57 protein-coding genes (1 of these 57 running past the window's edge) are annotated in these 54,809 nt (G+C 69.7%); 21 read left to right on the top strand and 36 right to left on the bottom strand.

Going from position 1 to position 54,809, the window contains the following annotated elements; translation table 11 throughout:
* A protein-coding gene (locus ACTWPW_RS37825; protein WP_443171488.1) for a pyridoxal phosphate-dependent aminotransferase crosses the window boundary here: on the top strand, positions 1-959 show its 3' portion. The gene continues 250 nt to the left of window position 1, outside the view; only the last 959 of its 1,209 coding nucleotides appear in the window; its start codon lies off the left edge, out of view; it ends in the stop codon at positions 957-959.
* Positions 960-974: 15 nt separating this feature from the next.
* Here the strand turns inward: ACTWPW_RS37825 and ACTWPW_RS37820 are convergent, their stop codons facing one another.
* Positions 975-1,469: a hypothetical protein gene (locus tag ACTWPW_RS37820; RefSeq protein WP_375117047.1), complete on the bottom strand. Its 495-nt coding sequence runs from the start codon at positions 1,467-1,469 to the stop codon at positions 975-977.
* Between the two features lie 43 nt (positions 1,470-1,512).
* Positions 1,513-2,091 (bottom strand): hypothetical protein, encoded by a 579-nt coding sequence (locus tag ACTWPW_RS37815; RefSeq protein ID WP_375117046.1) that lies wholly within the window; start codon positions 2,089-2,091, stop codon positions 1,513-1,515.
* A 138-nt stretch (positions 2,092-2,229) separates the two neighbouring features.
* Here ACTWPW_RS37815 and ACTWPW_RS37810 point away from each other — a divergent pair, with 138 nt between their 5' ends.
* Positions 2,230-3,252, top strand: coding sequence for an adenosine deaminase (locus ACTWPW_RS37810; RefSeq protein ID WP_375117045.1), 1,023 nt, complete (start codon positions 2,230-2,232; stop codon positions 3,250-3,252).
* On the opposite strand, the gene ACTWPW_RS37805 is transcribed toward ACTWPW_RS37810, so the two are convergent.
* Positions 3,241-4,125, bottom strand: coding sequence for a hypothetical protein (locus ACTWPW_RS37805; protein ID WP_443171487.1), 885 nt, complete (start codon positions 4,123-4,125; stop codon positions 3,241-3,243). The genes ACTWPW_RS37810 and ACTWPW_RS37805 overlap by 12 nt on opposite strands.
* The gene (locus tag ACTWPW_RS37800; protein ID WP_443171486.1) at positions 4,112-4,651 is read right to left on the bottom strand and encodes an RNA polymerase sigma factor; all 540 of its coding nucleotides are present in this window, start codon (positions 4,649-4,651) and stop codon (positions 4,112-4,114) included. Before ACTWPW_RS37800 ends, ACTWPW_RS37805 begins: the two co-directional genes overlap by 14 nt.
* Positions 4,652-4,800: 149 nt before the next feature.
* Between ACTWPW_RS37800 and ACTWPW_RS37795 the strand changes: the two genes are divergently transcribed.
* Positions 4,801-5,517, top strand: a complete 717-nt coding sequence (locus ACTWPW_RS37795) for a class I SAM-dependent methyltransferase (RefSeq protein WP_443171485.1) — start codon at positions 4,801-4,803, stop codon at positions 5,515-5,517.
* A gap of 47 nt (positions 5,518-5,564) precedes the next feature.
* Here the strand turns inward: ACTWPW_RS37795 and ACTWPW_RS37790 are convergent, their stop codons facing one another.
* From ACTWPW_RS37790 to ACTWPW_RS37770, 5 genes are all read right to left on the bottom strand, one after another.
* Positions 5,565-6,455, bottom strand: a complete 891-nt coding sequence (locus ACTWPW_RS37790) for a carbohydrate ABC transporter permease (protein WP_375117042.1) — start codon at positions 6,453-6,455, stop codon at positions 5,565-5,567.
* Positions 6,455-7,339, bottom strand: a complete 885-nt coding sequence (locus tag ACTWPW_RS37785; RefSeq protein ID WP_364119548.1) for a carbohydrate ABC transporter permease — start codon at positions 7,337-7,339, stop codon at positions 6,455-6,457. Before ACTWPW_RS37785 ends, ACTWPW_RS37790 begins: the two co-directional genes overlap by 1 nt.
* A 60-nt stretch (positions 7,340-7,399) precedes the next feature.
* On the bottom strand, positions 7,400-8,671 hold the full coding sequence (locus tag ACTWPW_RS37780) for an extracellular solute-binding protein (RefSeq protein ID WP_443171484.1): 1,272 nt from the start codon (positions 8,669-8,671) through the stop codon (positions 7,400-7,402).
* A 204-nt stretch (positions 8,672-8,875) separates the two neighbouring features.
* Positions 8,876-10,747 carry an acyl-CoA dehydrogenase family protein gene (locus ACTWPW_RS37775; protein ID WP_443171483.1) on the bottom strand — a complete coding sequence of 624 codons (1,872 nt, stop codon included), beginning with the start codon at positions 10,745-10,747 and terminating at the stop codon, positions 8,876-8,878.
* A gap of 68 nt (positions 10,748-10,815) precedes the next feature.
* A complete protein-coding gene (locus ACTWPW_RS37770) occupies positions 10,816-12,027 on the bottom strand; it encodes an APC family permease (protein WP_443171482.1) in 1,212 nt (403 codons plus the stop codon).
* A gap of 94 nt (positions 12,028-12,121) precedes the next feature.
* Between ACTWPW_RS37770 and ACTWPW_RS37765 the strand changes: the two genes are divergently transcribed.
* The 4 genes from ACTWPW_RS37765 (at position 12,122) to ACTWPW_RS37750 (ending at position 15,107) form a co-directional block, all read left to right on the top strand.
* Positions 12,122-12,583, top strand: coding sequence for an Lrp/AsnC family transcriptional regulator (locus tag ACTWPW_RS37765; RefSeq protein ID WP_364119559.1), 462 nt, complete (start codon positions 12,122-12,124; stop codon positions 12,581-12,583).
* 69 nt (positions 12,584-12,652) lie between these two features.
* Positions 12,653-14,083 (top strand): serine hydrolase domain-containing protein, encoded by a 1,431-nt coding sequence (locus ACTWPW_RS37760; protein WP_443171481.1) that lies wholly within the window; start codon positions 12,653-12,655, stop codon positions 14,081-14,083.
* 11 nt (positions 14,084-14,094) lie between these two features.
* Entirely contained in the window at positions 14,095-14,526 is a 432-nt protein-coding gene (locus tag ACTWPW_RS37755) for a hypothetical protein (RefSeq protein ID WP_375117038.1), read from the top strand.
* Complete coding sequence (locus ACTWPW_RS37750) at positions 14,523-15,107, top strand: TetR/AcrR family transcriptional regulator (RefSeq protein WP_375117037.1); 585 nt, start codon at positions 14,523-14,525, stop codon at positions 15,105-15,107. Before ACTWPW_RS37755 ends, ACTWPW_RS37750 begins: the two co-directional genes overlap by 4 nt.
* Here the strand turns inward: ACTWPW_RS37750 and ACTWPW_RS37745 are convergent.
* The 7 genes from ACTWPW_RS37745 to ACTWPW_RS37715 form a co-directional block, all read right to left on the bottom strand.
* A complete protein-coding gene (locus tag ACTWPW_RS37745) occupies positions 15,104-15,238 on the bottom strand; it encodes a hypothetical protein (RefSeq protein WP_375117036.1) in 135 nt (44 codons plus the stop codon). The two genes, ACTWPW_RS37750 and ACTWPW_RS37745, sit on opposite strands and share 4 nt — an antisense overlap.
* A gap of 411 nt (positions 15,239-15,649) precedes the next feature.
* Positions 15,650-16,795 carry an acetyl-CoA C-acetyltransferase gene (locus ACTWPW_RS37740; RefSeq protein WP_375117035.1) on the bottom strand — a complete coding sequence of 382 codons (1,146 nt, stop codon included), beginning with the start codon at positions 16,793-16,795 and terminating at the stop codon, positions 15,650-15,652.
* Between the two features lie 72 nt (positions 16,796-16,867).
* Positions 16,868-17,521: a hypothetical protein gene (locus ACTWPW_RS37735; RefSeq protein ID WP_443171480.1), complete on the bottom strand. Its 654-nt coding sequence runs from the start codon at positions 17,519-17,521 to the stop codon at positions 16,868-16,870.
* Positions 17,522-17,544: 23 nt separating this feature from the next.
* The gene (locus ACTWPW_RS37730) at positions 17,545-18,318 is read right to left on the bottom strand and encodes a class F sortase (RefSeq protein ID WP_364119579.1); all 774 of its coding nucleotides are present in this window, start codon (positions 18,316-18,318) and stop codon (positions 17,545-17,547) included.
* Positions 18,319-18,323: 5 nt separating this feature from the next.
* The gene (locus ACTWPW_RS37725) at positions 18,324-19,382 is read right to left on the bottom strand and encodes a hypothetical protein (protein WP_375117033.1); all 1,059 of its coding nucleotides are present in this window, start codon (positions 19,380-19,382) and stop codon (positions 18,324-18,326) included.
* Positions 19,383-19,770: 388 nt separating this feature from the next.
* The gene (locus ACTWPW_RS37720; protein ID WP_364119584.1) at positions 19,771-20,553 is read right to left on the bottom strand and encodes a class F sortase; all 783 of its coding nucleotides are present in this window, start codon (positions 20,551-20,553) and stop codon (positions 19,771-19,773) included.
* Positions 20,553-21,905 carry a hypothetical protein gene (locus tag ACTWPW_RS37715; protein ID WP_443171479.1) on the bottom strand — a complete coding sequence of 451 codons (1,353 nt, stop codon included), beginning with the start codon at positions 21,903-21,905 and terminating at the stop codon, positions 20,553-20,555. Before ACTWPW_RS37715 ends, ACTWPW_RS37720 begins: the two co-directional genes overlap by 1 nt.
* Before the next feature lie 184 nt (positions 21,906-22,089).
* Between ACTWPW_RS37715 and ACTWPW_RS37710 the strand changes: the two genes are divergently transcribed.
* Positions 22,090-23,235: an acyl-CoA dehydrogenase family protein gene (locus tag ACTWPW_RS37710; RefSeq protein WP_443171478.1), complete on the top strand. Its 1,146-nt coding sequence runs from the start codon at positions 22,090-22,092 to the stop codon at positions 23,233-23,235.
* 45 nt (positions 23,236-23,280) lie between these two features.
* Positions 23,281-23,442 (top strand): hypothetical protein, encoded by a 162-nt coding sequence (locus ACTWPW_RS37705; RefSeq protein ID WP_364119592.1) that lies wholly within the window; start codon positions 23,281-23,283, stop codon positions 23,440-23,442.
* Here ACTWPW_RS37705 and ACTWPW_RS37700 read toward each other — a convergent pair whose 3' ends face one another.
* From ACTWPW_RS37700 to ACTWPW_RS37690, 3 genes are all read right to left on the bottom strand, one after another.
* Entirely contained in the window at positions 23,443-24,210 is a 768-nt protein-coding gene (locus ACTWPW_RS37700) for an alpha/beta fold hydrolase (RefSeq protein WP_375117030.1), read from the bottom strand.
* Between the two features lie 16 nt (positions 24,211-24,226).
* A complete protein-coding gene (locus ACTWPW_RS37695) occupies positions 24,227-26,449 on the bottom strand; it encodes an ATP-binding SpoIIE family protein phosphatase (RefSeq protein WP_364119598.1) in 2,223 nt (740 codons plus the stop codon).
* Positions 26,450-26,572: 123 nt separating this feature from the next.
* A complete protein-coding gene (locus ACTWPW_RS37690) occupies positions 26,573-27,277 on the bottom strand; it encodes a metal-dependent transcriptional regulator (RefSeq protein WP_375117029.1) in 705 nt (234 codons plus the stop codon).
* 100 nt (positions 27,278-27,377) lie between these two features.
* Here ACTWPW_RS37690 and ACTWPW_RS37685 point away from each other — a divergent pair, with 100 nt between their 5' ends.
* A complete protein-coding gene (locus ACTWPW_RS37685; protein ID WP_375117028.1) occupies positions 27,378-27,995 on the top strand; it encodes a UdgX family uracil-DNA binding protein in 618 nt (205 codons plus the stop codon).
* Here ACTWPW_RS37685 and ACTWPW_RS37680 read toward each other — a convergent pair.
* Together ACTWPW_RS37680 and pdxH are read right to left on the bottom strand one after the other, a co-directional pair.
* Complete coding sequence (locus tag ACTWPW_RS37680; RefSeq protein ID WP_375117027.1) at positions 27,992-29,227, bottom strand: MFS transporter; 1,236 nt, start codon at positions 29,225-29,227, stop codon at positions 27,992-27,994. The two genes, ACTWPW_RS37685 and ACTWPW_RS37680, sit on opposite strands and share 4 nt — an antisense overlap.
* 10 nt (positions 29,228-29,237) lie before the next feature.
* Positions 29,238-29,891, bottom strand: a complete 654-nt coding sequence (gene pdxH / locus ACTWPW_RS37675) for a pyridoxamine 5'-phosphate oxidase (protein ID WP_375117026.1) — start codon at positions 29,889-29,891, stop codon at positions 29,238-29,240.
* A gap of 179 nt (positions 29,892-30,070) precedes the next feature.
* Here pdxH and ACTWPW_RS37670 point away from each other — a divergent pair, with 179 nt between their 5' ends.
* The gene (locus tag ACTWPW_RS37670; RefSeq protein ID WP_375117025.1) at positions 30,071-31,177 is read left to right on the top strand and encodes a citrate synthase 2; all 1,107 of its coding nucleotides are present in this window, start codon (positions 30,071-30,073) and stop codon (positions 31,175-31,177) included.
* A gap of 217 nt (positions 31,178-31,394) precedes the next feature.
* The gene (locus tag ACTWPW_RS37665) at positions 31,395-32,957 is read left to right on the top strand and encodes a peroxidase family protein (protein ID WP_443171477.1); all 1,563 of its coding nucleotides are present in this window, start codon (positions 31,395-31,397) and stop codon (positions 32,955-32,957) included.
* Here the strand turns inward: ACTWPW_RS37665 and ACTWPW_RS37660 are convergent.
* The gene (locus ACTWPW_RS37660) at positions 32,917-33,789 is read right to left on the bottom strand and encodes a LuxR family transcriptional regulator (protein WP_443171476.1); all 873 of its coding nucleotides are present in this window, start codon (positions 33,787-33,789) and stop codon (positions 32,917-32,919) included. The genes ACTWPW_RS37665 and ACTWPW_RS37660 overlap by 41 nt on opposite strands.
* A gap of 179 nt (positions 33,790-33,968) precedes the next feature.
* Between ACTWPW_RS37660 and serC the strand changes: the two genes are divergently transcribed.
* Positions 33,969-35,078, top strand: a complete 1,110-nt coding sequence (gene serC / locus ACTWPW_RS37655; RefSeq protein WP_375117022.1) for a phosphoserine transaminase — start codon at positions 33,969-33,971, stop codon at positions 35,076-35,078.
* Here the strand turns inward: serC and ACTWPW_RS37650 are convergent.
* On the bottom strand, positions 35,075-35,443 hold the full coding sequence (locus ACTWPW_RS37650) for a BlaI/MecI/CopY family transcriptional regulator (RefSeq protein WP_375117021.1): 369 nt from the start codon (positions 35,441-35,443) through the stop codon (positions 35,075-35,077). The genes serC and ACTWPW_RS37650 overlap by 4 nt on opposite strands.
* A gap of 36 nt (positions 35,444-35,479) precedes the next feature.
* Here ACTWPW_RS37650 and ACTWPW_RS37645 point away from each other — a divergent pair, with 36 nt between their 5' ends.
* A complete protein-coding gene (locus ACTWPW_RS37645; protein ID WP_375117020.1) occupies positions 35,480-36,061 on the top strand; it encodes a TIGR00645 family protein in 582 nt (193 codons plus the stop codon).
* Positions 36,062-36,122: 61 nt separating this feature from the next.
* Here ACTWPW_RS37645 and ACTWPW_RS37640 read toward each other — a convergent pair whose 3' ends face one another.
* The 8 genes from ACTWPW_RS37640 to ACTWPW_RS37605 all read right to left on the bottom strand — a co-directional run bounded on the left by ACTWPW_RS37640 (position 36,123) and on the right by ACTWPW_RS37605 (position 43,410).
* Positions 36,123-36,764, bottom strand: a complete 642-nt coding sequence (locus tag ACTWPW_RS37640; protein WP_375117019.1) for a rhomboid family intramembrane serine protease — start codon at positions 36,762-36,764, stop codon at positions 36,123-36,125.
* A 108-nt stretch (positions 36,765-36,872) separates the two neighbouring features.
* On the bottom strand, positions 36,873-37,649 hold the full coding sequence (locus ACTWPW_RS37635; RefSeq protein WP_375117018.1) for a crotonase/enoyl-CoA hydratase family protein: 777 nt from the start codon (positions 37,647-37,649) through the stop codon (positions 36,873-36,875).
* Positions 37,650-37,655: 6 nt separating this feature from the next.
* Positions 37,656-38,429, bottom strand: a complete 774-nt coding sequence (locus ACTWPW_RS37630) for an SDR family NAD(P)-dependent oxidoreductase (protein ID WP_364119636.1) — start codon at positions 38,427-38,429, stop codon at positions 37,656-37,658.
* Positions 38,430-38,477: 48 nt separating this feature from the next.
* On the bottom strand, positions 38,478-38,816 hold the full coding sequence (locus tag ACTWPW_RS37625; RefSeq protein WP_043624827.1) for an STAS domain-containing protein: 339 nt from the start codon (positions 38,814-38,816) through the stop codon (positions 38,478-38,480).
* Between the two features lie 180 nt (positions 38,817-38,996).
* Complete coding sequence (locus ACTWPW_RS37620) at positions 38,997-39,734, bottom strand: energy-coupling factor ABC transporter ATP-binding protein (protein WP_375117017.1); 738 nt, start codon at positions 39,732-39,734, stop codon at positions 38,997-38,999.
* A complete protein-coding gene (gene cbiQ, locus ACTWPW_RS37615; protein WP_375117016.1) occupies positions 39,728-40,483 on the bottom strand; it encodes a cobalt ECF transporter T component CbiQ in 756 nt (251 codons plus the stop codon). Before cbiQ ends, ACTWPW_RS37620 begins: the two co-directional genes overlap by 7 nt.
* A 3-nt stretch (positions 40,484-40,486) precedes the next feature.
* Positions 40,487-41,488, bottom strand: a complete 1,002-nt coding sequence (locus tag ACTWPW_RS37610; RefSeq protein WP_375117015.1) for an energy-coupling factor ABC transporter permease — start codon at positions 41,486-41,488, stop codon at positions 40,487-40,489.
* Positions 41,489-41,562: 74 nt separating this feature from the next.
* Complete coding sequence (locus ACTWPW_RS37605) at positions 41,563-43,410, bottom strand: glycosyltransferase family 2 protein (RefSeq protein ID WP_443171475.1); 1,848 nt, start codon at positions 43,408-43,410, stop codon at positions 41,563-41,565.
* 290 nt (positions 43,411-43,700) lie between these two features.
* Here ACTWPW_RS37605 and ACTWPW_RS37600 point away from each other — a divergent pair, with 290 nt between their 5' ends.
* Positions 43,701-44,060: a hypothetical protein gene (locus ACTWPW_RS37600; RefSeq protein WP_364119650.1), complete on the top strand. Its 360-nt coding sequence runs from the start codon at positions 43,701-43,703 to the stop codon at positions 44,058-44,060.
* Between the two features lie 18 nt (positions 44,061-44,078).
* Positions 44,079-44,444, top strand: a complete 366-nt coding sequence (locus ACTWPW_RS37595) for a ClpX C4-type zinc finger protein (RefSeq protein ID WP_375117013.1) — start codon at positions 44,079-44,081, stop codon at positions 44,442-44,444.
* Positions 44,445-44,664: 220 nt separating this feature from the next.
* Here ACTWPW_RS37595 and ACTWPW_RS37590 read toward each other — a convergent pair whose 3' ends face one another.
* The gene (locus ACTWPW_RS37590) at positions 44,665-45,162 is read right to left on the bottom strand and encodes a CHRD domain-containing protein (protein ID WP_375117012.1); all 498 of its coding nucleotides are present in this window, start codon (positions 45,160-45,162) and stop codon (positions 44,665-44,667) included.
* 123 nt (positions 45,163-45,285) lie between these two features.
* Positions 45,286-45,855, bottom strand: coding sequence for a CGNR zinc finger domain-containing protein (locus tag ACTWPW_RS37585; protein WP_443171474.1), 570 nt, complete (start codon positions 45,853-45,855; stop codon positions 45,286-45,288).
* A 72-nt stretch (positions 45,856-45,927) separates the two neighbouring features.
* On the opposite strand from ACTWPW_RS37585, the gene ACTWPW_RS37580 reads away from it, so the two are divergent.
* The gene (locus ACTWPW_RS37580) at positions 45,928-46,683 is read left to right on the top strand and encodes a class I SAM-dependent methyltransferase (protein ID WP_443171473.1); all 756 of its coding nucleotides are present in this window, start codon (positions 45,928-45,930) and stop codon (positions 46,681-46,683) included.
* Between the two features lie 55 nt (positions 46,684-46,738).
* Positions 46,739-47,017: a hypothetical protein gene (locus ACTWPW_RS37575; protein ID WP_375117009.1), complete on the top strand. Its 279-nt coding sequence runs from the start codon at positions 46,739-46,741 to the stop codon at positions 47,015-47,017.
* Here ACTWPW_RS37575 and ACTWPW_RS37570 read toward each other — a convergent pair.
* Positions 47,014-48,045, bottom strand: a complete 1,032-nt coding sequence (locus ACTWPW_RS37570) for a DUF418 domain-containing protein (protein WP_443171472.1) — start codon at positions 48,043-48,045, stop codon at positions 47,014-47,016. The genes ACTWPW_RS37575 and ACTWPW_RS37570 overlap by 4 nt on opposite strands.
* Before the next feature lie 189 nt (positions 48,046-48,234).
* On the opposite strand from ACTWPW_RS37570, the gene ACTWPW_RS37565 reads away from it, so the two are divergent.
* Positions 48,235-48,963, top strand: a complete 729-nt coding sequence (locus ACTWPW_RS37565) for a hypothetical protein (protein WP_443171471.1) — start codon at positions 48,235-48,237, stop codon at positions 48,961-48,963.
* A 74-nt stretch (positions 48,964-49,037) separates the two neighbouring features.
* Here the strand turns inward: ACTWPW_RS37565 and ACTWPW_RS37560 are convergent, their stop codons facing one another.
* On the bottom strand, positions 49,038-50,000 hold the full coding sequence (locus ACTWPW_RS37560; RefSeq protein ID WP_443171470.1) for an NADP-dependent oxidoreductase: 963 nt from the start codon (positions 49,998-50,000) through the stop codon (positions 49,038-49,040).
* Between the two features lie 144 nt (positions 50,001-50,144).
* On the opposite strand from ACTWPW_RS37560, the gene ACTWPW_RS37555 reads away from it, so the two are divergent.
* A complete protein-coding gene (locus tag ACTWPW_RS37555) occupies positions 50,145-50,531 on the top strand; it encodes a winged helix-turn-helix transcriptional regulator (RefSeq protein WP_443171469.1) in 387 nt (128 codons plus the stop codon).
* A gap of 455 nt (positions 50,532-50,986) precedes the next feature.
* Here the strand turns inward: ACTWPW_RS37555 and ACTWPW_RS37550 are convergent, their stop codons facing one another.
* Positions 50,987-52,009, bottom strand: coding sequence for an aldo/keto reductase (locus ACTWPW_RS37550; protein ID WP_443171468.1), 1,023 nt, complete (start codon positions 52,007-52,009; stop codon positions 50,987-50,989).
* A gap of 747 nt (positions 52,010-52,756) precedes the next feature.
* Between ACTWPW_RS37550 and ACTWPW_RS37545 the strand changes: the two genes are divergently transcribed.
* Positions 52,757-53,365 (top strand): hypothetical protein, encoded by a 609-nt coding sequence (locus ACTWPW_RS37545; RefSeq protein ID WP_443171467.1) that lies wholly within the window; start codon positions 52,757-52,759, stop codon positions 53,363-53,365.
* Positions 53,366-54,809 lie beyond the last annotated feature (1,444 nt).

The raw sequence follows: 54,809 nt of genomic DNA, 5'->3' as shown, positions 1-54,809 counted from the left end.
AGACCCGGCGCGACTCCGGCTACGCGGCCGAGGCGTCGCAGGTGCTGGTCACCAACGGCGGCAAGCAGGCGGTCTACGAGGCGTTCGCGACGCTGCTCGACCCGGGCGACGAGGTCCTGGTCGTGGCCCCCTACTGGACGACCTACCCCGAGGCGATCAAGCTGGCCGGCGGCGTGCAGGTCGACGTCGTGACCGACGAGTCCACCGGCTACCTGGCGAGCGTCGAGCAGCTCGAGGCCGCGCGCACCGAGCGGACGAAGGTGCTGCTGTTCGTCTCGCCGTCCAACCCGACGGGCGCCGTCTACTCCCGTGACGAGACGGTGGCGATCGGCCGCTGGGCGGCCGAGCACGGCCTCTGGGTGGTCACCGACGAGATCTACGAGCACCTGGTGTACGCCGGCGCCGAGTTCACCAGCATCGCCACGGCCGTCCCCGAGCTGGGCGACCGGGTCGTCATCCTCAACGGCGTGGCCAAGACCTACGCGATGACCGGCTGGCGCGTGGGCTGGCTGATCGGCCCGGCCGACGTGGTGAAGGCCGCGACCAACCTGCAGTCCCACGCCACCTCCAACGTCTCCAACGTGGCCCAGATGGCGGCGCTGGCGGCGGTGTCCGGCGACCTGTCGGCGGCGGCGGAGATGCGCACGGCGTTCGACCGGCGCAGGCAGACGATGGTCCGGATGCTCAACGAGATCCCGGGCGTGTTCTGCCCCGAGCCGAAGGGGGCGTTCTACGCGTACCCGACGGTCAAGGAGCTGATCGGCAAGGAGCTGCGCGGCAGGCGGCCTCGGTCGTCCAGTGAGCTGGCGGAGCTGATCCTGGAGGAGGCCGAGGTCGCGGTGGTGCCGGGCGAGGCCTTCGGCACGGCGGGCTACTTCCGGCTGTCCTACGCGCTGGGTGACGAGGACCTGGCGGAGGGCGTCAGCCGGCTGGGCAAGCTGCTCTCCGAGGCCCGCTGACAGCGGGGTCAGGGCTCAGCCCAAGGTGATGCCGTCCGCGATCTGCCTGATCTCGGTGGTGAGGCCGGGGGTCGCGGCGACGTAGACGGCGGTGCCCGGCCGCTCCAGCCACATGAAGTTGCGCACGCCCGTACGCGTGGTCCAGTGCAGCGCCGGCTTGCCCTCGTACACGGTCAGCGTCGACCTGGCCACCAGCGTGACGAACTGGTCGGCCGTGCGCACGCCGCACACGACGCCGACGTACAGGCGCTCGTCGTTGTCGCCCCAGATCCGTCCCCTGACCTTGAGCGGCCGCCGGAGCGAGTCGAGCCGGGCGAACGAACCCTCGCGGTCGAGGCCGGGCAGCGTGGCCGGCACCAGCACCTTGGTGCCGCCGCAGGACAGCGGGGCCGTGCTCTTGCGGGTGACGACCGGTTTGGGCGGCGGGGTGGCCGTGGACGGCAGGGCTTCGCCACCACCGCCGCACGCCGTGAGCGTGCACACGAGGAGCACCGCTGCCAGCCGCCGCATCGACCCTCCCCTTGACATGTGCGGATAACCAGGGAAAAGGCTCTCAGTCTCCTACACGATTCTTGACGGAGGCGGCAATTGCCACGAGTTCCCCGCCGAGCGAATCGCTGACCCTGATCCACGCGCCGGTCCCGGCGCGTTCTAGCCAGACGATCGCCCTTCCGCCGCCCGGATGTCTCCCGACCACGGCGGGCCTGCCGCGCACAGTGGTGGCGCGGGCGTTCAGCAGGGTGGCCCGCTTGCGGTAGCCGTCCCAGTCAGCGGCCACCGTACCGTGCTCCACCTGGGCTTCGACAAATCTGTCCGCCGAGCCGAACCAGGCCCAGCCGCCCTCGACCCCGGGGCGACGCTCGATGGCTCCCCCGCCGCCGCGGTCGAGGCCGTCGGGCAGGTACGTGAGCCAGAGGTCGTCGGAGATCACCGCGAGCGTGGCGACGGCGGCCACGGCGACGGCCGGCGGGCTGGCGACCGGCACGGGCGGGGGCGCCGCCCCCGTGTGGCGCGGCGGACGCCCGAACCCGGACGAGAAGAGCGCGTAGATGATGAGGGCCGTCAATCCGAACGCGAGCCCCGCGAGCGCCGCGCGCCATCCCTGGCCGATCTCGTACCCCTCAGGGATCATGCATCCTTGATCCCCCATCCGGCCTCGTCCGTACCGCGACTTTCACTCGGCCGGACGGACGCCTTCCGCGATCTTGTCACGGATCGCCGCGTCGACGACGCGGGAACCCGCCCGGAGGTTGAGTGGCAAGATATGCGAATGCCACGGCCTCTACACGCGCTTCCCAAGGCCCATCTTCACCTGCACTTCACCGGCTCGATGCGGCACGCGACACTGATCGAGCTGGCCAGGGAACAAGGGCTGCACCTGCCCGACGCGCTGGAAGAGGACTGGCCGCCCAAGTTGCGGGCCACCGACGAGCGTGGCTGGTTCAGGTTCCAGCGGCTGTACGACATCGCCAGGTCCGTGCTGACCCGCCCCGAATACGTCTACCGGCTCATGCGCGAGACCGCGGAGGACGAGGTCGCGGCCGGGTCGCGGTGGCTGGAGATCCAGGTGGACCCCTCGGGGTACGCGCAGCGCTTCGGCGGGCTGACGGCCACGCTGGAGCTGGTCCTCGACGCGGTGGACCAGGCCGCCCGGCACGCCGGGGTCGGCATCGCCGTGGTCGTGGCGGCCAACAGGACCCGCCATCCGCTCGACGCGAACACGCTGGCCAGGCTCGCCACCCAGTACGCCGGCAAGGGCGTGGTCGGCTTCGGGCTGTCCAACGACGAGCGGCGCGGCGCGGCCAGGGACTTCGAGCGGGCCTTCCGGATCGCCAAGCGGGGCGGGCTGCTGTCCGTGCCGCACGGGGGCGAGTTGCTGGGCCCGCGCAGCGTGGCGCAGTGCGTGGACGACCTGGGGGCCGACCGGGTGGGGCACGGGGTGCGCGCGGCGGAGGACGCCTGGCTGATGCAGCGGCTGGCCGACCGGCAGGTCTGCTGCGAGATCTGTCCCACCTCGAACGTGGGCCTGGGGGTGGCCGAGCGGGCGGCGGACGTGCCGGTGCGCAGGTTGTTCGACGCGGGGGTGCCGATCGCGCTGGGGGCCGACGACCCGTTGTTGTTCGGCACCCGGCTGCTGCGGCAGTACGAGCTGGCCCGGGAGTGCTACGGGTTCAGCGACGCGGAGGTGGCCGAGCTGGCCCGGCAGTCCGTACGGTCGTCCACGGCCCCGGAGTCGGTGCGGAAGGATCTGCTCAAGGGCGTGGACGACTGGCTCACGAGCTCACCGGAGTGACTCGGCCACCCGGACGGCCTCCCGCACGGAGCCCGCGCCTTCCAGGCGGTAGTTGAGCGTGCCCTGCTGCCAGATGAGCGTGGGGGCGGCCTGGCGCAGGGGGACCTCCGTACCGTCCTGGCGGGGGATGTAGCCGAGCGGGTGCGCCCCCGGGATCCACCAGGCGTCGTCGCCGTTCACCAGCGTGTGGCCGGGGAAGGGCGGGCCGAGCTTCTTGAAGAAGAACGGCCGTACGGCGCCGTCGAACTGGTCGAGCCTGATGCCGCCCGGCCAGAACATCGACACCACCCGGCCGCGGTCGGCGACCGTGACGCGTTGCGGGTCGCCCAGGGCGGACGGGATCCGCACCTGGAACCTCACCTCGTTCGGCAGGTCGTCCAGCGTCACGGGGTGCTCGCCCGGGATGGGGGTCGGGGTGGTGATCGGCGGGGGTGTCTCGTCGCCGATCCTGAGCTCGACCCCGGCGAACCGCAGGATCTGCGCCACGGCGGCGCGGCCCTGGGGGGTGGCGGCGGTCACGGTGACCACGGCCACGACCACGGCCGCCACGATCGCCCACCGGGTCCGGCGCCGCCGCCCGTCCCGCCTTCCCGGCGCCCGGGAGTCGCGGCGCGAGGGCGGGCGAACGGGCCCGGTGACCGGACCGTGCGCCGGATCGGGCGTCGGATCGGGCGTCGGATCGGGCGTCGGATCGGGCGTCGGATCGGGCGTCGGGTAATGCGCTGGATCCGGGGCCGGATTGGGGGCGGCGGCTTCGAGGCGGGCGCGGACGGTGGCGGCGACGTCGGCAGGGGGTGGGGTGGGGACGTCGAGGAGGTCGCCGAGTGCCAGGAGTTCGGCCTCGAGGTCGTCGAAGGGCTCACGCGAGTTCATTGCCCACCTCCTCCCTCAGCCGGGCCAGCCCCCGATGGGTGCTGGACTTGACGGTCCCGACGGGCCAGTCGAGCACCTGCGCGGTTTCCGCTTCGCTCAGTTGTAAGAAGTACCGGCAGACGACCGCCTGGCGTTCCCGCTCGGGCAGCCCGCGTACGGCCGCCAGCAGGCGCGAGCGCCGGTCGGTGGCGACGGCGGCGCCCTCCGGGTCGTCCGGGGCCCGCGTGTCGGCGATGGCGCCCAGGCGCAGCGTGAGCTCGGACCTGCGCCCCCGCGACCGGGTCAGGTTGTGGGTCTCGTTGGCGACGATGCGCAGCAGCCACGGCCGGAAGGACGATTTGCGGCGGAAGCTCGACAGGTGGCGGAAGGCCTTGACGAACGCCTCCTGCACCACGTCCTCGGCCTCGTTCCCCGCCCCCAGCATGGCGGCGGTACGGTGGGCGAGCGCGCTGTAGCGGGCGACCAGCACCTCGTAGGCGGCCAGGTCACCGTCGAGCGAGCGGCCGATCGCCTCGTCGTCGTCCATGACGAGTCAGATTCCATCCCATCCGGGGCTTTCCGGGGAAGGGTGTTTCGCTGATCGTGTCATCTTCATGACCGGCCGGGGCATTAGACTCGGGCAATCCATGAGCCCCTTGAAGGAACGGGATTATGTCTTCTGGGTATGACCGTGTAGTGCAACCGGCGGCCGGTGACGAGGCCCTGGAGAACCACCTGGGTGGGGACGAGGCCAAGAACTACCGGCAGTACGAGTTCGACATGGTCGCCCCGCATGTCGGCCGCTCGATGCTGGAGATCGGCTCGGGGCTGGGCCACTTCGCCGAGCAGTTCCTGCCGCGCCTCGACCGGCTGGTCGTGAGCGACTTCGACCCCTACTGCGTCGAGCAGCTGGAGAAGCGCTTCGCCGACCGCGACGACATCAGCGTCCTGCAGTTCGGGCTGCCGACGAACATCCCGCTCGAGGACAAGGTCGACACCGTCGTCATGATGAACGTCCTGGAGCACATCGAGGACGACGCCGAGGCCCTGCGCTCGCTGGCGCGCGTCACGCTGCCGGGCGGGCGGATCATCATCTGGGTGCCCGGCTACATGCAGCTTTATGGGGACTTCGACCGCAAGGTGGGTCACGTCCAGCGCTACACGCCCAAGACGCTGGGCACCGCGGTGGCCAAGGCCGGGCTCGACGTCGAGGTGCTCAAGCCGATCAACTTCCTGGGCGGCATCGCCTGGTGGGCGGCCGTGCGCAGGGGCGGCGTGGGCTACCCGGACCCGAGGCTGGTCAAGATCTACGACCGTACGGTGGTGCCGCTGACGCGGCTCATCGAGCGGTTCGTCCGGCCGCCGTTCGGCCAGACCGTGTTCTGCGTGGCCCGGGTCCCGAAGCAGCGGTAACGCGCCCGGGGGCCGCCCCAAGGGTTGGCGGGGCGGCCCCCGGCGGGCTACTTGATGGAGCCGGCGGTCAGGCCGCCGACCACCTTCCGCTCGATCAGGGCGAACAGGATGATCACCGGGATGGTGGCGATCACCGAACCGGCGAACAGGTTCTGCCAGTCCACCTGGTACTGCCCGATGAACGAGTTGAGTGCCACCGGGAGCGGCTGGTTCTCCGTCGTCGTGGTCAGGGTCAGCGCGACCACGAACTCGTTCCAGGCGGCGATGAACGTGAAGATCAGTGCGGTGATGACGCCGGGCATGGCCAGCGGCAGCGTGATCCGGAACAGCGCGCCGAAGCGCCCGTTCCCGTCGATGAACGCCGCCTCCTCCAGCTCGCGCGGGATCGACGAGAAGTACGCGTTCAGGATCCACACCGCGAACGCCAGGTTGAACCCGCCGTTGACCAGGATCAGCGCCCAGATCGAGTCCACCAGCCCGAACTGGAAGAACTCGCGGTAGATGCCGACCACCATGGCCGTGGGCTGGAACATCTGGGTGATCAGCACGAGGATCAGGAACGCGGTGCGGCCCCTGAAGTTGTGCCGGGCCGAGTAGTACGCCGCGGGCAGCGCCACCAGCAGCACGAGCACCGTCGAGCCCGCCGCCACCTTGATCGTCACCCACAGGTTCCCGGCCAGGCCGCTGCCCCAGAAGTTGGCCAGGTTCGACCAGACCCACTCCTCGGGCCAGAACGTCACGTCGCGCAGCGAGTCCTGGGAGCGCAGCGAGGTCAGCAGCATGACCACGTACGGGAACAGGAAGAGGAACGCGATGACGTACGCGCTGGCGGCGATGAGGACGGTCTTGAGCCTCGGCATCGCGCGCGCGGCGGCACCGCGCCGCTGCCGGGCGTGATGGTGCGGCTTGACCTGCGGTGGCATCGTCTTGACGGCCATCACGCCACCTCCTTGTTCCACCGCGACACCTTGAGGAAGACCAGGGTGAGCACGATCACCATGCCGAAGTTCACGACGGACATGGCGGCCGATTCGCCGATGTCGGAGCCCTTGAGGATGTACATGAGGATCGTCGAGGTGGCCGTCGAGTAGCCCGGCTGGCCGTGGGTCATCGCCCAGATGATGGGGAAGCTGTTGAAGACGTTCATGACGTTGATCAGGGCCGCCACGGTGAGCGCGGGGCGCAGCAGCGGCAGCGTGATCGACCAGTACGTCCGCAGCCGTCCGGCCCCGTCCATCCTGGCGGCCTCGTACACGTCGGACGGGATCGTGGCCAGCCCGGCCAGCAGCGCGTACGTCGTGAACGGCACCGACACGAACACCGCGACGAACACCAGCCACGGCATGGCGGTGGAGGCGTCACCGAGCTGGTCGGCGGCGGCCCCGCCCATCGCGTCGATCAGCCCGAGCTTCAGCCGGATCTGGTTGATCACGCCGACCTCGGGGTCGAGCATCCACTTGAAGATGATCGCCGTCATCAGCACCGAGGCGGCCCACGGCGCGATCAGCGCCCACCGGGCCACCTTGCGCAGCGGGAAGCGCTGGTTGAACAGCTGGGCCAGGGCCAGCGAGATCAGCACGGTGAGCGCGACGACCGCGACCACCCAGATCACGCTGCGGACCATGACGTCGGCGAAGTCCTGCTCGGCGAAGAGCTTCTCGTAGTTCGCGAACCCGTTGTATCCGCGCACCACGCCCAGCCGGCTGATCTCCAGGAACGAAGACCTGATCATCTCGACCACGGGCCAGAGCACGACCAGCGCGATCAGCACGATGGCGGGCCCGACCCAGGCGAGGGGTTCGAGGGCGCGCAACCTTCTCATGACATACCTTTCCAGGACGGTACGGCCGGTGGGCGCCGGCCGTACCCGAGTCCCGCTGGATCAGCCGGCCGCTTCGGCGGTCTTCTGCAGCTCACCGAGGACCTTGGCCGGGTCTTCCTTGACGGCCCCGCCGATGGTCTGCTTGATCGCCGGGTTCACTTCGGCCCACTTGGGGTCCTGGAAGGGGTAGAAGCTGGCGTTGGGCAGGGCGTCGAGGAACGGCTTGAGCTTCTCGTCGCTCGACAGCTTCTGGATGCCGCCGTTGGTGACGGGCAGCAGCTTGTACGTGTCGGAGATCTTCGTCGCGGCGTTGCCGGTGTAGAAGAAGTCGAAGAACTTCTTGATCTCGGCGGCGTGGCCGTTCTTGTTGAACGCCATGATCCAGTCCATGACGCCGAGCGTGGTGTCGAGCGGGCCGGCCTTGCCGGGGATGGGCACGACGCCGTAGTTCTTCAGGCCGGCCGCGTCGAAGATCGGGATCGACATGGGGCCGCCGTTGACCATGCCGACCTTGCCGGCGCCGAAGTCCTCCCAGACCGTCTTGCGGTCCTTGGTGCCCGGGTTCGGGGTGGTCAGGCCGGCGTCGACCAGGCCCTTCAGGTAGGTGAAGGTCTCCACGTTCTGGGCCGAGTTGATCGCCCACTTGCCGGAGGCGTCCTTGTAGCCGCCGCCGTTGCCCAGCATCCACAGGAACGACTCGGCCTGGGCCTCCTCCTGGCCGAGCGGCAGGCCGAACGGCTGCGTCACGCCGGCCGCCTTCAGCTTCTCGGCGGCCGCCTTGAGCTCGTCCCACGTCTTGGGCGCCTCGGCGACGCCGGCCTTCTCGAACAGGTCCTTGTTGTAGAACAGGGCGCGGGCGGAGGAGACGAACGGGATGCCGTACGCGGCGCCGTCCACCTTCCCGAACTCGGCGAACTTCTGCAGCATGTCGCCGGAGACGTTCGGGGACAGGACCTCGTCCACCTTGTGGAGCAGGCCGTCCTTGACGAAGCCGGAGTAGTCGCCGGTCTGCAGGATGTCGGGCACCTGGCCGTTCTGGACCATGGTGGCGACCTGCTTGTCGATGTCGTTCCAGTTGATGACCTGGACCTCGACCTTGATATTCGGGTTGGCCGCCTGGAACTCGTCCACGACGCCCTTCCAGAACGTCTCACCGGAGTTCGGCTTGCCGGGGCCGTCGCCGTAGTCGGCGGCGACCATCTTCAGCGTGACCTGGCCGCCGCTGGACGCCTGGGTGTCGCCTCCGCCGCCGGAGCCGCCCGACCCGCAGCTGGACAGGACCAGCATCGTGGCAAGGCCGAGAGCGGCGCCGCCCACAAGCTTGATGTTCACTGGAGATACCGCCTTCTCGTCGGACGGGCCGGGCTGGTCCGTACCAGCCAGCGGACCCAGCCCTGGGGGATGAGGCGCGCGCGAGTCAGGCTCGCTCGCGTTTGCGCCAGCGTAAGCCTGAGTTAAGCAGCCGGTCTATACCGGCTTGTCTCGGTTTTGCAACACTCGCGGCACTTCGACCGCACAACCGGTCTAGACCGGACGTCAGAGGATCTTCCTCCGGACGTTCTCCCCGCCCTCCGGCGCGCCGATCCACGGGCCCTCGATCGACGGGTCGAGGATGCCCTCCTCGACGAAGGTGTAGCGGCCTTCGAGGACGTAGCCGGCCAGGCGGACATCCTGGCTGTCGCTGTTGTCCCAGAGCCGGTCGAACAGCGCGTCCACGCGGCGTCGTGCCTGGTGGCAGTAGGTGTCGGCGAGCTCGTACGGCCTGCGCCCCAGATCCCTGGAGTCCTCCTCCGCCTTGAGGCAGACGGCCGTCATGGCGTACAGCTCGGCCCCTATGTCCACGATCCGGCCGAGGAACGACTGCTTGTGCTCCAGCCTGCCCTGCCAGCGGGACATGCCGTAGAAGGTGGACCTGGCCAGTTTCCTGCTGGTCCGCTCCACGAAGCGCAGGTGCGCGGCCAGCGGGCCGAAGTCGGCGTACGCGGTGGGCAGGTTTCCGGTGCCGGCGACCAGCGTGGGCAGCCACTTGGCGTAGAAGCGGCTGGCCCGGCGCAGCGCCTGGGCGCGTTCCTGGCGGGTGGCGTCGGGGTTGATCAGCTCGCCGGCGGCCGACAGGTGGGCGTCCACCGCCTCCCTGGTGATCGCCAGGCGCATGATCTCGGAGGAGCCCTCGAAGATGCGGTTGATCCGGGAGTCGCGCAACATCTGCTCGGCCGGCACGCCGCGCTCGCCCCTCGCCGCCAGCGACGCGGCCGTCTCGTAGCCGCGCCCGCCGCGCACCTGGACCAGCTCGTCGAGCACCTGGTACGACAGCTCGGAGGCGTACAGCTTGGCCAGCGCCGCCTCGATCCTGATGTCGTTGCGCTGGTCGTCGGCCAGGCGGCCGGTGAGCTCGCAGACGGCCTCGACGGCGTACGCGGTGGCCGCGATGAAGGCCACCTTCGTGGCCACGGCCTCGTGCTGGCCGACCTTGCGCCCCCACTGCACGCGCTCGTTGCCCCACTCGCGAGCGATCTTGACGGCCCACTTGGCGTTGCCCGCGCACGTCGCCGGCAAAGACAGCCGGCCAGTGTTGAGCGTGGTGAGCGCGATCCGCAGGCCGTCGCCCTCCTTGCCGATGAGGTTCTTGGCGGGCACCCTGACCTGGGAGAACTCGGTGACGCCGTTCTCGATGCCGCGCAGGCCCATGAACTCGTTGCGTCGCTTGACCGTGATGCCCGGCGAGTCCGCCTCGACCACGAACGCGCTGATCCTCTTGCCGGTCCTGGCCATGACGACCAGCAGGTCGGCGATGACGCCGTTCGTGGTCCACAGCTTGACGCCGTCGAGCACGTACTCGTCGCCGTCGCGGACGGCGGTGGTGGCCAGCCGGGCCGGGTCGGACCCGACGTCGGGCTCGGTCAGGAGGAACGCGGAGATCTCGCCGGCGGCGCACCTCGGCAGGAACTCCCGCTTCTGCTCCTCGGTGCCGAACAGCTTGAGCGGCTGCGGGACACCGATCGACTGGTGCGCCGACAGCAGGGTGGCCAGCGCCGGGCAGTACGAGCCGACGAGCATGAGAGCGCGGCAGTAATACAGGTAGGGGAGCCCGAGGCCGCCGTACTCCTCCTTGATCGTGATCCCGAACGCGCCGAGCGCCGCCAGCCCCTTCACCACGTCGTCCGGCACCTGGGCGGTCCGTTCGATGAGGGCGGGATCGACGTGCGCGTCGAGGTAGCGCCGTACGGCCCTGACGAACTCCTCTCCCTTCTTGGTCGCCTCGTCGGGCAACGTGGGCGCCGGATACACCAGATCCAGCCGGAAGTCACCGAGGAAGAGCTGCTTGGCGAAGCTCGGGCGCGTCCACTCCTTCTCCCGCGCCTGCTCGCCGACCTCCCTGGACTCCGCGTACTTGGCGTGCTCGGTCATAGCACCTCCCGACGTTGCGCCGTCTGTGCCCATGATTACTGCCCGCCTGACGGCGCCCTGTCGCCCGTTTATAGCCCGATTTTGTAGGAACGGCGAGCATTGACGTTCAGCGCGCAGAGTGCCACGAGTCCCAGCACCGCCGGGACCACGAGGTACGCGCCGCAGAACGCCAGCCCGAGCAGCGACATCCCGGTCCCCACCACGGCCGTGCCCCGCTGCCGGCCCGCCGGCAACATCCGCACCGCCGCGGCCACCCCCGCCGACGTGACCGCCGCCAGGCACGCCGAGGTGGCCCGCATGAGCATGTCCAGGTCCACCGCCCACACCAGCACGGGCACGCTGAGCGCGAGCAGCAGCCCGAGGCTCCGGTACGGCGTCTCGCCCGGCCGCCCGCCCCTGGCGAACCAGCCCGGCAGCGCCTTGTCCGCGGCCAGCGCCGCCCCCAGCCGGGACGCCCCGGCCAGGTAGGTGTTGACCGCCCCGAACGTCAGCAGCACCGCCACCACCCCCGTGACCGGCCGCGCCGCCGGGCCGAGGCCGGTCTCCAGCATCGCGGTGAGCGGCACCCCGGTCATGTCCGCGCCGAGCACGGCGACCGAGGTGACGGAGACGCCCGCGTAAAGCAGCCCGATCACCACGAGGGCCACCACGGTGGCCCTGAGGAGGCCCTTCCGGTCGGCGAACTCGGCCGACAGGTGGCTGGCGGCCTCCCAGCCCACGAAGGCGAACATGAGCACCCCGGCCGCGCCGGCCACGCCCGCGGCGCCGTACGGGGCGAAGGGGGTGAAGTTGGCCGCGTCAGCGTGCGGCGCGGCGGTGATCACGGCGGTGGCCAGGAGCGTGACGAGCAGCATGACCAGGGCGATCTGCAGCCGTCCCGAGGTGCGCAGCCCGGCGGCGTTGGCCGCGAACGCGGCCGCCAGGATCAGGCAGGCGGCCAGGGTGCCGGGCACGCCCAGGGTGGCCTCGACGTACTGGCCGCCGACCAGCGCGCCCGCGACCGTGCCGATGGGGACGGCGCCGTAGAACCACCATCCCGCCACGGCGGAGGCGTGCCGGCCGAACGCGAGGCCGACCACGGCGGCCACTCCCCCGCCGCCCGGGTAGCGCGCGCCGAGCGCGGCGAAGGTCAGCGCGACGGGGACGCTCAACGCGAGCATCCCCGCCCAGGCGAGCACGGAGGCGGGCCCCGCCGCGGCGGCGGCCAGGTGCGGCAGCACCAGCATCCCCGGCCCCAGCACCGCACCGACCAGCAGCGCCGTACCCTGACCGGCTCCCATATGTCCATTCATAGGGCTCGAAACTAGTTCAACCATTCGGCCTCACCCCAGCTCGATCGAACGTTCGGCCGGAATGCCATGCGAAGCTGTGGGCATGGACGAACTTGATTCGGCGATCGTGCGGTTGCTCCAAACGGATGCTCGGCAGTCCAATCGCGAGCTGGCCAGGCAACTCGGCATCGCACCCTCGACATGCCTGGAGCGGGTCAGGGCGCTCACCCGCCGGGGCGTGATCCGTGGCTACCACGCCGACATCGACCCCGCCGCGCTCAACCGCGGCGTGCAGGCGATGGTCTCGGTGCAGGTGCGGCCACTCAGCCGGGCGGTGATCAACGCGTTCAAGACGTCGGCCGCCGAGATGCCGGAGGTCATGAGCGTGTTCGTGCTGGCGGGCGGTGACGACTTCCTGCTGCACGTGGGCGTGCAGGACCTCGACCACCTGCACGGGTTCCTGCTCGACCGGCTGAGCAAGCGCAAGGAGATCGTCGGGTTCCGCACGTCGGTGGTGTTCCAGCAGGTGCAGAAGGCCGTGCCGACGCGGCTGGAGGAGACCTGACTTTCGTCAGGGGTCTCCATGGACGGTCGGCCGATACGGAAGGGGGTCCCGCCTTTCTAGGTTTCTCGGGTGAAATCCCTCATGTCCCTTCTGGCGGCCGCGCTGACCTTCACCGCGACGCCCGCCACGCCCGCCACGCCCGCCACGGCCGCTCCTGAGCTGACGCCCGCCGCCGTCGACGCCTACCTGCGCGAGGCGATGGAGTCCACCGGGGTGCCGGGCGTGTCCGTGGTCGTGACGCGCGGCGGCGAGGTCGTGCACGCCGCCGGCTACGGGCACGACTCCGCCGGCCGCCCGGTCACCGAGGACACCCCCATGAGGGTCGCCTCGGTGAGCAAGTCGTTCACCGCCATGGCCGTCATGACGCTCGTGGAGCGCGGCGGGATCGAGCTGGACGGGCCGGTGGCCGCGCAGCTGCCCGGCTTCACGATGGCCGATCCCCGGGCCGCGCGGATCACCGTGCGGCAGCTGCTGAACCAGACCTCCGGACTCTCCGACCGCACGGTGGACATCGGCGCCACCGAGCGCGCCACCTCCCTGGCCGACTACACGGCCCGCCTGGCCGGCTCCCGGCTCGCCGCCGACCCCGGCACCCGCTGGGAGTACTGCAACGTCAACTACGACCTGGCCGCGCGGCTGGTCGAGGTGGCGAGCGGGCGGCGGTTCGGTGACTACCTGCGCGAGCGGGTGTTCGGGCCGCTCGGCATGACCTCCAGCGCCTTCTCCGACAAGGTCGTCCCGGTCGCGGACGGCTACAACTCGCTCTTCGGGGCCTGGCTGCCCCGGCCCGAGCTGGCCGGGTTCCACGACGACAGCGGCGCGGGCGGGGCCATCACCACCGCCGCCGACATGGGCAAGTGGCTGATCGCGCAGGCGGGGGACGGCCGGCCGCCCGTCGGGCGGCAGAGCCTGGAGGCCATGCACCGGCCCACGAAGCTGCGCCCGTACGGGATGGGGTGGGGCATCGAGGACAACGGGCAGCTCGTGCACTCGGGGAACCTGTTCACCTACAACGCCGTCGAGGCCGTCTCCCCCAAGACCGGCTACGGCTTCGCGGTCATGACCAACAGCGCGACGCTGTACGACCCGACGTACGACATCATGCTCGGGCTGACGGCGCTGAGCGAGGGCAGGAGCCCGCAGGGCCCGGGGAACGACCGGCAGCTCTTCGAGGCGGTGCTGGCCGCGATCGCGCTGGTCGCGGCCGGTCTGGGCGTCCTGGGCGCGGTGCGGGCGCGGCGCTGGGCCGCGAAGCGGGCAGGGCGGCCCCGGTGGCGCGTCGGGGTGCGGCTGCTCCCCGCGCTGATCCCGGTCGCGGTGCTGGCCGCGTACCCGGACCTGGTCACGGTCCTGGTGAACGGCCGCACGGTCACCTGGGCCCAGCTCGCCTACTTCCCCGCCCCCATGTCGATCACGCTGGTCGTCGCGGCCCTCGCGGGCTTGGGGGTGACGATCGCCCGAATTTGTGTACTGTGTAAGCTTACAAGGTACACAAATTAGAGGAGACCGCCGTGCACACCGTCGCGATCGTCGTCCCCCTCGTCTGGCTCGCCTGGCTCGTCGCCACCGACTGGTTACCGATGTTCCCGCTCAACGACCTGAGCGGCGCGAACGTGCGCGGCCGGGCCCTGGCGGCGGCCATCAACTACCCGTTCCCGCTCCTGGTCGCCGCCGGGGTCGCCTACGGGCGGGCCTGGTCGCTGCTCGCCGCCATGGGGATCTGCGTCCTGATCCTCGCCGGGCACCTGTACAACTGGTGGCTGCCGTACCTCGGGGTGAGCAACGCCGGGCAACGCGAGCTCTACCGGCGCGAGTACGCCCGCACGCTGAAGATCCTCCCGGCAGAGGGGCACGACGTGGTCGTGGACGTCCAGCACATGGTGGTGGGCGCGCTGTCCCTGATCATGCTGGTGACCACGCTCGTCGCTACCCTGAACCCATGACTCCAGGGCCGAGGCGCGCCGGGCGGCCTGCCGTGCTCACCACCGAACGCATCGTCGCCGCGGCCGTCGAGGTCCTGGACGCCGATGGGCTGGAGGCGCTGACCATGCGCCGCCTCGGCACCCAGCTCGGCGTGGCGGCGATGTCGCTCTACCGCCACTTCCCCAACAGGGACGCGCTGCTGGCCGAGGTGGTCAACCGGCTCTTCGCCGAGGCCGTGTCCGAGTTCGCGCCGGAGACGGCGTGGCCGGAGGCGCTGACGGGGTTCGGGGTGGCGTACCGGCGGATGTTGCTGGCCCACCCGCACGCCGTGCCGCTCCTCGCCACCCACCCGGTCGACGTGGACCTCGGGCTGGAGCTGCTCACGGGGCTGCTGTCGCGCTTCGAGGCGGCCGGCATCGCCGCGCGGGACGCGCTCACCGCCGTACAGTCGGTCGGCGTGTACGTGCTCGGCCACGCCCTGGCCCAGGTCGGCACGCCACCGGCCGAGCAGCACGACGAGAGCGCCCGCGCGTTCTACGACCAGTGGTTCGACTCGGGGCTGCTCGCCATGGTGACCGGCTTCGAACGGCAGCTGGTCTAGCCGGCGGTGACGAGCTCGCGGCGCGGAACGGCCGCGTAGCTGATCGCGAGGGCGCCCAGGCTCAGCGCGGCGGCCGCCGGCCCGACCGCCGTGGTGGCGATCACGACCGGCACCCGCCGCTGCACGACCATGCGCGAGTCCCGCGCGGCCCTGGACCTCGTGATCAGCGCCGGTTCGGCGGCCCGTTAATTCGGTTGCACGGGCTCCTGGCGCCCCCATAGCCTCTTGGACATGCGCCTTTACCAGTAATTCCGCTCAGTCCACCCGTCCAGCCATGAGACGCGGCAATCGAGCATGCCGACCGGCCCCTTCCGAGCCGCGTCGTCGAGAATTACGTAAAGGAGCTTCCTCATGCGAGTTCGCGCCAGCAAGAAAAACAGCCGCCCCGGGCTTCCCGTGGTGCGGCCGATGCCCAAGATGCCGCAGCGGCCGATCGCGCCGCCGCGCCGCATCCCCTCGAAGGGGCGCTGAGACTACTACCGGGATGGGTAGTAAACGGAGCGCCGCCTCCCCCGTACGCCTGGGAGGCGGCGCTCCACCTTTCACAGCCTCTCGATGATGGTGACGTTGGCCTGGCCACCGCCCTCGCACATCGTCTGCAGCCCGTACCGGCCGCCGGTGCGCTCCAGCTCGTGCAGCAGCTTGGTCATCAGGATCGCGCCGGTGCCGCCCAGCGGGTGACCGAGCGCGATGGCGCCGCCGTTGGGGTTGACCCGGGCCGGGTCGGCGCCCAGCTCGTGCATCCAGGCCAGCGGCACCGGGGCGAACGCCTCGTTGATCTCGACGACGTCGATGTCGTCGATCGACATGCCGGCCTTCTTCAGCGCCCGCTGCGTGGCGGGGATCGGCGCGGTCAGCATGTAGACGGGGTCGTCGCCCATGAGCGCGAGCTGGTGGATGCGGGCGCGCGGGGTCAGGCCGTGCTCGCGTACCGCCTCCTCCGAGGCGATGAGCACGGCGCCGGAGCCGTCGGAGATCTGCGAGGAGGTGGCGGCGGTGATCTGCCCGCCCTCCTTCAGGGTCTTCAGACCGGCCATCTTCTCCAGCGTCGTGTCCGCCCGGGGGCCCTCGTCGTCCTCGACCCCGTTGATGGGGGCGATCTGGTCCTTGAAGTGGCCGTTGGCGATGGCCTTGGCGGCCCTCTGGTGCGACTCGAACGCGAACTGCTCCAGCACCTCGCGCGTGTAGCCCCACTTCTCACACATGAGCTCCGCGCCGCGGAACTGCGAGATCTCCTGCTTGCCGTAGCGCTCGACCCACTTCTCCCCGAACGGGAACGGCATCCCCTTCTCCAGGGCGGCGGTGATCGACGAGCCCATGGGCACGATGCTCATCGACTCGACGCCGGCCGCCACGACCAGGTCCTGGGTGCCGGACATGACGCCCTGGGCGGCGAAGTGGATCGACTGCTGCGAGGAGCCGCACTGCCGGTCGATCGTGACGCCGGCGGTGGTCTCGGGCAGCCCCGCCGACAGCCAGGCATTTCTCGCGATGTCCATGCTCTGGGGGCCGAACTGCATGACACACCCCATGATGACGTCCTCCACCGCCGCGGGGTCGACGCCAGTGCGGTCGATCAGCGCCTTCAGCGTGTGAGCGGCCAGGTCAGTGGGGTGGACGGTGGACAGGCCGCCCTTCTTCTTGCCGACCGGGGTGCGGACCGCCCCGACGATGTACGCCTCTGCCACAGTGCCTCCTGGAAACCGAGCATTATTCGGTTACTAGGGGCAGACTACAACAGAATGACGTTCTGGCGCTGCTCACGTAGGGGGTAGAAGCTCCTCCGCCGCGTCGACCCGGAACCGCCACCGGTCCACGACCAGCCCGTTCAGCGTCTCGGACAGCTCCAGGGCGAGTGTGCCCAGCTTGACCGGCTCCTCACCGCGCAGCTCGATCGCGGTCAGCTCGGTGGCGAAGGGCAGCAATTCCTGTACGGCCGGCGGCTGGCCCTTCTGCGGCACCAGCATGGCCCGGATGTCGCCCGCCGCGAACGCGGGCCCCTCCTCCTCCTGCTCCAGCAGGGGCGCCAGCTCCTCGGCGGTGGGCCGTACCGGGAGGATCACGGCCGGACCGCTCTCACCGCTGTCGTCCGCCGGGTCGCTGACCTCGCCCCGGCACACCGCGAGGCCCTTGAGCCGGAAGGCCAGCCCCTCGGCCAGGAAACGGTCGAAGTAGTCCAGCGGCAGCGGCCCCTCGGCGACCACCCGCACCGCCCACACCTTCTCCAGCTCGCCGCCGGTCAGGTCCGACTCGGCCTCGACGGGCGCGCACACGCGCACGTCGGTCGCCACGATGTCGTCGCCGTCCCGGCGGGCGCTGGGGTCGGCGAGCTGGACGAGACGCAACAGCTCGTCGGGGTCCGGCTTGGCGGGCAGTGCCGCCGTCGGGCCAGTACGCAGTCTCCGCTTCGCCATCCAGCCCATGCCAGCCTCCGCGCTCAGCTTCGATAGGAGCTCGTCATCGTCGCGTAGACGATGACGTTGTCGGTGTAGTGCCCGGTGGTCCGATCGTAGGTACCACCGCAGGTGATGAGGTGGAGCTGGGCGTTCTCCTGCGTCCCGTAGACCCGCTGGGTCGGGAACGTCTTCTTGTTCGCCTGCTCCACGCCGCCGACCGTGAACACCGCGGTCGTCTTGTCCTGGCGCTTGACCTCGATGGTGTCGCCGTTCCTGATCTCCGGCAACCGGCTGAACACGGCGCTGCGCGTCCGGGTGTCCTTGTGGCCGAGCAGCACCGCCGGCCCCACCTCACCGGGGGTCGACATGTTCCGGTACCACCCGACCAGGTTCGGGTCGTTCGCCGGCGGCACCTGGATCGTGCCGTCCTTGGCCAGCCCCACCGACTTGATCGGAGCGTTGATCCCCAGGCGCTTGATCACGATCCTGACCGGGGTGGAGGGCAGCATCGGGGGCGCCGGGGTGATCTGCGGCAGCGGCGGCGGCACGTCGGCCGGGGCCTGGAAGAGCGCCTGCTCCGGCTGCCCGCTCGCCTTCGGCTGCGCCGGCAGGGGCAGGGCGTCCCTGCTGCTCTGCAGGCCGTACTCGGCGGGCGAGTTGAAGACGATCAGCAGGCCCGCGACGACGGTCACGACCCCGGCGATGGCGGCCCCGATCAGCACGGTCCGGAGCGCCGTACTGCCCTTGTCCTCCGGAGGCGGCGGCGGCGCGGGTTGCGCCGGACCGCCACCGTACGGCTGGTAGTAGCCCCCCACGATCGTCAGCCCTTGGCGGTGCGACGGCGGATGAGCAGCCCACCGACGGCGGCCGCGGTGATCAGAGCGGTGCCGGTCAGGATGAACAGCCGCCCGTCAGGCCCCATGTCGCCACCGGCACCGGTGTCCGCACCCGCCTTGGGCGTCTGGGACTTCCTGGTGCTGCTGGGCGTGACCGTCACCGTCGCGGTGCTGGTCCTGGTGGGGCGGGGGCTGGTCGTCGTGGCGCTGGGGCTCGGACTCGGGCTCGGGCTCGCCGTGCCGGCGGTCACCGTGAAGGTGTACGCCTTGAGGCCGGTCGTCGGGGCGGTGCACCTGATCGCCGGCGAGGTGGCGGAGGTGCCGAAGGCCAGATCGCCCGCCGTCAGCGAGACGGTGCCCGCGGTGGTGGGCTTCACCTTGATCGTGACGCTGGGGAGCGTCGTGATGTCCGAGCCCGCGGTGACCCCCGTGAGGGCGGCCTCACCGGTCGCGGTGGCCGGCGCGCCGGCGCCGCTCGCCTTGATCGTGGCGAAGAGCTTGGGGCTGGTGGTGGGGAAGCCGGTGGGGGCCTTCAACGCGTCACCGGAGGCTTGGATGGTGCCGGTCCAGGTGATGGAGGCGTCGGTGTTGGTCGTGGCGCTGGTGGGGGGCGTCATGACGACCTTGATGTCGACGTCGGCGGGGTAGTCGGCGTCGGTGGTGCCGCTGGGGAGGGTGCAGTCGTAGGTGACGATGTCATCCTCGCTCCCACCGCCGCCGCCCGTCTGGACGGGGATGGAGATGCTGGCGGGAGTCGCCGACACGTAGGTGCAGTTTGTCGCCTCACCAGCCACCGTGATGGTCAGCAGAGTGCCCGTCGTCGTCGACACGGGAGCCAGGACAAGATTGCCGCCCGTCGTAGCCGTGACGCTGACCGAGGCGGTCATCTTCGGTGGCGTATACGTCCCGTTGGCCTGAACCGCCGTCGCGACCGTGCCGGTGCCTGACCCCTTAAGGGGCGTGGGGGTTCCGCCCGTCACCGTGAGGTCACCCCCGCTGGTGGTCACGGACGCTTGTGCGGCGATCGCCTTGGTGGCGGTCATGGCGGGGAAGGTCCACTCGATCGTCGCAGCCTGGGAGGGAGCCACCGTTGCCGGGGCAGTGGCCGTCAACACGACCGACTCGGCCGGCAGAGCGCCGCCTGTGCACCTGTATGTAACTTTCAACGGGTCCGCTGCCGCGGCCTGAGCCGGAGACGACAGAGTTAAGACGGAGCAGACGAAGAAGACCAGCGTGCTCGCAAGCCCCAACGCGGACGTCTTATGGGCGAGGCGGCGCCCCACCTGGGACATAAGCACGGGTCCATCTCCGTTTCAAAGCAGTGTCAACAGTCGTGCCAGAATTCCAGCCGTTGGTCACGGTTAGGTTGAGATCCTACGAACTGTCCCTGTCAACTTCCCGTAAACCGCCAAATCCGCCACAGCTTCCTCCTCAGCCCTTCTTCTTCGACAGCGTTGCGTACACAACAATGTTGTCCGTGTAGCTGTGCGCCGTCTTGTTGTAGACGCCACCACAAGTGATGAGCCTGAGCTGAGAGTTGCTCGTGTTCCCGTACACCCGCTTGGTCGGGAACCCGTTCTTGCTGGCCTGCTCGATTCCGCTGACCGTGAAGCGGGTGACCTTGCCGTCCGACCGGTAGACGTAGATGTGGTCGCCCTTGGCCAGCTCGCGCAGGCGGTCGAAGACGGCGGGGCCCTTGCGGGTGCTGACGTGGCCGTTGATGATCGCCGGACCGGCCTCGCCCGGGACCGGGGAGAAGCGGTACCAGCCCGTCTGGTTGGGCTTGCTCAGCGGCGGCGTGCCGAGCTTGCCCTTCATGTTGACGGTGACCGCCCCGATCGGGGAGTTCACCTTGAGCTTGGGGATCTTGATGCGAGTCGGCCTGGCCTTGGCCTTGGCGGCCTTGGTCTTGGGCGTGGGGATCGGCGCCACGACCGGCGCGGCGGCCAGCGGGGGCGGCGCGTCCGGGCGGGCCGGGGTGAGGGGGACGTTCTTGCCGCCGGGGCCGACCGTCGGCGGGAGCACGAACGCGCCCGCGTTCTGCACCTCCACCTGGGTCGGCGCGTCCTGGGCCGCCAGCAGCGACTCCGAGCCGTCGTCCACGGGAGGCGCCAGCGAGAGCAGGCTCACCATGACCAGGCCGACGCCGCCGAGCGAGCCGGCGATCAGCAGTCCGGGCAGTGCCCTCTGCATCGGTGTCTTCTGCTCGGCCATCAGTGCGCTCCTCCCGCGTGCGCGGCCTTGCGCCGGCGCAGCACCAGCCCGCCACCGGCACTTCCCATCAGCAGCACCATGCCGCCGGCCATGAGCCCGTACGGACGCTCCGGACCTTCCGGCGCCTCACCGGTGTCCACGCCGCCGCTGGGCGTCTTGGCCACCTGGGCCCTGTAGTACCTGGTCGCCGTCGGCCCGGTGCTCTTCGGCGTGGACGAGGTCGTGCCGGACACCTGCGGAACGACGATCACGCGGCCCAGGCCGTCGGTGATGGTGCCGGCCGCCGGGGGCGTGGTGGTTCCCGTGGACGTGGGGTCCGGGTCGACCGGATCGGTCGGCTCGTCCGTCGGCTCCTCGGTGGGGTCGTCCGTGGCGGTGTTCGTCGGCGTCTGGGAGCCACCTGGGACGTTGATGTCGATGGCGCCCGGGTCGCCCTGGAGCGTGCAGGTCGCCTGCTGGTGCTGGGGTGGCTCGGGCACATCACCGGTGAACACCTGGAAGGCGTCGAGGTAGGCGACCTTGCTCTCGGTGTTGATGATCTCGATGGTGTGCGGCCCGTACTCGAGCTGCGGCGACGTCCAGAGCACTTCCTGCGTCTCGGTGCCCGTCATGTCGTTGCCGCTGCGGTCCTGGCCCGGCTGGACCAGGCCCGAGGTAACGGGCTGCCCGTCGATGAGCACCCTGATCGGGCTGAGGTCCTGCTCGCGCCTGCCGATGTAGGCGACCTTCGTGCCGATGAAGTCGAGCTTGGCGACGGAGTCGAGGCCCTCGGTCCTCTGCAGGTCGTTGAGGTAGTCGTCGTACCTCGACGCGGTGTACTCCCAGGTCCAGGGCCCGTTGTACTTGATCTTCGGGTCCTTGTTGTTGACCATGACGTCACCCTCGGCCGGAGTGAACCGGACGGTCAGGGTGCTGGGCTTGAAGCGGATGGTGCCGGTCCTCGTGAGCGACGCGCTGTCCGACAGCCCTTCGGGAAGTTCGAGGTAGTCGCCGGGCACCAGCTCGCCCTGCGTCTGGCCACCGCGCGGCCGGAGCTGTCCGATCCAGCCGCCGCTGATGTCCACCACGCCCTCCAGGTCCAGGGAGGACCCTTCGGGGAAGAAGCCGGGCGAGCCGAACTTCTGCAGGCTCTTGTAGCTCATGTCCCAGCGGACGTTCATGGTGCCGCCCTCGACCTGGGGAGTCATCCGGGCCTCGATGTCCACGCCGCTGCCGGCGATGCCGCCCGTGCAGCGATAGTTGGCCACCAACGACGCCTGTGCCTGGCCTGGGATCGACGACGTCACGACGAACGCCGCAGAGGCCGCCATGCCCACCGATGCGGCGATCAACGCCTTGCGCCACCGACTCACGGGAGACTCCGATCAACCACATACGGACCGAGGGTAGATCTTAGGGTCGAAACACCCGCAACACCTACCGAATGTCGCTTCTTCCGTCACTTGTGATGAACCCGTGTCCACAGGCTCCCCGGGCCCCGGTAAAGCGGGTATACCTGGCGGCAACAGAACAGCATTCTGCCAGTGGAGGCGACTGATGCAGCGAGACCTCTTCGACGAGGAGCACCTGCTCTTCCGCGAGACCGTGCGCGAGTTCATGGCCCGCGAGGTCGTGCCGCACCACCCGCAGTGGGAGAAGGACGGCGTGGTACCGCGCGAGGTCTGGAAGAAGGCCGGCGAACTGGGGATGTTCGGGTTCTCGGTGCCGGAGGAGTACGGCGGCGCGGGCATCACGGACTTCCGGTACAACGCGGTGATCGTCGAGGAGATCATGCGGAGCGGCGCCAGCGGCCTCGGCTTCTCGCTGCACAACGACGTCATGGCCCCGTACGTCGTGGACCTGACCGACGACGAGCAGAAGCAGCGCTGGCTGCCCGGATTCGTGAGCGGCGAGCTGATCACCGCCATCGCCATGAGCGAGCCGGGCGCCGGCAGCGATTTGCAGGGCATCAGGACCACGGCCATCCGCCAGGGCGACCACTACGTCGTCAACGGGCAGAAGACCTTCATCACGAACGGCATCAACGCCGACCTCGTCGTCGTGGTGGCCAAGACGGACCCGGAGGCGGGCGCCAGGGGCACCACGCTGATCGTCGTGGAGCGCGGCATGGAGGGCTTCAGCCGCGGGCGCAACCTCGACAAGGTCGGCATGAAGGCGCAGGACACGGCCGAGCTGTTCTTCGACAACGTCCGCGTGCCCGTCGCCAACCGCCTCGGCCCCAACGACGGCGAGGGCTTCTTCCAGCTCATGCACAACCTGCCGCAGGAGCGCATGTCGATCGCCGTGGCGGCGGTGGCCGCGGCCGAGGACGTGCTGGAGCGGACCATCGAGTACTGCAAGACTCGCCAGGCCTTCGGACGCAGCATCGGCTCCTTCCAGAACACCCGCTTCGTGCTGGCGGAGCTGGCCACCGAGACCGAGATCGCCCGCCACTACGTCGACAAGTGCATCCTCGCTCTCAACGCGAAGGAACTCACCGCGGTGGACGCCGCCAAGGCCAAGTGGTGGACCACCGAGCTGCAGAACAAGGTCATCGACCGCTGCCTGCAACTCCACGGCGGGTACGGCTACATGATGGAGTACCCGGTCGCCAAGGCGTGGCTCGACAGCCGGGTCCAGACGATCTACGGCGGCACCACGGAGATCATGAAGGAGATCATCGGCCGGTCCTTCGGGTTCTGATCCGTCACCGCGCGGCAAGCCGGTTCGCCCCGCATACTGGACAGCATGGACGGCGGCCTGATCCTTCTGATCTTCCTGGCGTTGCTGTTCGCCTGGGTCCTCAACCGCGTGCGCCGGGCGATCCGCCTGGGGCCGATCGGCTATGCCGGCGTGGTGATCGTGTTCGTCCTGGTCATGCTGCTGCTGTGGGGCCAGACCAAGATCTAGCTACGCCTCCAGGATGACGCGCGCCACCAGCTCGGGGTCGTCGCTCATCGGCACGTGCCCGCAGCCCTTCAGCAGCTTCACCCGCTGGCCCGACCACCGCGCCGCGCGCACCGCCTGGCGGCGCAGCAGCAGCCGGTCGTGCTCGCCCCACGCGATCGTGATGGGCGACTTCGGCGGCGCGGGCGGCATCAGCCCGCCGAACGACTCCAGCGTCTCGTCGAACCCGGCCGCCCGGCCCAGCGCCTGGGTGGCCGCGATGAGCGCGGTCGGATCGAGCCGGGTGGGACGGGCGACCAGGACCCCGGCGGAGACCGCGCGCAGATAGCGGTTCTCGGCCGTCCTGGCGAGCTGCTCGGGAGGCAGGGAACGGGCCGAGGCGCGCAGGGTGCGCAGCATCGCCTGGCAGTAGAGCAGCTCCGAGCGCGACCAGAAGCCGGCCGGGGACAGCGCGGTCGCCGTACGTACGACACCGCGCGAGGCCAGCTCCAGCGCGATGTAACCGCCCAGCGAGTTGCCCGCCACGTGCGGCTCGCGGACACCGAGCAGCGCGCAGAAGGACTCGACCGCGTCGGCCAGCGACTCGGCGGTGTAGGGGATGCGGTCGGGCAGTGCGGGAGAGACCCCGAAACCGGGCAGGTCCACCGCGATCACCGTGCGCGCGGCGGCCAGCCGGTCCATCACGGGCAACCAGGCCTGCCAGTGGTGACCGATGCCATGAATGAGGATCAGCGGCTCGCCGGTGCCCCGTCGTTCGAAGGCCAGCTCCATTGAGCCAGTGAATCATTCACCTGCCGCGCGTGGGAATCTCGAACCAGACCGCTTTGCCTTCCCTGGTGGGTCGCGACCCCCAGCGCCGGGCGAGCTGGTCGACCAGGTAGAGGCCGCGCCCGCCCTCGTCGTTCTCCCCCGCGCTGCGGATGCGGGGCAGGCGCAGGTCCTGGTCGAACACCTCGACCCAGACCGACTCCTCGCCCCTGCGCAGCCTCAGCGTGAACTCCTTGTCGCCGACCACCTCGTCCTCGAAGCCCGGCACGTCCCAGGAATCCTCGAACGGCAGCGGCGGCCCCTCCACGACCAGCTCCCTGCGCGGCACCCCGGCGGTGGCGGCGTGCAGCACCACGTTGGTCACGACCTCGGAGACGAGCAGGCAGGCCAGCTCGGCGCGCTCCTCGGGCACGTTCCAGCTCGCGAACGCCTCCGCGGCCATGCGGCGCGCCTCGCCCACCATGATCGGCTGGGCGGGGAAGGTGCGCGCCTCGACGTCGAGGTCGACGTCGCTGGAGCGGACCACGAGGATCGCCATGTCGTCGTCGATCTCGCCGGGCACCGCCACCGTGGCGGCGTCGGCGATGCGTTCGACCTCGGCGTCGGACATCTTGGCGAGCTTGTCGCACAGCACGCCGAGGGTCTCGGCCTCGCTCGGCATCCTGCCGTCGCGGCCCGGGCGGCGGTCGATCAGGCCGTCGGTGTAGAGGAGCAGCGCCGCGCCCGGTGGCAGGGTGCGGGTCTCCTCCTTGTAGACCAGGTCGGCGTGCAGGCCCTTGGCGCGCACCCCGAGCGGCTGGCCGACCTCCTCGATCTCGAGCTCCGAGCACTGGCCGTCGATCAGCAGCAGCGGCGGGGCGTGCCCGGCGTTGGCGAAGGAGAGCTGCCGGGACCAGGCGTCGTAGACCAGGTATTGGCAGGTCACGATGGGCGGGATGCTGACGTCGGCGCCGTTGTCGTCCTGCTCGGGGGTGGCGATGATGCGGGTCCACTCGTCGAGCCGGGCCAGGATGTCGGCCGGGGACTTGTCGTCCTGCGCGAACGCCCGCAGCGCCGCCCTGAGCTGGCCCATGATGGCCGCGGCCTTGGCGCCCCTGCCCTCGACGTCGCCGATGACGATGCCGACGCGGCCGGCGGACAGCGGGATGACGTCGTACCAGTCGCCGCCGACCTGGGTCTGGATGCCCTGACCGTGGGAGGCCAGCGGGGCCGCCGGGTAGTAGCGCACGGCGATCTGCAGCCCGTCGAGCTGCGGCAGCGCCCGCGGCAGCAGGTGCTTCTGGAACGACTCCGCCGTGTGGCGCTCCTCCTCGAACAGCAGCGCGTTGTCGATCGCGAGCGCGACCCGGGTGGCGATGGCCCCCACGAAGTCGCGGTCGAAGGCGTCGTAGTGGGGGCTGCGGCGGTCGGTGAGGTTGGACAACCCGAGGTACATCAGCCCGAGCGTCTCCCCGCGCACCAGCAGCGGGGCCACGATGGCGGAGGTCATGCCGATCTCGCCGCACAGGCGCGCGCTGTCCTCGTGGGGCGAGGGGTAGCGGCTGGTGGCGAAGTCTTCGACCAGGATGGTCTCCTGGCGGCGCAGTGCGGTGTCAGCATAGTGGCCGGAGGGGTAGCGGATCTCGGCGCCCACCGGCTTCCATGTTCCCGACGGCGGCGTCCACCCCTGTACGTGCTGCGAGACCCTGCGGACGAGCCGGTCGCCCTCCATCAGCTCGATGAAGCAGTGGTCGGCGAACTGGGGGACGAGCATCTCGGCGACCCGCTTGAGCGTCTCCTCGACGTAGAGAGAGCCCGCCAGCCGCTCGCCGATGCGCTCCAGCAGCCCGAAGCGGTCCTTCTCGCGCTCGTTGCTGCGCAGCGCCTCGCGGGCCATGATGACGATCCCCGTCACCGAGCCCGACGAGTGGCGCAGCGGCACGGCCTGGGCGCGCACGTAGACGATGGTGCCGTCGCCGCGCCGCACGTCGAACGTGCCCTCCCACACGCCGCCCTTGAGCACATGCTTGGCCAGCTCGATCGCCAGCGGGTGGTCCTTCTCCATGATCCCGAGGGACAGGACGGACGTGTCACGCGAAGGCGTCTTGCCCTGGTGGCCGAAGAGTTTCTCGGCGAAAGGGTTCCAGTAGAGGAGATTGCTGAAACGGTCGGTCACGACCACGGCCATTTCGGCGTGGTCGAGCACGGATCCGGCCGCAAGGTGATCAGCCGCGTCCTGTGACAGATCCCCCCATCGCTTCATCCGGAGACCACTCCTCGGGGTGGCGTGCATGCAAAGCGGACCACGAGCGCTCCTGCAACAGTCTTGGCCAGAGGGGAGTGGAGGGCCTCCCAGGAGGGATTCAACCAAGTAGCTGCGCGCGCGTCAGCGCTTGGAGACAAAAACGTGTGCCGCGATATCGCGCGGTAGCTCCGCAGGAGTGTCCTTCGCGTCACCGTCACCTGTCACCCGTACACCGTCGTCGCTCGCCGCGAGCGTCACCTCGCGTCCGGGTTGTATCCCAACTTGCTTGAGTTTAAGCATCACAGCGGGATCGCTTTGCACTTGTTCGCTAATTCGACGCACGACAACAGGTGTGTCACGTGTTCCCGCGAGGTCGCACATGGTCGTCAGCGTGTCGGGGCCGCTCTCGACCGGCTCCCTGGCGCCCAGCTCGGCCAGCCCGGGGATGGGGTTGCCGTGCGGGCACACGGTGGGGTTGTCGAGCAGCGTCACCAGGCGGGACTCGACGGACTCCGACATGACGTGCTCCCAGCGGCACGCCTCGATGTGCACCTCTTCCCAGGGAAGCCCGATGACCTGGGTCAACAGACACTCGGCGAGGCGGTGCTTGCGCATGACGCGGGTGGCCAGGGTGCGGCCCAGCTCGGTCATCGACAGGTGCCGGTCACCTTCGACGCGGACGAGCCCGTCACGCTCCATGCGGGCGACGGTCTGGCTCACGGTGGGGCCGCTCTGCTGGAGGCGCTCGGCGATGCGCGCGCGGAGAGGGACGATGCCCTCCTCCTCGAGCTCGTAAATCGTTCGGAGATACATCTCCGTGGTGTCGATCAGGCCGTGTGCGGTCAAGGCTCCTCCCAACTGAATGGTACGCCGGTCGTGGCGGGGACTGAGCCCGTCCGCAGCGGGCACAGGAGTCACAGGAACCCTATTGGGAGAACGACCGACGATGGTTAAGGACGGCAACAACGGGGCGGCCGAGTTCCTTCCCGACCGGCTCGACCTCGATTCCCTGCGCAAGGCCGCCGCCCGCTGCGAGGGATGCGACCTCTACCGGAACGCCACGCAGACCGTGTTCGGCGAGGGCCCGCGGCGGGCGAGGTTCATGCTGGTGGGCGAGCAGCCGGGAGACCAGGAGGACCGCCAGGGGCATCCGTTCGTGGGGCCGGCGGGCCGCATTCTGGACAAAGGGCTGGAAGAGGCCGGGATCTCGCGTGACGACGTCTATCTCACGAACGCCGTCAAGCACTTCTCTTTCACGCCACGGGGTAAAAGACGCATTCACCAGAAGCCGACGGCCGGCGAGATCGACGCCTGCCATCCATGGCTCGGCGCGGAGCTGGCCGTGGTGCGGCCGGAGGTGATCGTGGTGCTCGGCGCCACGGCGGCCAGGTCGCTGCTGGGGAGGGAGTTCCGGGTCACGCAGCACCGGGGCGAGCCGGTGCCGCTCGGGGAGGCGCTCGCGGTGGCGACCGTGCACCCGTCCGCCGTGCTGCGCGCGCCCGACAGGGACGAGGCGTACGCGAGCTTCCTGGCCGACCTCCAGGCGGCCGCCAGGGTCGCCTAGCGCGCCCGGTAGTTCCGGAAGCCGGCCACCGACAGCCCCACGACCAGCACGGTCACGGCGCACGCGAGGCCGCCGCCCACCCACGCGCCCGTCAGCCCGAACGCGGTCGCGGTGGCTCCGGCCCGCAGCTCGCCCAGGCGCGGCCCGCCGGCCACGACCACCATGAACGCGCCCTGCATCCGCCCGCGCATCTCGTCCGGCGCGTACAGCTGCAGGATCGACTGCCGCCAGACCGAGGAGATGACGTCGGCCACCCCGCCGACGGCCATGAACAGCACCACGAGCCAGAGCTCGTGCGCGAGCCCGGCGGCGGCCACGGCCAGGCCCCAGATGGCGATGACGATCGACAGCGCCACCCCCTGCCGCCTGACCCGGCCGACCCAGCCGGAGAACAGCGCGCCGGCGACCGAGCCGATGGCCATGGCGGAGGTCATCCAGCCGAGCGCCTCCATCGAGCCGCCGAACCGCACGGCGGTCAGCTCGGGGAAGAGCGCCCGCGGCATGGCGAACACCATCGCGATGATGTCCACGACGAACGACATCAGCAGCACCGGGCTCCTGACGACGAAGCTCAGCCCCTCGACCACGGCCCGGGCCCCCGGGCGCGTCACTTCGCCCAGCGGGGGCAGTGAGGGCAGTCTGAGCGCCGCGTAGAGGCTGCCGGCGAACAACAGGGCGTCCACCGCGTACGCGGCCGGGAAGCCGCCGTTCCCGAGCAGGACCGCGCCCACCATCGGCCCCGCCACCGCGCCGATGCTGTAGACGAGCGAGTTGAGCGCGTTGGCGGCGGGCACCAGCTCCGGCTCCAGGATCCGGGGGATGATCGCGCCCCTGGTGGGGCCGGTGATGGCGAAGCCGGTGGAGTTCAGCGCGACCGCGAGGAAGATCAGGTGGATGTTGTTCAGACCGAGCAGGGCCTGGACGAGGATGAACAGGGTGGCCGCCCAGGCGACCAGCGAGCCGGCGATGAGCAGCTTGCGCCGGTCCACGGCGTCCGCGACGGCCCCGCCCCACAGGCCGAAGACGATCAGCGGGATCAGGTTGGCCAGGCCGAGCAGGCCGACGTAGAACGAGGAGTGGGTGAGCTCGAAGACCTGCTGCCCGACCGCCACGACGGTCACGCCGACGCCGACGTGCGACACGGCCTGGCCCAGCCAGATCCGGCGGTACGCGGGAACGCCCAGCGGCCGGGTGTCTACGAGATGACGCTTGACCAGCTCCCCGAATGCCACTTAGAGAACATTAAGGGGCAAGTCTCTCCACAACCCACCCGGGTCGCGTACGCCGGTAGCGCAGCCTGTCGTGCATCCGGTCGAGCTGCCCCTGCCAGAACTCCAGCTCCATCGGGACGACCCGGAAGCCTCCCCAGAAGTCGGGCACCGGCGGATTCTCCGGCCAGCGCGCCGCCAGCTCCTCGTAGCGGGCGTCCAGCTCCTCCCTGGAACGCACGACCGCCGACTGCCGCGAGGCCCACGCCCCGATGCGCGAGCCGTACGGGCGGGAGTCGAAGTATTCGGCCGACTCCTCGTGGGAGATCCGCATGACGGTGCCCTCGACGCGCACCTGGCGGCGCACCGGGTGCCAGGGGAACAGCAGCGAGGCGCGGGGGTTCTCGGCCAGGTCGCGGCCCTTGCGCGACTCGTAGTTGGTGTAGAAGACGAATCCGCGTTCGTCGTAGCCCTTGAGCAGGACCGTCCTGGCGCTCGGGCGGCCGCCCGCCGAGGCGGTGGCCAGGACCATGGCGTTGGGTTCGGGCAGGCCGGCGTCGAGTGCCTCCTGGAACCAGGTGGCGAATTGCGCGATGGGGTCGGACGCGAGGTCTGATTCGAGCAGCGGCTCGCCCTCGTACGTACGGCGAAGCCCCGCCAACGTGGGCGGGCGCGGGGTGGCATCCACGAGACGGTATTCTTGCGCGCTTGCGTGGTAGATCCCATGCACCGCTCCCCACCAGCGGGTTTGGCTCAACGGCGGGTCCCGAGACCGACCATGACCTGGGAGGGGGTTAAATTGACCCGCCGGTATCTCGACATCAAGGCATTGCCCAAACATGGCAACAGAAGGGGAGGCGGCCGAGTATGTCCGACTTCAAACCCGGGCTCGAAGGCGTTGTGGCTTTCGAAACCGAGATCGCGGAACCGGACAAAGAAGGGGGCGCCCTTCGATACCGGGGCGTCGACATCGAGGAGCTGGTCGGCCGAGTCCCGTTCGGGGCCGTGTGGGGCCTGCTGGTCGACAACACGTTCCAGCCGGGTCTGCCCCCGGCGGAGCCGTACCCCATTCCTGTCCATTCTGGTGACATCCGCGTAGACGTGCAGAGCGCGCTGGCCATGCTGGCTCCGGCCTACGGCTTCAAGCCCCTGCTCGACATCAGTGACCAAGAGGCCCGCGACCAGCTCGCCCGCGCCTCGGTGATGGCCCTCTCCTTCGTCGCGCAGTCCGCGCGCGGACTGGGCCTGCCGATGGTGCCGCAGAGCCGGGTGGACGAGGCCAAGACCATCGTCGAACGCTTCATGATCCGCTGGCGCGGTGAGCCCGATCCCAAGCACGTCAAGGCCATCGACGCCTACTGGACCTCCGCGGCCGAGCACGGCATGAACGCCTCGACGTTCACCGCCCGCGTCATCGCCTCCACCGGCGCCGACGTGGCCGCCGCGCTCTCCGGCGCCGTCGGCGCCATGTCGGGCCCGCTGCACGGCGGCGCCCCGGCCCGCGTCCTGCACATGATCGAGGGCGTCGAGCAGCTGGGCGACGCCAAGAAGTACGTCCAGAGCGAGCTCGACAAGGGCAACCGGCTCATGGGCTTCGGCCACCGCGTCTACCGCGCCGAGGACCCGCGCGCCCGCGTGCTCCGGCGGACCGCCAAGGAGCTCGACGCGCCTCGCTACGAGGTCGCGGCGGCGCTGGAGCAGGCCGCGCTGGAGGAGCTGCACGCGCGCAAGCCCGACCGGGTGCTGGCCACCAACGTCGAGTACTGGGCGGCCGTCGTCCTGGACTTCGCCGAGGTTCCCTCCCACATGTTCACCTCGATGTTCACCTGCGCCCGCACGGCCGGCTGGGCCGCGCACGTCCTGGAGCAGAAGCGCACGGGCCGGCTCGTCCGCCCCAGCGCCAACTACACCGGCCCCGCCTCGCGCCCGCTCAGCGAGGTGCCGGGCGCCGACGAGGTCGTCGGCAAATACTGATCCACTGATCCGCCCGAAACGGCTACCGCGCGGCCACCCCGCCCCGCGGTAGCCGTTTCGCTTTCCCGGGCTGAAAAGCACTAGGGGAAAGTGGTTCCTTGACCGCCTCCGGTCAAGGGCACAGCCTGACGGCAGGCACCCCCCCAGCCCTCCCACCAGCAGGCACGTCGGCGTTCGCCTGCCTTCCTCCGGTGGGAGGTCAGTAAGGAGGCACGTCATGACGAATCCCGGGCCCTCTTCCGGCATGACCAGGCGCGGCTTCCTCACGGGTGTGGGAGCCGGGGCCGCCGCCCTGACGCTCACCCCCGCCGAAGCCCTCGCCAAGGTCGTCACGGTACGCGCGGGTGGCCTGGCCACCTCCCCCGACAGGTTCGGACGGGTCTTCAACCTGGCCCCGTTCGCCGACTTCAACGCGCCCAGCCTGAGGCCGGCGCTGATGGAGATGGGCCGCCCCGGCGGCCTGGTCGACGCCAGGGACCCGCTGCAGGAGGGGCCGATCCGGCTGATCACCAACCCCGAGCTCAGCCCGAACAACCTCGACAACGCCGCGCACACCGCGGGCGTGACGTTCTTCGGCCAGTTCGTCGACCACGACATGACCTTCGACGAGTCCTCGCCCCTGGGCGTCCCCACCGCGCCGGAGCAGTCGCCCAACACCAGGACGCCGGCCTTCGACCTCGACAGCGTCTACGGCCGCGGCCCGGCCGCGGACCCGCAGTTCTACGACCCCGCCGACACCGCCAAGTTCCGCCTGGAGAGCGGCGGCCGGTTCGAGGACGTGCCGCGCAGGTCGAACCGTACGGCGATCATCGCCGACCCGCGCAACGACGAGAACCTCATCATCAGCGGCATGCACGCCGCCTTCCTGCGCTTCCACAACCGGGTGGTCGACCACCTGCGCGCCTCGGGGCAGCAGGGCAATGTGTTCGAGGCCGCCAGGCAGCAGGTCAGGTGGCACTACCAGTGGCTGGTGCTCAGGGAGTTCCTCCCGCTGATCATCGGCCAGAGCGCGGTCAACGACATCCTCACCAACGGCCGGCGCTTCTACCGGCCGGCCGCCGGCCAGCAGTTCATGCCCGTCGAGTTCCAGGGCGCGGCCTACCGGTTCGGGCACAGCATGGTCAGGCCGTCCTACCGCGCCAACCTCGCGGGCAACCCCGACGGCACGCCGTTCTTCGGCTTCATCTTCGACCCCGCCGGACAGGGCCAGAGCGACCCCGTGGACCTGCGCGGCGGGGCCAGGGCGCCCAGGCGCTTCATCGGCTGGCAGACGTTCTTCGACTTCGGCGACGGCGAGGTGCGGCCGAACAAGCGCATCGACACCAAGCTGTCCACGCCGCTGTTCAACCTGCCGCTGAGCGCGATCCCGTCCGCCGACCCGCCGACGTCGCTCGCGCAGCGCAACCTCCTGCGGCACATCACCTGGTCGATGCCGTCCGGGCAGAACCTCGCCCGCGCCATCGGCGTACCGGCCCTGGAGGCGCAGCACTTCCCCGAGCTGCAGGTGATCGGGCACGGCCTGCCCTCCAGCACCCCGCTCTGGTACTACGTGCTCAAGGAGGCCGAGGTCCTGGCCGGCGGCGCCCGGATGGCCGGGGTGGGCGCGCGGATCGTGGGCGAGGTCTTCATCGGGCTGCTGCAGCTCGACCCGAGCTCCTTCCTCGCCACCAACCCGTCCTGGCGGCCCACGCTGCCGCGCCGCTCGGGCGGGACCGGTGACTTCCGGATGGTGGACCTGCTCACGTTCGCCCGGGTGGATCCGGCGAGCCGGGGCCAGTGACCTCCGGGACCGCCGCCACCAGGCCGGCGCGGTAGGCGTTGGTCAGCGCCTCCGACCGGTTGCGCGCGCCGAGCTTCCTGAACAGGCGCGCCCGGGTGCTCTCCACGGTCTTGCTCGCGATGCCGAGCAGGCGGGCGGTCTGCCTGATGGTGTGGCCGCGGGCGATCGAGGCCAGAACCTCGCGCTCGCGGCCGGTCAGCCTCGGTACGGGGCTCAGCCACCGCCACATGCCCGCCCCCACCACCACGTACTTCCTGGCCACCAGCTCCAGCACCGCGCACAGGAGCTCGGGCACGTCGCGCAGCCACAGCACGGCGTACGCGCCGCGCGCGACGGCGTCCGTCACCATGGCCGGCTCGGGCGGCATGGTGGGCACGGCGACCGCACGGGCGCCGAGGCCGGCGGGCAGCGCCCAGTCCGCCGGCACGGGGTCCACGAGCACCGCGGTGAACCGGGCCCCGAGCCAGCCCTGCTCCTCCTCGTCGTACGGCAGCGCGTCCCGCACGGCCGCCAGCGCCTGCCCGGCCCCGAGCAGCGCCCGCGTCACCATCTCGACGGCCAGCAGGCACCTGGCGTGCACGACCACCAGCTCCCGCCCGCGGACGAGCTCCGCGCGCGACGCCTGGCCGGGCGGCCCGATCAGCCCGAGCCCCCGGAGCACCGCCTGCCCCTGCCCGACGACGCCGAGCTTGCGGTAGATGCGCCGCCGGTGGTTCTCCACCGCGCAGCGGGAGACGCTCAGGAGGTCCGCGATCTCCTGAGCGCTGTGGCCTGAACCGGTCAGGGAGAGGATCTCCAGCTCTCTGGCGGTGAGGACGTCAGTGTCATCCATGTCCATCACGGCCCATCACGCCTCGGGCGACTTGTCAGGAAAGTGAGACTCCCTGAGCGGTTAGTCAAGTCCTCGCCCATGCCCGGCCCGCTGACCTGGCATCGTTTGCGAAACTTTCACGGGTCTCATCATCCGGACCGGGTTCAAGCCATTCCACGCAGGTCGGTAGGCTCCGTTACGTGGCTGACATCGTTATTCCCGCTGACATCAAGCCCGCCGACGGCCGATTCGGCTGCGGGCCCTCGAAGGTTCGCACCGAGCAGCTGGCCGCTCTCGCCGCCTCCGGCGCGAGCCTGATGGGCACCTCCCATCGCCAGAAGCCGGTCAAGAACCTGGTCGGCCGCGTGCGATCCGGCCTGGCCGACCTGTTCTCGCTGCCTGAGGGCTACCAGGTCGTGCTGGGCAACGGCGGCACCACCGCGTTCTGGGACATCGCCGCGTTCGGGCTGATCCGCGAGAAGTCCCAGCACCTGTCGTTCGGCGAGTTCTCCTCGAAGTTCGCCGCGGTCACCAAGAAGGCTCCCTGGCTGGCCGAGCCGAGCGTGATCAAGGCCGAGGTCGGCACCCACCCGGTCGCGGTCGCCGAGGACGGCGTGGACGCCTACGCGCTGACCCACAACGAGACCTCGACCGGCGTGGCCATGCCGATCACCCGCGTGGGCGGCGACGACGCGCTGGTGCTGGTCGACGCCACCTCCGGCGCCGGCGGCCTGCCCGTCGACCTCGCCGAGACCGACGTCTACTACTTCGCGCCGCAGAAGAGCTTCGCCTCCGACGGCGGCCTGTGGATCGCGATCATGTCGCCGCGCGCCCTGGCCAGGGTCGAGGAGATCGCCGCGAGCGGCCGCTACGTGCCGGAGTTCTTCAGCCTGCCGGTCGCGATCGACAACTCCGGCAAGGACCAGACCTACAACACCCCGGCCGTGGCCACGCTGTTCCTGCTGGCCGACCAGCTCGACTGGATGAACGGCAACGGCGGCCTGGCCTGGACCACCGCCCGCACGGCCGACTCCAGCTCGCGCCTCTACACGTGGGCGGAGAAGACCTCCTACACCACGCCGTTCGCCGCGCCCGAGTTCCGCTCGCAGGTGGTCGGCACGATCGACTTCTCCGACGAGGTCGACGCCGCGGCCGTGGCCAAGGCGCTGCGCGCCAACGGCATCGTCGACACCGAGCCCTACCGCAAGCTGGGCCGCAACCAGCTGCGCATCGCGATGTTCCCGGCCATCGACCCGGCCGACATCGAGGCGCTGACGGTCTGCGTCGACTACGTGGTCGAGCGCCTCTAGTCCGCCTTCCGGCCCGTCCTGCGGGCCAGCTCGTCGAGGAGCGCGAGCGCGTCCGCCTCCTCGACGCTCCGCGCGAACCTGGCCAGCACCGGCAACCTGTCGGTGCTGGCCTCGAGTGCTTCCAGCATGAGCGCGGTGACGTGCTCGTCCCTCGACCGCACCGCCGCGTAGCGGAAGGCGTTGCGGTACGGCGTGCGTACGAGCAGGCCCTTCTTCACCAGCCGCTCGGCCACGGTCTGGACCGTGGTGTAGGCGAGCTCGCGCTCCTCGTTGAGCTTCGCCAGGAGCTCCCTGACGCGCATCGGCTTCCCGGCATCCCACAACGCGTTCATGACGGCGTGTTCCAGGGATCCCAGGTTCGCCAACTCACATCCCTCCGGCTCGACGAGTAGGAAACATTCTTGCCCGACAAGTTGCGATTCGGCCAGGGGACCGGACGGCCGAAGAGCCTCGGTTATCTGATGTTCGCCAGCCGCTGGCTCCAGGTCCCGCTCTATCTGGGCCTCATCGTGGCCCAGGCCGTCTACGTCTGGCAGTTCGCGTTAGAGCTCTGGCATCTGATCGAGACGGTCTTCCTGCACCAGCCGAGCGCGCAGGCCGTGCCCTCCCCCGAGGTCGTGGTCATGCTCACGGTCCTGGCGCTCATCGACGTGGTGATGATCTCCAACCTGCTGATCATGGTGATCATCGGGGGTTACGAGACGTTCGTCTCGCGTATCGACCTCAACGACCACCCGGACGAGCCGGAGTGGCTCTCCCACGTCAACGCGAACGTCCTGAAGGTCAAGCTGGCCACGGCGATCATCGGGATCTCGTCGGTGCATCTGCTGCAGACGTTCATCCGCGCGCAGACGACGCCCAACGACAAGATCATGTGGCAGACGCTCATCCACCTGGCGTTCGTGGCCTCGGCCGTGGGCCTGGCCTACATCGACCGCCTGCTGTCCACCTCACCGGCCGAGCACACCCGGCCACACCTGTAGGCCCCCCGCTCCCCGCCGCACTCCGGCGGGGACTTTTCGTGGAAGGGGAACGCGCCCCCGGTCAGTAGGGGTAGGCGGTCCTCGACGGGGGCAGCTCGCGCTTCTTGCGGCGCAGCAGCCAGGCGGACACCACGCCGCCGATGAGACCGAACAGGTGTCCCTGCCAGGAGATGCCCTGCTGGTTCGGCAGCAGGCCCGCCAGGATCCCCCAGTAGGCCACGCCCACGCCGATGCCGATCGCGATGTCGAGCAGGCTGCGGTCGAACAGGCCGCGGGCCAGGATGTAGCCGAAGTAGCCGAACACCAGGCCGCTCGCCCCGACCGTGTAGACGCCCGGGCTGGTCGCCCAGGTGCCCAGGCCGCCGATGAGGATGATCAGCACGCTGGCCCACAGGAACTTACGCAGGTCGCGCAGCCCGGCCAGGAAGCCCAGGATCAGCAGCGGCACCGAGTTGGCCATGAGGTGCCCGAAGCCGCCGTGCAGGAACGGCGCGAAGACGATGCCGATCAGCCCGTCGGGATCCCAGCCCACGATGCCGAACTGGTAGTCCAGCGCGCCGTTGAGGAAGAAGTCGACACCCTCGACGACCCACATCACGGCGAGCATGCCGACCACGATGATGAGCGCGCTGAGCGCACCGGAAAGCAGGGCTCCGGCGCCGCGCTTGGCAGACTCGAACCTGGAACCCGAATAGTCGCTCATGCGCTCTCCCGGTAGTTCGTCTCCTCTTTCTTTACCGTAACCAGGAAGAGCTATGCGCGCGTTAAAGAGTCCCCTCCCGTTTCCTGGGGGAAGACGGGAGGGGGCCGGTCATTCGCCCTTCCACTGGGGCGCGCGCTTCTCGGCGAAAGCCGCTGCGCCCTCCATGGCGTCCTTCGAGCCGAAGACCGGGTTGATGATCGCGGCCTGCTTCTTGAACATCTCCTCCAGCGACCAGTCCTGCGACTCGACGACCACTCTCTTGGTCGCGACGAGCGCCAGCGGGGCGTTGGCGGCGATCTTGCGGGCCAGCTCCAGCGCGCCTTCGAGCGCGGCGCCGGGCTCGGTGATCCGGTTGACCAGGCCGAGCTCGTACAGGCGGGAGGCCGGGTAGTGGTCACCGGTCAGGGCCATCTCCATGGCCACGTGGTACGGGATCCGCCGCGGCAGCCGCATGATGCCGCCCGCCCCCGCCACCAGCCCGCGCTTGGGCTCCGGCAGCCCGAACGTGGACTCCGCCGACGCCACGATCACGTCGCAGGCCAGAGCCAGCTCGAACCCGCCCGCCAGCGCGTATCCCTCCACGGCGGCCACCAGCGGCTTCTTCGGCGGCGCCTCGGTCAGCCCGCCGAAGCCGCGGCCCTCCACCACCGGGAAGTCGCCTGTCAGGAACCCCTTGAGGTCCATCCCCGCGCTGAACGTGCCGCCCGCGCCGGTCAGGACGTAAGCGGAAATGTCGGGGCGGGCGTCCAGCGTGTCCAGCGCCTCGACGATCCCCCTCGCCACCGCCCCGTTGACGGCGTTGCGCGCCTTGGGGCGGTTGATGGTGAGGATCGCGACCCTGCCCGATCCTTCGCCGGACTCTTCGACGAGCACTTCGTCAGACACTGGACCTCACTTGGGCTGGAAACGGATGCCGCCGTCGAAGCGGATGACCTCGGCGTTCATGTAGTCGTTCTCGACCAGCGACCTGACCAGGTGCGCGAACTCGTCGGCCCGTCCCATGCGCTTGGGGAAGACCACCGGCGCGATCAGCTTGGCCTTGAACTCGTCGGCGTTGGCCGAGAAGCCGTAGATCGGGGTGTCGATGATGCCGGGGCAGATCGTGTTCACGCGTACGCCGATCGCCGCCAGGTCGCGCGCCGCGGGCACCGTCATGCCCACGATGCCGCCCTTGGAGGCCGAGTACGCGAGCTGCCCCGTCTGCCCTTCCAGCGCCGCCACGGAGGCCGTGTTGATCACCACGCCGCGCTGCCCGTCGGCGTCGGCCGGCTCGGTCTTGGCGATGGCCGCCGCGGCGATGCGCATGAGGTTGAACGTGCCGATCAGGTTGACCTCGATGACCTTGCGGTAGGAGGCCGGGTTGTGCGGGTTGCCGTCGCGGTTGACCGTGCGCTCGGCCCAGCCGATGCCGGCGCTGTTCACGACCACCCTCAGCGGCTTGCCGGTGGCGACGGCGGCGTCCACGGCCGCCTGCACCTGCTCGTCGTCCGACACGTCGGTCCTGGCGAAGACCCCGCCGAGCTCGTCGGCCACGGCCTTGCCGCGCTCCTCGTTGAGGTCCGCCACGACCACGGTGGCGCCGGCGCGGGCCAGCTCGCGGGCCGTGGCCTCGCCGAGGCCGCTGGCGCCGCCGGAGATGATTGCTGCAGATCCGTTCACGTCCATAGACCGGACCCTAACCCGCAGACCGAATGAAGTTCTACTCGGGGGCGGTTAAATCTCACCCACGGCGGTGTCCACGTCGGAGTACACCTTGATGCGCCGGTCCAGCCCCGTCGTGCGGAGGATGCGGGCCACGGGCGCCTGGGGCGCCGCCAGCGACACGCCTCCGCCCTCTCCCGTCGCCAGCCGCCAGGCCTCGATCAGCACCGACAGGCCGCTGGAGTCCATGAACGACAGCTGCTGCAGATCGAGCACGAGCCTGGCGCCGTCCTGCTTGATGGCGTCACGCACCTCGTCGCGCAGGAACGGTGCGGTGAACAGGTCAAGCTCACCCTCGACGGCCACCACCACGGCATCGCCCAGGGCGTGTCGCGCAAGCCGCAGCTTCATTGGCCCCTCCTCGATGAGCCACTGTACTTCGACATCCCCGGATAGCGGGCATGCACAAACTACGAAAAGTCGGATGCAGGAGGACAAGGCGGGCGTAAACGCGTACCAAACGCCCCGTCAAGAACCATGCTCCGGGTTTCTACCCATCTCAGCACCCGATGCCTCCGCACCGGGGCCACCTCACCCAGCCGGGATCGCGAAGCCGTACGGGAGCTCCAGGCGATGCCGGCCCAGCAGCTCCGCGTCGGCCAGCAGGTCGCGCGTGGGCCCGTCCGCGGCGATCACGCCGTCGGAGAGGATGAGCGCGCGTTCGCACAGCTCCAGCGCGTACGGGAGGTCGTGGGTGACCATGAGCACCGTCACGTCCAGGGAGCGCAGGATCTCCGCCAGCTCCCTGCGCGCGGCCGGGTCGAGGTTGGACGAGGGCTCGTCGAGCACCAGGATCTCCGGGGCCATCGCCAGCACCGTCGCCACCGCCACCCTGCGGCGCTGCCCGAACGACAGGTGGTGCGGCGGCCGGTCGGCGGCCTCCAGCATGCCCACCCGCTCCAGCGCGTCCTTGACCACCCGGTCCAGGTCCTCGCCCCGCAGGCCGGCGTTGGCCGGGCCGAAGGCGACGTCGTCGCGCACCGTGGGCATGAAGAGCTGGTCGTCGGGGTCCTGGAAGACCAGGCCGACGCGCTGCCTGATCTCCTTGAGCGTGTCCTTGCGCACCGGCGTGCCTGCCACGGTGACACTCCCGTGCCCGGCGGTGAGTATGCCGTTGAGATGCATGACGAGCGTGGTCTTGCCGGCGCCGTTCGGGCCGAGCAGGGCCACGCGCTCGCCGCGGGCGATCGACAGGTCCACGCCGAACAGCGCCTGCGTGCCGTCGGGGTAGGCGTACGCGAGCTGCCGGACTTCGAGAGAGTTCACCACGTCAGTCCCAATACTGCGAGGGCGATGGCGGGCAGGGCGAGAGCGATGCCCCATTGGCGTACAGACGCCGAAAAATCTTGAATTATCGGCATTTGGCCCGAGTATCCCCGGCTGAGCATCGCGAGGTGCACCCGCTCGCCCCGCTCGTACGACCGGATGAACAGCGCCCCGGCCGACCGGGCGATCACCGGAATGTGCCGGAAATTTCGTGCTTCGAACCCGCGAGACTCCCGGGCCACCCGCATCCGCCGCATCTCATCCATGATCACGTCCATGTACCTGAGCATGAACATGGCGATCTGCACCAGCAGGCTCGGCAGCCGCAGCCGCTGGGCGCCGATGAGGATCGTGCGCGGCTCCGTGGTGGCCGCCAGGAGGATGGAGGCGATCACCCCGAGCGTGGCCTTGGCCAGGATGTTCCACGCCGCCCAGAGGCCGGGCACGCTCAGCGAGAGCCCCAGCACCGTGGTCCGCTCCCCCAGCCCGATGACCGGGATGAGGAAGGCGAACAGCACGAAGGGCACCTCGATCACCATCCGCCGCAGCACGTACGTCACCGGCACCCGGGCCGCCACCGCGACACCGGCGAGCAGGACGGCGTACGCGGCGAAGGCCCAGAAGCGCTCGCGCGGCGTGGCCACCACCACGAGGGCGAAAGCGAAGATCGCCAGCAGCTTGCACTGCGGCGGCAACCGGTGCACGACCGAGTCGCCCGGCAGGTAGAGCTGGTGACGGTGCCCAGCGCCCACGTATCACACCTTGATCTTGTTACGGTTTCGCGCGGCATAGGCCACGGCACCGGCGATGAGCAGCACGAGGCCGACGCCGATGATGCCGGCCACGCCGACGGGGATCCCGCCCACCTCACCGTAGTCGGCCAGCGCCCATCCCCCGAACAGGTGGTCCCCCGCCTGGTCGATGAAGCCCTTGTTCTCGGCGACCGCCTCCAGCCCGTCGGGAGAGGAGGAGGCGAAGAAGGACACGAGCCCGGCCAGCACCAGCGTCACGCCGACGCCGCCGAGCAGGAACGGCTTGAGCGCGCCCCGGGCCGCGACCGGCTCGGGGGCGGGAGCGGTCGTGGTCTCGCCCTCGGCCCCGCGCAGGACCAGCGGCCTGGTCAGACCGCGGGCGCCGTACACGAGGTCGGGCCGCACGACCAGCACCGCGCCGACGGTCATCGCGGTGATGAGGGCCTCGCCGATGCCGATCAGCAGGTGCACGCCGCCCATCGCGGCCGCCACCGCGCCGACCTCGATCGGCGCGGTCCCGCCGATCCAGAACAGCAGCGTGAAGACCAGCGCGGAGGCCGGCACCGAGATCAGCGCCGCCAGGAACGCCGCCACCACGACCTTCCCCCGGGCCAGCGCCGTGACCAGCCGGAAGACGCCCCAGCCGACGAGCACGGTGACGATGCCCATGATCGTGATGTTGACGCCGAGCGCGGTCAGCCCGCCGTCGGCGAAGAACACGCCCTGCACCAGCAGGACCACGGCCATGCACAGCACCCCTGTGTACGGCCCGACGAGTATCGCCGCCAGCGCGCCGCCCAGCAGGTGACCGCTGGTGCCGGCGGCGACGGGGAAATTGAGCATCTGCACGGCGAAGATGAAGGCCGCGACCAGCCCGGCCATGGGAGCGGTGCGGTCGTCCAGCTCGCGCCGCGCGCCGCGCAGGCAGACCGCGACGCCCGCGGCCGCCACGGCTCCGGCCGATATGGATGTCGCCGCATTGAAGAAACCATCGGGTACGTGCACGGCGTGCCTCCAGAAGAGGTAGAACAAACGGTCCTACTTTAGGACATCGTCTTGCACCTGCATATGGATGGCAATTACCGGATGATCCTCCGGATCAAGGTCTCCGCCGTCAGCCGCCGCACCACCGCGCTCAGCCGCCCCTTGCCCGACGTCGCGTACGGCCGCACGGACCTGAGCAGGGCAGGCCCCCACCACCGGCGCGGCGCCGCCACCGTCTGCGCGTCGGTCTCGATCCTGAACCGCGCCGGCGGCCCGCCCAGGTCCAGCTCCAGATAGGCGTCCCAGGTGCCGGGCGCGAGCCGCCCCACGGCGGGCCTGGCCGCGAAACCGCCTCCGGGCAGCGCCGTCACCCGGTCGCTGCTTTCGCAGCCGGTGCGCCGCTCCCGCCAGACGATCCTCCTGATCGCCGCGGCCGAAGGGGTCGTCCCGACGACGCTGATCTCCCCGTCGACGAGCAGCCGATGCCCGAGCGCCCACCGCGTCCTGATGAGCCGCGCGGTGCCGGGCACCGCGACCACGTGCCCGCCCATGTCGATGCTCAGGTTGCCGTTGTCCCTGGTGAAGTACGGCAGAGCCACGATCCCGCCGATCATCCTGGGCTGCGGGCGGGCGATGCCGCTGTCGCGGTCGGCCCCGAGGCGGCCGAGCCGGATCACGCCCTCGATCTCCACCGCCACCCGCAGGTCCCAGATCCCGGAGCCGAGCGCCCCCACGTTCACCCGCACGGTGAACTCCCCGCCCTTCCGCTCGGCCGGCAGCACCAGCTCCGCGGCCGCGTCGTGCCGCGCGCGCAGCACCACGGCCAGGTTGTCGTCCCTGGTGATGCCGTCGAGCCGGGCGGCGCCCGTGACGACGAGCCGGTCGCCCTCCCAGCGCAGCCCGGTCAGCTGGCGCCGGACGGTGGCGCTCTCGATGCGGGCCAGGCGCACCAGGCGGTCGATGTCGTCGAGCGCGCCCGCCCGCTGCCGGTCGATGGTGTTGAGCCGCTCGTGCACGCCGGGGGTGTACCACTCGTCGCACAGCGCCGCGACCTCCCGCGCGATGTCCTTGCGCCGCACGTCGTCGCTCTCCAGGAACACGGTCCCGAGCTGGGTGAACACGTCGAGCCGGAAGTGCCTGCGCAGCAGGTGGTCGCGGAGCGGGCCGGGCTCGACGTGCCGGGCCATGAGCTCGATCGGGCCCTTGATCATGGCCAGCCAGGCGAGGGGGTCCCTGCTGCCCGCCTGCTGCATGATGCTGCTGCCGTCGGGCCTGGACACGAGGTGGTAGCAGTCGTAGTCGGCCACCACCGAGATCGGCCCCGCGTGGCAGTAGGCGTGCACGGTGAAGAGGATGTCCTCCCCGACCAGCATGCCCTCGCCGAACCTGATGCGGTGGCGTTCGAGCAGCTCCCTCCTGAACAGCTTGAAGCAGCTCAGGCTGTTGTAGACGGTGCTGTCGCCGAGCCCCAGCCGGTCGGCGCTCTGCTGGAACATCGACACCGGCGCCCGCCGGCCGTGCCCCACGATCTTGCCGAGGACGATGTCGGAGCCGTTGGCGTCGGCCACCGCGACCATGCGCTCCAGCGCCTCGGCACCGAGGTAGTCGTCGGCGTCGCAGAAGAAGACGTACCGGCCGGTGGCGTGCTCGATGCCGACGTTGCGCGGCCGTCCCGCGCTGCCGCTGCCGTCGATGTGGACGACCTTGACGATGCCGGGGTGGTAGGCGGCGTAGAGGTCGAGGAGCTCTCCGCTGCCGTCGGTGGAGCCGTCGTCGACGACGACGATCTGCTTCTTCACCCGCTGGACGAGCGCGGAGGTGAGGCATCGATCGAGGTAGGCCCGGCAGTTGTGTACGGGGATGACGACGCTGACGTCCACCGCGTCGACATCGCTCCCGGTCCCCGGCATCGCCACCACTCCAGAGTCACGTCGCGCTGTCATTCGGTTTCAGTATGTGACGAGCGGACGTACCCATGCGGGGCGATCGAAGGTCTTCATCCCCGGCTTTTGCTAACACCGGAGAATCACGGCATTCCTCCGATAGCGCAGTACACGGCCGTCAAATACCTCATTCAGCCGGCACCGAACGGGTTTCAGGGAGGAGGTTTTCCTACCCGGGAGAAAAAACAAATCCGCTGGGAGCAGTTCGACACCACCGCCCGTCGCAGGTGATCCGCTCGCAAGGGTTGCGCGTCTACAGTTAGGCAACCTTGACCGGGAGGTGGCGGGAAATGGGATCGGATCTCCGCGGAGAGACGGCCGACGGATCGGCCGTCCATGCTGCCGAGTTCATCGTCTCGTCGGCGCGACTCGGAGAGCTCTACGAATGCTCTTCGCTGCTGCGCCGTACGAGGTTGCGAGCCGAAGAGATCGTGGACGAGGCTCGCGCGCTGCTGGCCGAGGCCGAGGAGCGCGGCGACGCCGAACGTGCTCTCATCCTGCGCGAGCAGCTGGAAACGGCGCGCACGCTGTACTGCGAGGTGCTGAACGCGTACCTGACGATCTGCCGCAGGATCAACCAGGAGCGACAGGAGATCCTTCGGGCGCAGATGGATCGGGATCGGCTTCCAGGGTTGTCAGGTGCCGCCTGACGGGAGTAGCGTCAGGCCATGCCTGACTGGAAAGACAAGATCCGCTGCTCTTTCTGCCACAAGAGAAGCTCGGAAGTGAGCAAGGTGATTGCCGGGCCCGGTGTGCACATTTGTGATGAATGCATCGGCCTGTGCAACGAGATCCTCGAGCAGGAACGCCTCGCCACCTCGACCGAGCCCCGGCTCCCGACATGGGAATCGATGTCCGACGAACAAATTCTCGACCATCTCCCGAAAATCGCCGCCGTACAAGTACAAGTGGACGACAACCTGCGCGACTGGGTGGGGCATCTGCGCACCCGCGACGTCAGCTGGGAACGCATCGGCGCCTCGCTCGGCATGACCCGGCAATCCGCGTGGGAGCGCTTCAGGAGCGAGACCTGATCGCTTCCGGGACGCGTGAACCTCTGTGACGCGTGGGGCGTCCTATGGTGAGGGAGGCCCGAAATGCGCGTCCTGGAGAGCCTCGCGGCGTCCGATCTCGACCAGCTCCAGCTGGAGCTGATCCTGGTCCTCGCGCTGCACGAAGAGGCAGAACGGCTGGCCGCCGAGTGAACGGGCTCCAGCTCCCCGGGCCTCCGGGGAGCTGGAGCAGGGGGACCGCCTAACCGAGCTGGCCCCTGATGGCCCCGTCGGGGAACGGCTTGTTGTGGACGTTCACGTAGTAGAGATGCGGCCACTTCACGATGCCGCGCAGCTCACTCCTGGTGAGCGTGGTGGCGGCGTTCCTGGCGTTCTGGTGCCTGACAGCCTTGACACAGCCGCGCGCGAAGCCCTTCGCGGGAGCCTTCAGCGTGACCACGACCGGGCCGGCCACACCCTTCCTGCCCTTGTGGACGTGGGCCGCGGCGGCGGGCCTGATCTTCTTCGCGCTGATGAAGTAGCACAGCTGCCCGTGCCGCACCTGGTAGACGAACGAGCCGAAGCCGTTGCGGTCGCCGGGGCCGGGGACCTCCTGCCTGCCGGTCATCCTGACGCGGTTCGTGTCGGAGGAGGCGACCTCGGTCATGGCGGTGGTCGCGCCGGCCTGGGTGGGCAGCGCGACGATGGCGGTGAGGGTGGCAGCGGTGGCGAGGGTGCCTGCTGCCAGCTGTCTTCGCATGGGATGATTCCTCTCCCATCGGACTTCAGGACACCCCTCGGCACGGTTGCGGGGCGAGGCCGGTTCGGCGGGTAAGGGGAAAGCCGCCCTTCGGTAAGCCGCCTTACTGGTTGCCCCGAGCGGTCACCCCGCCTTGGTCCTGGCCCTGAAGGCGGCGGTCTTGACGCGGTTCTGGCAGGCCGTGGAGCAGAACCGGCGGGTGCCGTTGCGCGAGACGTCCACGTAGACGCGGTCGCAGTGCGGCGCCGTACAGACTCCCAGGCGATCGCTGAACTCGCTGCCCAGCACGATCGCCAGGCCGGTGGCGCAGCTGGCCGCCCAGTCGCCGGCCGTCGTGCCGCCGCTGCCGTGGAAGTGCAGGTGCCACGGCTCGCCGTCGTGCCGTTCGAGCCGCGGCCTGGCGTGGGTCTCCTCCAGCAGCGCGTTCACCCGCGTCGCCGCGCTGTCGACGTCGCCATCGGCGACCGCGGCGAAGACCGCCCGCAGCCGGGCGGCGACCTCGGCGAACTCGCGCCCCTCCACCTCGGCGAGCTCACGGTAGGCCGGGTAGACGGTACGCAGGCCCGCGGTGGCCGCCGCGGCGTCGTCGACCGGCGCGGGGAAGGGGCGTCCGTGCCGCTCGCCCGGCGTCAGCTCGTTGACGAGCACCACCGCCACCCTGACCACGGTGTCTGTGTGACTGTTGTAATCCAATTGACCGGTTACACCTTCGTGCTTTAGGTTGTGACTGTCCAAAGCTTAGATGACAGTTACAGGGAGAAGTCCATGCTCACTCACGATGCCGCACTGGAGTGGATCGCGCGCTGGGACCGCCAGCAGGAGGGTTACCTGCCCGACCGCGAGGAGCGGTTCACCGCGCTGATCGACGCCGTGGAGGCGCTGGGGCGGCCCGATCCCGTGGTCATCGACCTGGGATGCGGTCCGGGGTCGTTGTCGGCGCGGCTGCTGGAACGGCTGCCCGGGGCCACCGTGATCTCCGTGGACGCCGATCCGCTGCTGCTCGGGCTCGGGCGGGCCGCGTACCCGGGGCTCACGTTCGTCTCGGCGGACCTGCGTACCGGCGGGTGGACGAAGCTGCTCGGGCTGGAGCGGCCGGCGGACGCTGCGGTCAGTACGACGGCGCTGCACTGGATCTCCGGGCCCGACCTGAAGGGCGTCTTCGCGGAACTGGCGACCGTGCTGCGGCCCGGCGGGCTGCTGCTCAACGGCGACCACATGGACACCGAGGACGCCACTCCGGCCCTGTCGAGACTGGAGCACGCGGTGCACGAGCGCCAGGCCGCGCGGGTGTTCGGCGAGCACCGGCCGGAGGACTGGCGCACCTGGTGGGAGGCGATCGCGGCCGACCCCGACCTCGCCGAGCTCAACCAGGAACGCACCACGGCCGGGGCCTCCCACCACGGCTCGGAATCCCGCCTCCTGTCCCACCACGTCGAGGCCCTGCGGGAGGCCGGGTTCACGGAGATCGGCACGCTGTGGCAGCGGGGGAACAACCGGCTGCTGTGCGCCGTGCGGGGATGAGCGGCCCGGCCGGGACGCCCTTCCCACCACCGGCGGCGCACGCCACAATGAACCCATGCCGAGCTTCGAGCGGCTCACGATAGAGGAAGCCCGAACCCTCACCCGCACCGAGCTCCTCCCCCGGATCGAGGAGGAGCAGAAATACTGGTATCACCGCATCCACCGCTGCGAGATGCAGCCCGGGGACGAGGCGGCGTTCAAGACCTTCAACGACATCATGCACATCGCGGCCAACCCACACGGTTCCGACGCCGACGCCGACGCCCTCGTCGACGGCAGGCCCCTCGACCAGGACTACTGGACGAAGCCGCTCGGCGAGCTGGGCGAGCTCTAGCCCTCGCTCTCGCCCTGGCGGCTCAGGGCCGGGCGGCGCAGCCAGGTGGCCCAGCGCCAGAGCCATTCGAGCGGCCCGTACCGGTACCGGCGCAACCACAGGCCCGAGAGCACCCGCTGCGCGGCGAGGATGCCGCCGGCGATCAGCAGCACGGTCACCGTCGACCACGTCTCGGGCGGCGTGCCGAGCAGCCGGCTGACCAGCAGCACCAGCACGGTGGCGGTCAGGTAGTTGGTCAGCGCCATCCGCCCCAGCGGGGCGAACACCGCCTGGAGCGCGGGGCGGAGCGGCGTCCTGAGCAGGGCCAGCATCCCGCACACGTACGCACCGGCGACGAGCAACCCCGCCACGGCGAGCGCGGTGCTGAACGCCGCCCCGTCCGATTCCGCGCTCAGCCGGACCTGCACCCACAAAGCGGGCACGGCCAGCACCGCGAACACCGCCCCCAGCATCACCGGCCCCCAGGTGGCCCGCTCCATCCGCGCGGTCACCCCGTACCGGGTCAGCGCCGACCCCAGCAGGAACAGCCCCGGCACCAGCACGACGCCGTTGCTCCCCACGAACGGCGGCAGCACCAGCAGCACCCCGGCGAGCACCGCCACCGCCCACCGGGGCAGCCAGGTGGACGGCAGCAGCACCACCAGGCCCACCACCGCGTAGATCGTCAGGATGTCGCCCCGCCACAGCAGGAACATGTGCGCCAGCCCCATGGCCAGCAGCACCAGCAGCCGGCGGGCCAGCACGACCCGCGGCCGGTCCGTACGCGCCGACGCGGACTCCAGCAACAACGAGAACCCGATCCCGAACAGCAGCGAGAAGATCGGGAAGAACCGCTGGTCGGCGAGGTACCCCAGCCAGGCGAGCCCGTCGGCCCCGGCCGCGTCGGTCGTCCTGACCACGCCGGCGTCCACGTTGGCGATCGGCTTGACGTTGACCAGCAGGATCCCGCACAGCGCGAATCCGCGCAGCACGTCGAGGGCGTCGATGCGGGGCCGGCCACCGGAGTCCGGGCCTTGTACATGTGACATGGGCCCATCCTGGGGACGCGGCCCTTGGCCTGGCATGAGTCGAAAGCAGGGTTGATCCCGGTTCGAGCAGTACTTTCGGCCGGACCGGGATCGCGGGGGCCTTCAGGCCGGATCAGCCTCACGGCGAGGCGGCGCGGGCATTGCGACCGCCCCGTGAACCGGAGGCCCCATGACCACGTCGTCCAGTACGTGAAGCGAATCGTCGCGCTCCTGCTCCTCGTCGCCGGCTGCGGATCCCCGGGGGCGGAGGCCGGGAAACCCCCTCCGGCGGACCCGGCCGAGCCCACCTACACCTGCCACGAGCAGCCGATCCCGCTGGACATCATGAGCACCGGCCGCCCGGCGACCCAGCTCGGCCCCGACGGCCGGGCCGCGCTCAAGGGGCAGGAGGTGCGCGAGGTCGGCGACCTGGCCAAGTGGCGCATCGTCGAGGAGACCGGCGAGCGCCTGGCCATCATCAAGGAGTTCGACGGCCCTCAGCAGCGGTGGACCACGCCGGTCACCCACGACTTCCTGATGGTCGAACGCTTCGGCCCACCGGACGCCGACGGGCGGCCGAGCTGGCACCTGCGCAGCTCGGGCGGCTGCAACCTGCGTCGGAACCTGGGCGACCTGGGCGTCGCCGAGCTCACCCTCGACCCGGCGAAGCCGCCCACGGGCACCGCCCTGCACCTGCTGGTGACCGAGCGGGCGTGCGCCAGTGGCCAGTCGGCGAACGGGCGCATCCGGGTGATCCTCCAGGAGGAGTCGAACCGGGACGTACGCCTGGTCATCGGGGTCTCACGTGCGCCGGGCGACCTCCATAACTGCATGGGCAACCCGGCCACGCCGTACACCGTCGAGCTGAGCCGGCCGCTCGGCGACCGCGTCCCGTACGACACCGGCCTCCACCCGATGCGCGAGATCGTGAAACCGTAGCGGTCGTCAACCCCTTGAGCTCGAAGAACGCGATGTCCCGCGGTCGAACGCTCAGCCGATCGCTCAGGCGACGCTCAGGCGACACTCAGCACGATCTTGCCCCGATTGCGCCCCTGCTCACCGCGACGGTGCGCCTCGGCGGCCTCCGCGAGCGGAAAGAGCTCCTCCACCTCGACCCACAGCTCACCCTTGTCGATCAGCTCAGCGATCCTGGCCAGCGCCGCCCCGTCCGGCTCGACCAGGATGCCGGTGGCCCGGACGCCCTGCTCGCGGGCTCGGTCGATCAGCTCGGGCGCCACCCCGGACGGCACCGCCACCAGCAGCCCGCCGGGCCGCAGCACCCGCAACGACCGGGTGCTCGTGTGGTCGCGCTCGTCGCCGACCAGGTCGAGCACCACATCCACGTCCCCCACCGCGTCCTCGAAGCGCGTGGTGGTGTAGTCGATCACCTCGTCCGCGCCGAGTGAACGCAGCCAGTCGTGCTTGGCCGCCGTCGCGGTGCCGATCACGTACGCGCCCGCGTGCCGGGCGATCTGCACCGCCAGATGGCCGACGCCGCCCGCCGCCGCGTGGATCAGCACCCGCTGCCCGCTCCCGACGCGCGCGGTGTCGATCAGCGACTGCCAGGCGGTGAGCGCGGCCAGCGGCGTCCCGGCCGCGGCCTCGTGCCCGACGGTGCGCGGCTTGCGGGCGAACTGCCGGGCGGGCGCGGTGACGTACTCCGCGTACGCCCCAGCCTGGCGCGGGAACCACGGCATGCCGAACACCTCGTCACCCGGCTCGAAGATCGTCACCCCGAACCCGGCCTCCTCCACCACACCGGAGACGTCCCAGCCGAGGATGAACGGCGGCTCACCCAGCACCCCGGCCATGCCGTACCCGCCGCGAGTCTTCCAGTCCACCGGGTTCACCCCGGCGGCGTGCACCCGGACCAGCACCTCGGTGGGCAACGGAACCGGCCGCGGCACCTCGGCGAGCCGCAACACCTCCGGCCCGCCGAAGGCGTCCTGCACGATCGCCCGCATGGTGGATGACATGGGCCTATCTCCTCACTCCGACTCGTACGCCGAGCACCGTCCGGCCCGGTCGCGCAGCCGAAGCTACCCAATGGCCGGTAGTAACCATCAAGGGAGACTGCTATCTTTCGGAAAGTAATAGCCCTTGAAGGAAAGGCCCAGGCCATGGCGATGACCTGCCGATCCGGCCTGCACGACCGCCACGACGTCTACGCCGCGCAGTGCCCCTGCAGAGACGTCCTGGACCTGCTGGCCAACAAGTGGTCGGCCCTGGCCGTGGGCGCACTGGAGGAAGGGCCGCAGCGCTTCGGCGCGCTGCAGCGCCGGCTGGAGGGCGTGAGTCCCAAGGTCCTCACCCAGACGCTGCGCCGCCTGGAGGAGAACGGCTTCGTCGACCGCACGATCTACCCAGCGGTCCCGCTGCACGTCGAATACTCGCTCACCGAGCTGGGCCACGGCGTGGCCGGCCCCCTCAGCCAGCTCCGCTCCTGGGTGGAGAACCACCTCGACGAGATCCACGCCGCCCGCCCGACCGGTCAGCCATCCAGGTAGTACGACGCATACCGGCTTCCAGCCGCTTCGGGGGTCAGGACAAAGCCCCTCAAGCACCCGAACGCGATCCGCGACGGACGAGACGCCTACCAATGACCATTGGCACTCCAGACGAGGCCGCAACTCGTGAAGCCGAAGGCCCTGAGGATCCTTCGACGTACTCGACGGGATACAGACCGATCCAATCCCGCTTCCCCTGTGGCGTACCCTTCGACCTCGTCTTCGCGACGTGGTCGAGGCCGCCGCGCGACAACTCGAACCGCATCCTGACCGGCACCCCAACGTAGACCAGCGCCCCAACACCAACCCCCCACGACCAGGGGCGGGACGACCCAGAAACGCACACCCGCTCGAACCTACGACCGCCGGCGGGTCCGAGCCGCTGAACGGCACGTCGGAATAGCGGATCGTCGAGTCGTCGTCGGCGGCCATCACCGGCGAGGAATGCGACGCGGTCAGGCGGCGGTGCGTTCGCCCGCGGGTCGGCGGCGGAGGTTCGCGCGCTGGAGAGCGGGGGGCAGGTATGCCTGGTCAAGTGTGCCGACATCGGTGCCGGGCGGGACGATCTCGTCGATCCGGTCGAGGATGTCGTCGGTGAGTGTGACGTCGAGGCCGGTGAGGAGGTCGTCGAGGTGGCTCATCGTACGCGGTCCGACGATCGCGCTGGTCACGCCGGGGTGGGAGATGGTGAAGGCCATCGCGAGGTGCGTCATCGGCAGGCCCGCCTCGGCGGCGAGCGGAATGAGCTGTTCGACGACGTCGAGCCGGCGCTCGTCGTTGAGGTGCCGGAACAGGCCCGCGCGGCGCAACTCGTTCTGCCCGCCCTTGCGAACGCGGCCGGTGAGCAGCCCCTGCGCGAGCGGGCCCCACACCAGGGTGCCCATCCCGTACCGTTGCGCGATCGGGAGCACTTCGCGCTCGATGCCGCGGTTGAGGAGCGAGTAGGGGGGTTGCTCGGTGTGGAACCGTTCCAGGCCGCGCCGCTCGGCGACCCACTGGGCCTCGATGATGTCGGATGCGGGCGTCGTGGACGATCCGATCGCGCGGACTTTACCGCTGTGGATCAGGTCCGAGAGTGCGGACAGTGTCTCCTCGATGTCGGTCTCGGGGTCAGGCCGCTGGATCTGGTAGAGGTCGATGTGGTCGGTCTGCAGGCGGCGCAGCGAGTTCTCGACCGCGGTCATGATCCAGCGTCGTGATGCGCCCTGCTGATTGGGGTCGGCACCCATCGGGCGGCTGACCTTGGTCGCGAGTACGACGTTGTCACGGCGCCCCTTGAGCGCTTTGCCGACAATCTCTTCCGAATCGCCGTACGCGTCGGCGGTGTCGATGACGTTGATCCCTGCGTCGAGCGCCTTGTGGATGATGCGGATCGAGTCGTCGTGCTCGGGGTTGCCGATGGCCGTGGCGAACATCAGCGCGCCGAGCGCGTAGGGGCTGACCTTGATGCCGGTCCTGCCGAGGGTGCGGTAATGCACGGTTCTCCTCGTGTGGGGATGCTGATGGCGGGTCCCGCCGGACTCAAAACGGAACATCGTTCAGCTAGAACAATACGGAACACTGTTCCGAAGCGCAAAGGCCTTCGAGTCAGACGGTGTAGACGCCCCGTACGACGGATCACCGCCAAAGCCGGAGTGGGAGCAGACACCCTCTACAACCACGTCCCGCAACGCTTGGACCCCACCATCACCACCGTCTTCCGCCGCGGACGTCGACACCCGTGCCGAGGCCGTTCTCGGAGCAGCACGAGCCGGTCGAGCCCCTCAACCGGCGACTGCAACACTTCGCACAGTCCGTCATGACCAAACGCGGCCCCTGCACTCCGGCGACCCCGCCTACACAACCTGCCCACGTACTCCCAGCAGCGCTTCCCCCTCCCGACCAAACTGCTGAACGGCCTCCGCTGCCAGGCAGACGGAGCCGCGAGACCGACAGAGGCCGAGAGGCAGGGCCAGGCGATGAGCCGCCGACGCAATTCGCACGAGGTCTAGTCGGAGGCGCGTCAGGATGCACCTCTACCTGACCGACTCACAACTTGGTGCCTAAGTCGCCGGCCACCGTCAAAGAAATGCGTGCCTCCCCCGTAGCTCGCCGATTCCACCGCGCTCAGCCACGGGTCTTGAACTCTCGGGGATATGGCCCGTAGCTTGCCCCGAGCCGTCGAATGATCCGTCAGAGGGGCACCCACCATGGCATTGGCATGGCATCCCATGGATCTCGCTCTCGTGGACACTGTGATCAGCCTCGCGAGAAGCCCATGGAATCGCGAAGCACTCGATCAAACTTGGCACCAGACCGGATGGGCACCTCCGAAAGGCGGCTCTCTCGCCAAGCACATCCTCATCGACGACGAGTGGCCCGTAGTGCCCGCGGGAGAGTGGAACGTCGGAGTCATCGTGAACAGCCAGAACACCAGCGTCAGAGGATTCTCCGTGGGCTTCGCCCTCTTCTACGAGCCTGACGACATCTGGGCCCCCGACCCAGACCCTGACCTGATGGAGTTCCCCCAGCACACCCCCTCGAACATCTGGCGAATCGATCGCACAGCCGACCGCACCCGGTTCAAGGGCGTCTGGGAAGACGGACACAGGACTGTCACGGAACGATTGGGCCCACCGGATTTGATCGATAATGGCTGGGACGACGAGTCGGGATGGCAACATGCGGTCTGGCGACTGGACGCACGCCTCCTCATCGTGGCCCAAGGCGACGACATCACGACGTACAGCCTCTACGACGAGGCTTCGCTCCAAGTGATCGACCATTCGAGCGACAAGCCCATTCCGACGGGCTGGGATCTCCACGGCCTCCTCCTCGGCTCCAACCTGGAATGAGGCCAGCCCGTACGCCCGTCCAGCCTGGGTGCGCTACGCCTGGTCCCAACCCACGCAGCGGCGATCCGAAAGACTAGATGCATTTACCCGCAGGATTGTCGCCACGGCTGATCCCCGCCGCACACGCAAGAATTCAGGGTCGCCGGCGCCTGGAGCCCCACCGTCGCTCACTCGCCGGCGTGGCGCTGGCGCCGCCGGGCGACCGCGTCACTATCCGCTTGCCAGGGCCCGGCCGAGCGCACTCAGGCGCTCGGCCGCGCTGTGCGGCTGGGCCGTCGGCGTTCCGGAAGCCCGATCGGCCGTTCTCCACCGACGGGAAGGCGCTCAAGTAGCCTGAAATCCACAATTCGCACTAGATCAAGAACACGCAGCCCAAGCTGTTATCGGGCCGTCCGGTACGGGTTCATAATCGTTCGCTCCGGCTCCTTTATCCTGATCGACTTCCAAGGATGTCCACCCGCGTACATGGACGTTGTGAGCATCCGCGCCAGCAAGATCAAGTACGGACTGCGACCAGCGGAGACGCGCTTCGGAGCGACCGGAAGCGACCAAGCTGAGGAAGCCTGCTGTCAGCAGGAGTTGTGAGAGCGGAGTCCGGCGACCGTACGACGGCTCAGCGCTGCCTCGTATGCAATCATCAAGGAATGACAACAAGAAAGGCTCATGGTCGCTGACCACCGGCTCGCGCTCCACGCGACGCTCCCCGACCGCTACGCCCGGCATGAGGTTCTGACCTCGACCATCGACCACCGCGGCCGGCTCGCCGCCCTGGTCGCCGACCCAGCCCAGGGCTTCGTCCCCATCCCTCGCCCCTCGCCACAACAGCCGCCCCCACGCTACGACGCAACGGCCGTCATCTGCGACGGCGCGGAGACCCGCGAGATTCCGCTGGTGCGGAGGAACGAAGCACCGGATCGTCGATCGCCCCCAGCCACCATCGGAGGCCGACCCACATGAGGCGATCATGGGGCTGCATTCGTGCGGCGGCGTGACGCTGGGGTCGGCGAGCTTGCTCGGTGCGGCGGGCGCCACGGTCGGCGTGGCGGCCCGTGCACCGCCGTCTGGGACTCCGAGTCACCCACTCCGTCAAGCGGCTCAAGAACCGCAACCCGAGTGCCACCGCCAAAACCCGTATCGTCATCAGTGAACGCAAGACCAGGCGCTCACGCATGTGATCGCGTAAGACCGCGTTGCTGTACAGCAGAGGAATGTGTCTCCAGCAACAAAGAGACCCTCGTAATGCAGCACGGGCAAGACCCTGGAGACACACCTAGACAGTTGCCCTTGTCTTGAGTCAGCCGCAGGTCGCCGCTGAAGCCCGAGTTTCGCAGTTCGCGGGCACATAAGCCTTGATCGTTGAGCGAAAGTGCTGGTCGGCATGGTTGTGGATAACTTCCGGAGTCCCAAAGTGTGGGCACACGACCATTCGTGATTATGCTGCGGA

This window comes from Nonomuraea sp. KM90 (assembly GCF_052246675.1).
Lineage (GTDB): Bacteria > Actinomycetota > Actinomycetes > Streptosporangiales > Streptosporangiaceae > Nonomuraea.
This window is presented reverse-complemented; position numbering and strand designations above follow the sequence as displayed.

What these genes read in the sequence shown, in the direction of transcription:
- ACTWPW_RS37820 (WP_375117047.1), bottom strand. Translation starts at nt 1,469, where the DNA reads ATGCGGCGGCTGGCAGCGGTGCTCCTCGTGTGCACGCTCACGGCGTGC.
- ACTWPW_RS37815 (WP_375117046.1), bottom strand. Translation starts at nt 2,091, where the DNA reads ATGATCCCTGAGGGGTACGAGATCGGCCAGGGATGGCGCGCGGCGCTC.
- ACTWPW_RS37810 (WP_375117045.1), top strand. Translation starts at nt 2,230, where the DNA reads ATGCCACGGCCTCTACACGCGCTTCCCAAGGCCCATCTTCACCTGCAC.
- ACTWPW_RS37805 (WP_443171487.1), bottom strand. Translation starts at nt 4,125, where the DNA reads ATGAACTCGCGTGAGCCCTTCGACGACCTCGAGGCCGAACTCCTGGCA.
- ACTWPW_RS37800 (WP_443171486.1), bottom strand. Translation starts at nt 4,651, where the DNA reads ATGGACGACGACGAGGCGATCGGCCGCTCGCTCGACGGTGACCTGGCC.
- ACTWPW_RS37790 (WP_375117042.1), bottom strand. Translation starts at nt 6,455, where the DNA reads ATGGCCGTCAAGACGATGCCACCGCAGGTCAAGCCGCACCATCACGCC.
- ACTWPW_RS37785 (WP_364119548.1), bottom strand. Translation starts at nt 7,339, where the DNA reads ATGAGAAGGTTGCGCGCCCTCGAACCCCTCGCCTGGGTCGGGCCCGCC.
- ACTWPW_RS37775 (WP_443171483.1), bottom strand. Translation starts at nt 10,747, where the DNA reads ATGACCGAGCACGCCAAGTACGCGGAGTCCAGGGAGGTCGGCGAGCAG.
- ACTWPW_RS37770 (WP_443171482.1), bottom strand. Translation starts at nt 12,027, where the DNA reads ATGGGAGCCGGTCAGGGTACGGCGCTGCTGGTCGGTGCGGTGCTGGGG.
- ACTWPW_RS37765 (WP_364119559.1), top strand. Translation starts at nt 12,122, where the DNA reads ATGGACGAACTTGATTCGGCGATCGTGCGGTTGCTCCAAACGGATGCT.
- ACTWPW_RS37750 (WP_375117037.1), top strand. Translation starts at nt 14,523, where the DNA reads ATGACTCCAGGGCCGAGGCGCGCCGGGCGGCCTGCCGTGCTCACCACC.
- ACTWPW_RS37745 (WP_375117036.1), bottom strand. Translation starts at nt 15,238, where the DNA reads ATGGTCGTGCAGCGGCGGGTGCCGGTCGTGATCGCCACCACGGCGGTC.
- ACTWPW_RS37735 (WP_443171480.1), bottom strand. Translation starts at nt 17,521, where the DNA reads ATGGCGAAGCGGAGACTGCGTACTGGCCCGACGGCGGCACTGCCCGCC.
- ACTWPW_RS37725 (WP_375117033.1), bottom strand. Translation starts at nt 19,382, where the DNA reads ATGACCGCCACCAAGGCGATCGCCGCACAAGCGTCCGTGACCACCAGC.
- ACTWPW_RS37720 (WP_364119584.1), bottom strand. Translation starts at nt 20,553, where the DNA reads ATGGCCGAGCAGAAGACACCGATGCAGAGGGCACTGCCCGGACTGCTG.
- ACTWPW_RS37710 (WP_443171478.1), top strand. Translation starts at nt 22,090, where the DNA reads ATGCAGCGAGACCTCTTCGACGAGGAGCACCTGCTCTTCCGCGAGACC.
- ACTWPW_RS37705 (WP_364119592.1), top strand. Translation starts at nt 23,281, where the DNA reads ATGGACGGCGGCCTGATCCTTCTGATCTTCCTGGCGTTGCTGTTCGCC.
- ACTWPW_RS37700 (WP_375117030.1), bottom strand. Translation starts at nt 24,210, where the DNA reads ATGGAGCTGGCCTTCGAACGACGGGGCACCGGCGAGCCGCTGATCCTC.
- ACTWPW_RS37695 (WP_364119598.1), bottom strand. Translation starts at nt 26,449, where the DNA reads ATGAAGCGATGGGGGGATCTGTCACAGGACGCGGCTGATCACCTTGCG.
- ACTWPW_RS37685 (WP_375117028.1), top strand. Translation starts at nt 27,378, where the DNA reads ATGGTTAAGGACGGCAACAACGGGGCGGCCGAGTTCCTTCCCGACCGG.
- ACTWPW_RS37670 (WP_375117025.1), top strand. Translation starts at nt 30,071, where the DNA reads ATGTCCGACTTCAAACCCGGGCTCGAAGGCGTTGTGGCTTTCGAAACC.
- ACTWPW_RS37665 (WP_443171477.1), top strand. Translation starts at nt 31,395, where the DNA reads ATGACGAATCCCGGGCCCTCTTCCGGCATGACCAGGCGCGGCTTCCTC.
- ACTWPW_RS37660 (WP_443171476.1), bottom strand. Translation starts at nt 33,789, where the DNA reads ATGGATGACACTGACGTCCTCACCGCCAGAGAGCTGGAGATCCTCTCC.
- ACTWPW_RS37640 (WP_375117019.1), bottom strand. Translation starts at nt 36,764, where the DNA reads ATGAGCGACTATTCGGGTTCCAGGTTCGAGTCTGCCAAGCGCGGCGCC.
- ACTWPW_RS37630 (WP_364119636.1), bottom strand. Translation starts at nt 38,429, where the DNA reads ATGGACGTGAACGGATCTGCAGCAATCATCTCCGGCGGCGCCAGCGGC.
- ACTWPW_RS37625 (WP_043624827.1), bottom strand. Translation starts at nt 38,816, where the DNA reads ATGAAGCTGCGGCTTGCGCGACACGCCCTGGGCGATGCCGTGGTGGTG.
- ACTWPW_RS37605 (WP_443171475.1), bottom strand. Translation starts at nt 43,410, where the DNA reads ATGACAGCGCGACGTGACTCTGGAGTGGTGGCGATGCCGGGGACCGGG.
- ACTWPW_RS37600 (WP_364119650.1), top strand. Translation starts at nt 43,701, where the DNA reads ATGGGATCGGATCTCCGCGGAGAGACGGCCGACGGATCGGCCGTCCAT.
- ACTWPW_RS37595 (WP_375117013.1), top strand. Translation starts at nt 44,079, where the DNA reads ATGCCTGACTGGAAAGACAAGATCCGCTGCTCTTTCTGCCACAAGAGA.
- ACTWPW_RS37590 (WP_375117012.1), bottom strand. Translation starts at nt 45,162, where the DNA reads ATGCGAAGACAGCTGGCAGCAGGCACCCTCGCCACCGCTGCCACCCTC.
- ACTWPW_RS37580 (WP_443171473.1), top strand. Translation starts at nt 45,928, where the DNA reads ATGCTCACTCACGATGCCGCACTGGAGTGGATCGCGCGCTGGGACCGC.
- ACTWPW_RS37575 (WP_375117009.1), top strand. Translation starts at nt 46,739, where the DNA reads ATGCCGAGCTTCGAGCGGCTCACGATAGAGGAAGCCCGAACCCTCACC.
- ACTWPW_RS37570 (WP_443171472.1), bottom strand. Translation starts at nt 48,045, where the DNA reads ATGTCACATGTACAAGGCCCGGACTCCGGTGGCCGGCCCCGCATCGAC.
- ACTWPW_RS37560 (WP_443171470.1), bottom strand. Translation starts at nt 50,000, where the DNA reads ATGTCATCCACCATGCGGGCGATCGTGCAGGACGCCTTCGGCGGGCCG.
- ACTWPW_RS37555 (WP_443171469.1), top strand. Translation starts at nt 50,145, where the DNA reads ATGGCGATGACCTGCCGATCCGGCCTGCACGACCGCCACGACGTCTAC.